Source organism: Leptospira sanjuanensis (assembly GCF_022267325.1).
Classification (GTDB): domain Bacteria; phylum Spirochaetota; class Leptospiria; order Leptospirales; family Leptospiraceae; genus Leptospira; species Leptospira sanjuanensis.
In genome coordinates this window covers 3,454,162-3,511,376 of sequence record NZ_JAIZBG010000001.1, presented here as the reverse complement: position 1 = coordinate 3,511,376, position 57,215 = coordinate 3,454,162, and the positions used below count along the sequence as shown (strand labels likewise).

The 57,215-nt window shown below is 45.3% G+C and carries 56 protein-coding genes (1 of these 56 running past the window's edge); 25 read left to right on the top strand and 31 right to left on the bottom strand.

All coding sequences use genetic code 11. From position 1 onward, the window contains the following. Positions 1-1,597 carry the 3' portion of a 7TM diverse intracellular signaling domain-containing protein gene (locus LFX25_RS15960; protein WP_238731102.1) on the top strand. It extends 488 nt beyond the left edge of the window, so 1,597 of the gene's 2,085 nt are visible here — the last part of the coding sequence; its start codon lies beyond the left edge, outside the window; its stop codon occupies positions 1,595-1,597. Between the two features lie 95 nt (positions 1,598-1,692). Here the strand turns inward: LFX25_RS15960 and LFX25_RS15955 are convergent, their stop codons facing one another. The 5 genes from LFX25_RS15955 to LFX25_RS15935 form a co-directional block, all read right to left on the bottom strand. After that, positions 1,693-2,103, bottom strand: a complete 411-nt coding sequence (locus LFX25_RS15955; RefSeq protein ID WP_238731101.1) for a hypothetical protein — start codon at positions 2,101-2,103, stop codon at positions 1,693-1,695. A gap of 286 nt (positions 2,104-2,389) precedes the next feature. Further along, a complete protein-coding gene (locus LFX25_RS15950; protein ID WP_238731100.1) occupies positions 2,390-3,886 on the bottom strand; it encodes a polyamine aminopropyltransferase in 1,497 nt (498 codons plus the stop codon). Between the two features lie 6 nt (positions 3,887-3,892). After that, positions 3,893-4,087: a hypothetical protein gene (locus LFX25_RS15945; protein ID WP_238731099.1), complete on the bottom strand. Its 195-nt coding sequence runs from the start codon at positions 4,085-4,087 to the stop codon at positions 3,893-3,895. Positions 4,088-4,141: 54 nt separating this feature from the next. Further along, positions 4,142-6,187: a DUF4178 domain-containing protein gene (locus LFX25_RS15940; RefSeq protein ID WP_238731097.1), complete on the bottom strand. Its 2,046-nt coding sequence runs from the start codon at positions 6,185-6,187 to the stop codon at positions 4,142-4,144. A 170-nt stretch (positions 6,188-6,357) separates the two neighbouring features. Further along, on the bottom strand, positions 6,358-7,167 hold the full coding sequence (locus LFX25_RS15935; protein ID WP_238731096.1) for an adhesin OmpL37 family surface protein: 810 nt from the start codon (positions 7,165-7,167) through the stop codon (positions 6,358-6,360). 365 nt (positions 7,168-7,532) lie between these two features. Here LFX25_RS15935 and LFX25_RS15930 point away from each other — a divergent pair, with 365 nt between their 5' ends. After that, positions 7,533-7,871, top strand: coding sequence for a hypothetical protein (locus LFX25_RS15930; RefSeq protein WP_238731095.1), 339 nt, complete (start codon positions 7,533-7,535; stop codon positions 7,869-7,871). After that, positions 7,868-8,218 (top strand): LIC10260 family lipoprotein, encoded by a 351-nt coding sequence (locus LFX25_RS15925; RefSeq protein ID WP_238731094.1) that lies wholly within the window; start codon positions 7,868-7,870, stop codon positions 8,216-8,218. The genes LFX25_RS15930 and LFX25_RS15925 overlap by 4 nt, the downstream gene beginning before the upstream one ends. 73 nt (positions 8,219-8,291) lie before the next feature. Here the strand turns inward: LFX25_RS15925 and LFX25_RS15920 are convergent, their stop codons facing one another. The 6 genes from LFX25_RS15920 to LFX25_RS15895 form a co-directional block, all read right to left on the bottom strand. Then, the gene (locus LFX25_RS15920; RefSeq protein WP_238731093.1) at positions 8,292-8,882 is read right to left on the bottom strand and encodes a class I SAM-dependent methyltransferase; all 591 of its coding nucleotides are present in this window, start codon (positions 8,880-8,882) and stop codon (positions 8,292-8,294) included. A 156-nt stretch (positions 8,883-9,038) separates the two neighbouring features. After that, positions 9,039-9,419: a PilZ domain-containing protein gene (locus tag LFX25_RS15915; protein ID WP_238731092.1), complete on the bottom strand. Its 381-nt coding sequence runs from the start codon at positions 9,417-9,419 to the stop codon at positions 9,039-9,041. An 8-nt stretch (positions 9,420-9,427) separates the two neighbouring features. Next, positions 9,428-10,174, bottom strand: a complete 747-nt coding sequence (locus tag LFX25_RS15910; RefSeq protein ID WP_238731091.1) for an NRDE family protein — start codon at positions 10,172-10,174, stop codon at positions 9,428-9,430. Between the two features lie 6 nt (positions 10,175-10,180). Beyond that, positions 10,181-11,959: an OmpA family protein gene (locus tag LFX25_RS15905; RefSeq protein WP_238731089.1), complete on the bottom strand. Its 1,779-nt coding sequence runs from the start codon at positions 11,957-11,959 to the stop codon at positions 10,181-10,183. A 64-nt stretch (positions 11,960-12,023) separates the two neighbouring features. Beyond that, positions 12,024-12,572: an NUDIX hydrolase gene (locus LFX25_RS15900; RefSeq protein ID WP_238731088.1), complete on the bottom strand. Its 549-nt coding sequence runs from the start codon at positions 12,570-12,572 to the stop codon at positions 12,024-12,026. Further along, positions 12,569-14,518 (bottom strand): carbon starvation CstA family protein, encoded by a 1,950-nt coding sequence (locus LFX25_RS15895; protein WP_238731087.1) that lies wholly within the window; start codon positions 14,516-14,518, stop codon positions 12,569-12,571. Before LFX25_RS15895 ends, LFX25_RS15900 begins: the two co-directional genes overlap by 4 nt. Positions 14,519-14,663: 145 nt before the next feature. Between LFX25_RS15895 and LFX25_RS15890 the strand changes: the two genes are divergently transcribed. The 7 genes from LFX25_RS15890 (at position 14,664) to rlmD (ending at position 20,088) form a co-directional block, all read left to right on the top strand. After that, positions 14,664-15,539 (top strand): J domain-containing protein, encoded by an 876-nt coding sequence (locus LFX25_RS15890; RefSeq protein ID WP_319937425.1) that lies wholly within the window; start codon positions 14,664-14,666, stop codon positions 15,537-15,539. A gap of 2 nt (positions 15,540-15,541) precedes the next feature. Then, complete coding sequence (locus tag LFX25_RS15885; protein WP_238731086.1) at positions 15,542-16,183, top strand: CBS domain-containing protein; 642 nt, start codon at positions 15,542-15,544, stop codon at positions 16,181-16,183. 51 nt (positions 16,184-16,234) lie between these two features. Beyond that, positions 16,235-16,855: a GNAT family N-acetyltransferase gene (locus tag LFX25_RS15880; protein ID WP_238731085.1), complete on the top strand. Its 621-nt coding sequence runs from the start codon at positions 16,235-16,237 to the stop codon at positions 16,853-16,855. Positions 16,856-16,857: 2 nt separating this feature from the next. Then, complete coding sequence (locus tag LFX25_RS15875; RefSeq protein ID WP_238731084.1) at positions 16,858-17,340, top strand: acyl-CoA thioesterase; 483 nt, start codon at positions 16,858-16,860, stop codon at positions 17,338-17,340. Beyond that, positions 17,337-18,173 (top strand): helix-turn-helix domain-containing protein, encoded by an 837-nt coding sequence (locus LFX25_RS15870; RefSeq protein WP_238731083.1) that lies wholly within the window; start codon positions 17,337-17,339, stop codon positions 18,171-18,173. Before LFX25_RS15875 ends, LFX25_RS15870 begins: the two co-directional genes overlap by 4 nt. Before the next feature lie 105 nt (positions 18,174-18,278). Then, positions 18,279-18,869 (top strand): ankyrin repeat domain-containing protein, encoded by a 591-nt coding sequence (locus LFX25_RS15865; protein WP_238731626.1) that lies wholly within the window; start codon positions 18,279-18,281, stop codon positions 18,867-18,869. A 37-nt stretch (positions 18,870-18,906) separates the two neighbouring features. Beyond that, positions 18,907-20,088, top strand: coding sequence for a 23S rRNA (uracil(1939)-C(5))-methyltransferase RlmD (gene rlmD, locus LFX25_RS15860; protein ID WP_238731082.1), 1,182 nt, complete (start codon positions 18,907-18,909; stop codon positions 20,086-20,088). On the opposite strand, the gene LFX25_RS15855 is transcribed toward rlmD, so the two are convergent. From LFX25_RS15855 to LFX25_RS15835, 5 genes are all read right to left on the bottom strand, one after another. Further along, entirely contained in the window at positions 20,089-20,481 is a 393-nt protein-coding gene (locus LFX25_RS15855) for a TIGR04452 family lipoprotein (RefSeq protein WP_238731081.1), read from the bottom strand. It abuts the gene before it with no gap. A gap of 65 nt (positions 20,482-20,546) precedes the next feature. Then, a complete protein-coding gene (locus LFX25_RS15850; RefSeq protein ID WP_238731080.1) occupies positions 20,547-22,865 on the bottom strand; it encodes an ATP-binding protein in 2,319 nt (772 codons plus the stop codon). A gap of 1 nt (position 22,866) precedes the next feature. Next, positions 22,867-23,952 (bottom strand): metallophosphoesterase family protein, encoded by a 1,086-nt coding sequence (locus tag LFX25_RS15845; RefSeq protein ID WP_238731079.1) that lies wholly within the window; start codon positions 23,950-23,952, stop codon positions 22,867-22,869. Between the two features lie 58 nt (positions 23,953-24,010). Beyond that, positions 24,011-24,706 carry a hypothetical protein gene (locus LFX25_RS15840; protein WP_238731078.1) on the bottom strand — a complete coding sequence of 232 codons (696 nt, stop codon included), beginning with the start codon at positions 24,704-24,706 and terminating at the stop codon, positions 24,011-24,013. 71 nt (positions 24,707-24,777) lie between these two features. Further along, on the bottom strand, positions 24,778-26,166 hold the full coding sequence (locus tag LFX25_RS15835) for an SBBP repeat beta-propeller lipoprotein, LipL53 family (protein ID WP_238731077.1): 1,389 nt from the start codon (positions 26,164-26,166) through the stop codon (positions 24,778-24,780). 289 nt (positions 26,167-26,455) lie between these two features. Between LFX25_RS15835 and LFX25_RS15830 the strand changes: the two genes are divergently transcribed. The 3 genes from LFX25_RS15830 (at position 26,456) to LFX25_RS15820 (ending at position 28,706) form a co-directional block, all read left to right on the top strand. Next, on the top strand, positions 26,456-27,469 hold the full coding sequence (locus tag LFX25_RS15830; protein WP_238731076.1) for a DUF2804 domain-containing protein: 1,014 nt from the start codon (positions 26,456-26,458) through the stop codon (positions 27,467-27,469). Beyond that, on the top strand, positions 27,463-27,840 hold the full coding sequence (locus tag LFX25_RS15825) for a DUF952 domain-containing protein (protein ID WP_238731075.1): 378 nt from the start codon (positions 27,463-27,465) through the stop codon (positions 27,838-27,840). The genes LFX25_RS15830 and LFX25_RS15825 overlap by 7 nt, the downstream gene beginning before the upstream one ends. 287 nt (positions 27,841-28,127) lie before the next feature. Further along, a complete protein-coding gene (locus LFX25_RS15820) occupies positions 28,128-28,706 on the top strand; it encodes a DNA-3-methyladenine glycosylase I (protein WP_238731073.1) in 579 nt (192 codons plus the stop codon). A gap of 357 nt (positions 28,707-29,063) precedes the next feature. Here LFX25_RS15820 and LFX25_RS15815 read toward each other — a convergent pair whose 3' ends face one another. Continuing rightward, positions 29,064-30,404 (bottom strand): hypothetical protein, encoded by a 1,341-nt coding sequence (locus LFX25_RS15815; RefSeq protein WP_238731072.1) that lies wholly within the window; start codon positions 30,402-30,404, stop codon positions 29,064-29,066. A gap of 257 nt (positions 30,405-30,661) precedes the next feature. Next, on the bottom strand, positions 30,662-31,513 hold the full coding sequence (locus LFX25_RS15810; protein WP_238731070.1) for an NmrA family NAD(P)-binding protein: 852 nt from the start codon (positions 31,511-31,513) through the stop codon (positions 30,662-30,664). Between the two features lie 125 nt (positions 31,514-31,638). Between LFX25_RS15810 and LFX25_RS15805 the strand changes: the two genes are divergently transcribed. Together LFX25_RS15805 and LFX25_RS15800 are read left to right on the top strand one after the other, a co-directional pair. Beyond that, positions 31,639-32,550, top strand: coding sequence for an AraC family transcriptional regulator (locus LFX25_RS15805; protein ID WP_238731069.1), 912 nt, complete (start codon positions 31,639-31,641; stop codon positions 32,548-32,550). Positions 32,551-32,631: 81 nt separating this feature from the next. Then, complete coding sequence (locus LFX25_RS15800; protein WP_238731068.1) at positions 32,632-33,045, top strand: DUF1761 domain-containing protein; 414 nt, start codon at positions 32,632-32,634, stop codon at positions 33,043-33,045. A 153-nt stretch (positions 33,046-33,198) separates the two neighbouring features. Here the strand turns inward: LFX25_RS15800 and lsa25.6 are convergent, their stop codons facing one another. The 3 genes from lsa25.6 to LFX25_RS15785 all read right to left on the bottom strand — a co-directional run bounded on the left by lsa25.6 (position 33,199) and on the right by LFX25_RS15785 (position 36,346). Beyond that, positions 33,199-33,849 (bottom strand): Lsa25.6 family adhesin, encoded by a 651-nt coding sequence (gene lsa25.6, locus LFX25_RS21040; RefSeq protein ID WP_455032236.1) that lies wholly within the window; start codon positions 33,847-33,849, stop codon positions 33,199-33,201. 114 nt (positions 33,850-33,963) lie between these two features. Beyond that, on the bottom strand, positions 33,964-34,704 hold the full coding sequence (locus tag LFX25_RS15790) for a hypothetical protein (RefSeq protein WP_238731066.1): 741 nt from the start codon (positions 34,702-34,704) through the stop codon (positions 33,964-33,966). Positions 34,705-35,044: 340 nt separating this feature from the next. Beyond that, a complete protein-coding gene (locus LFX25_RS15785; protein ID WP_238731065.1) occupies positions 35,045-36,346 on the bottom strand; it encodes a sugar-binding protein in 1,302 nt (433 codons plus the stop codon). Positions 36,347-36,524: 178 nt separating this feature from the next. Between LFX25_RS15785 and LFX25_RS15780 the strand changes: the two genes are divergently transcribed. After that, entirely contained in the window at positions 36,525-38,639 is a 2,115-nt protein-coding gene (locus LFX25_RS15780; protein WP_238731064.1) for an adenylate/guanylate cyclase domain-containing protein, read from the top strand. Between the two features lie 75 nt (positions 38,640-38,714). After that, the gene (locus tag LFX25_RS15775) at positions 38,715-40,853 is read left to right on the top strand and encodes an adenylate/guanylate cyclase domain-containing protein (RefSeq protein ID WP_238731063.1); all 2,139 of its coding nucleotides are present in this window, start codon (positions 38,715-38,717) and stop codon (positions 40,851-40,853) included. Between the two features lie 31 nt (positions 40,854-40,884). Here LFX25_RS15775 and LFX25_RS15770 read toward each other — a convergent pair whose 3' ends face one another. Both LFX25_RS15770 and ccrA read right to left on the bottom strand, forming a co-directional pair. Continuing rightward, on the bottom strand, positions 40,885-43,227 hold the full coding sequence (locus LFX25_RS15770) for a phosphatase domain-containing putative toxin (protein ID WP_238731062.1): 2,343 nt from the start codon (positions 43,225-43,227) through the stop codon (positions 40,885-40,887). A 367-nt stretch (positions 43,228-43,594) separates the two neighbouring features. Further along, on the bottom strand, positions 43,595-44,842 hold the full coding sequence (ccrA, locus tag LFX25_RS15765; protein WP_238731061.1) for a crotonyl-CoA carboxylase/reductase: 1,248 nt from the start codon (positions 44,840-44,842) through the stop codon (positions 43,595-43,597). A gap of 274 nt (positions 44,843-45,116) precedes the next feature. On the opposite strand from ccrA, the gene LFX25_RS15760 reads away from it, so the two are divergent. Continuing rightward, positions 45,117-45,878, top strand: coding sequence for a YqjF family protein (locus LFX25_RS15760; protein WP_238731060.1), 762 nt, complete (start codon positions 45,117-45,119; stop codon positions 45,876-45,878). Between the two features lie 252 nt (positions 45,879-46,130). Then, complete coding sequence (locus LFX25_RS15755; RefSeq protein ID WP_238731059.1) at positions 46,131-46,889, top strand: LIC10244 family PerRA/PerRB upregulated protein; 759 nt, start codon at positions 46,131-46,133, stop codon at positions 46,887-46,889. Positions 46,890-47,040: 151 nt separating this feature from the next. Here LFX25_RS15755 and LFX25_RS15750 read toward each other — a convergent pair whose 3' ends face one another. Genes LFX25_RS15750 through LFX25_RS15740 form a run of 3 tightly spaced genes read right to left on the bottom strand, consistent with a single transcriptional unit; the run spans position 47,041 to position 49,293 of the window. Further along, positions 47,041-47,796, bottom strand: a complete 756-nt coding sequence (locus LFX25_RS15750) for a PPK2 family polyphosphate kinase (protein WP_319937446.1) — start codon at positions 47,794-47,796, stop codon at positions 47,041-47,043. Next, positions 47,780-48,466 carry a TetR/AcrR family transcriptional regulator gene (locus tag LFX25_RS15745; protein WP_238731057.1) on the bottom strand — a complete coding sequence of 229 codons (687 nt, stop codon included), beginning with the start codon at positions 48,464-48,466 and terminating at the stop codon, positions 47,780-47,782. Before LFX25_RS15745 ends, LFX25_RS15750 begins: the two co-directional genes overlap by 17 nt. Beyond that, a complete protein-coding gene (locus LFX25_RS15740) occupies positions 48,463-49,293 on the bottom strand; it encodes an ankyrin repeat domain-containing protein (protein ID WP_238731056.1) in 831 nt (276 codons plus the stop codon). Before LFX25_RS15740 ends, LFX25_RS15745 begins: the two co-directional genes overlap by 4 nt. A gap of 238 nt (positions 49,294-49,531) precedes the next feature. On the opposite strand from LFX25_RS15740, the gene LFX25_RS15735 reads away from it, so the two are divergent. From LFX25_RS15735 to LFX25_RS15725, 3 genes are read left to right on the top strand one after another with little or no spacing between them, the layout of a single operon-like run. Next, positions 49,532-49,882 carry a PadR family transcriptional regulator gene (locus tag LFX25_RS15735; protein WP_238731055.1) on the top strand — a complete coding sequence of 117 codons (351 nt, stop codon included), beginning with the start codon at positions 49,532-49,534 and terminating at the stop codon, positions 49,880-49,882. A 1-nt stretch (position 49,883) separates the two neighbouring features. After that, complete coding sequence (locus LFX25_RS15730) at positions 49,884-50,390, top strand: hypothetical protein (RefSeq protein ID WP_238731054.1); 507 nt, start codon at positions 49,884-49,886, stop codon at positions 50,388-50,390. A 7-nt stretch (positions 50,391-50,397) separates the two neighbouring features. After that, positions 50,398-50,943 (top strand): GyrI-like domain-containing protein, encoded by a 546-nt coding sequence (locus LFX25_RS15725; protein ID WP_238731053.1) that lies wholly within the window; start codon positions 50,398-50,400, stop codon positions 50,941-50,943. 21 nt (positions 50,944-50,964) lie between these two features. On the opposite strand, the gene LFX25_RS15720 is transcribed toward LFX25_RS15725, so the two are convergent. After that, positions 50,965-51,894 carry an alpha/beta fold hydrolase gene (locus tag LFX25_RS15720; RefSeq protein WP_238731052.1) on the bottom strand — a complete coding sequence of 310 codons (930 nt, stop codon included), beginning with the start codon at positions 51,892-51,894 and terminating at the stop codon, positions 50,965-50,967. A 171-nt stretch (positions 51,895-52,065) separates the two neighbouring features. On the opposite strand from LFX25_RS15720, the gene LFX25_RS15715 reads away from it, so the two are divergent. Next, positions 52,066-52,602 (top strand): peroxiredoxin-like family protein, encoded by a 537-nt coding sequence (locus tag LFX25_RS15715; protein ID WP_238731051.1) that lies wholly within the window; start codon positions 52,066-52,068, stop codon positions 52,600-52,602. Between the two features lie 3 nt (positions 52,603-52,605). Here LFX25_RS15715 and LFX25_RS15710 read toward each other — a convergent pair whose 3' ends face one another. The 3 genes from LFX25_RS15710 to LFX25_RS15700 all read right to left on the bottom strand — a co-directional run bounded on the left by LFX25_RS15710 (position 52,606) and on the right by LFX25_RS15700 (position 54,310). After that, positions 52,606-53,073, bottom strand: coding sequence for a MarR family winged helix-turn-helix transcriptional regulator (locus LFX25_RS15710; RefSeq protein WP_238731050.1), 468 nt, complete (start codon positions 53,071-53,073; stop codon positions 52,606-52,608). A 68-nt stretch (positions 53,074-53,141) separates the two neighbouring features. Continuing rightward, the gene (locus tag LFX25_RS15705) at positions 53,142-53,339 is read right to left on the bottom strand and encodes a KTSC domain-containing protein (RefSeq protein WP_238731049.1); all 198 of its coding nucleotides are present in this window, start codon (positions 53,337-53,339) and stop codon (positions 53,142-53,144) included. Positions 53,340-53,437: 98 nt separating this feature from the next. Continuing rightward, a complete protein-coding gene (locus LFX25_RS15700; RefSeq protein WP_238731048.1) occupies positions 53,438-54,310 on the bottom strand; it encodes a hypothetical protein in 873 nt (290 codons plus the stop codon). 76 nt (positions 54,311-54,386) lie between these two features. Between LFX25_RS15700 and LFX25_RS15695 the strand changes: the two genes are divergently transcribed. Together LFX25_RS15695 and LFX25_RS15690 are read left to right on the top strand one after the other, a co-directional pair. After that, positions 54,387-54,947 (top strand): polyhydroxyalkanoate synthesis regulator DNA-binding domain-containing protein, encoded by a 561-nt coding sequence (locus LFX25_RS15695; protein ID WP_118954982.1) that lies wholly within the window; start codon positions 54,387-54,389, stop codon positions 54,945-54,947. A gap of 50 nt (positions 54,948-54,997) precedes the next feature. Then, on the top strand, positions 54,998-55,873 hold the full coding sequence (locus tag LFX25_RS15690; RefSeq protein WP_238731047.1) for a HEAT repeat domain-containing protein: 876 nt from the start codon (positions 54,998-55,000) through the stop codon (positions 55,871-55,873). 67 nt (positions 55,874-55,940) lie between these two features. On the opposite strand, the gene LFX25_RS15685 is transcribed toward LFX25_RS15690, so the two are convergent. Further along, entirely contained in the window at positions 55,941-57,143 is a 1,203-nt protein-coding gene (locus LFX25_RS15685) for an MFS transporter (RefSeq protein ID WP_238731046.1), read from the bottom strand. Positions 57,144-57,215 lie beyond the last annotated feature (72 nt).

Genomic DNA, 57,215 nt, shown 5'->3' with positions numbered 1-57,215 from the left:
TTCCAAAAACGCCGCCACCGACGAGTATCTCGTTCGTATCGCGACACGAAGATCTTTGATCTTAAATTTCAAGGCTTGGAGCGTTTACGAGTTTATCATAAACGTTCAAATCCAAAATATTCTCTTCGGATTATTTTTCGGTGCGATTCTAGTGATGCTCGTATACAACGGATTCGTTTTATACACGGTCAAGGAAGCCGGTTATCTTTTTTACGTTCTTTATCTTTTGTCGTTCGCGTTGTGGCAGTTGTCTGTGACCGGAGTCGGGAATCAATATATCTTCACGGATTCTTTAAAGACTTGGAACAATTGGTTGGTTCCGTTCGCGTATCTTGCGATCGTTTTTTCGCTCCAATTTACGAGATCGTTTTTGCACACCGATCGGAAAACGAAGGTTTTGGATCGGATTCTGATCCTTTTTATGTTACCCGGAATCGTGGGAGTCGGGCTTTCCTTTTTTCCTATATTCTATTTTTGGAATATGCAAGCGTTGACCTTGTTTCCGATTCTCGCCTCGGTCGTCGTGATTTATGCGGGGATCGATCGGTATCGTCAAGGTTATAGACCGGCACGTTTCTTTTTGATGGCTTGGTCCGTGTTGGTCGTTTTTATTCTCGTTACCGTTTTGCGGAATCTTTCGATCCTGCCTAGCAATTTGTTTACAAACTGGGGTTCTTTGATCGGTTCCTTGTTGGAAATGACGTTGTTGTCCTTTGCGCTTGCGGATCGGTTCAAATCCTTACAAGCCGAAAGTTTGCAGACGAGCATCGACGCGTACGAGAATCAGATTAAACTTTCGGAAATTGAACAGGAGTTGAAAATCGCGAGAGAATTGCAGGAATCGATTCTCCCCGATAAACTTCCGAAACTCGAAGGAATCGAACTCTCGGTCAAGATGGAATGCGCAAGTTCCGTAGGCGGCGACTTCTACGACTTTCACGATTACGGCGACGGAAGGCTGGGTGTTTTTATCAGCGACGTTTCGGGACACGGGATTCCCGCGGCCATCATCGCATCCATGGTCAAACTCGCATTCTCGATCGAAGTGCGTAAGGCCGTCGAACCCGCGGATCTGTTAAAAAACGTGAATCGGGCGTTGATGGGAAAATACGGAAAACATTTCATCACCGCGGCGTACTTGATCGTAGATATAGGCAAAGGTATCATAACGTATTCGAATGCGGGACATCCACCGATCGCGATTCTCAATCATTTCAAAGGAGAATTCAGAGAAATCTTTTTACCCGGGTGGATCATGGGACTCGACGGAAATTTGAAAAACGGTCAGCTCATCATTCCGATCAAAAAGGAAGATCGTATCGTTCTTTTTACGGACGGCGTTACGGAAGCGCGCAACAAGTTCGGTCAGATGTTCGGTTATCAGAAATTTTACGATCTTCTAAAATCTCATTCGGAAATCCGAGGCGGCGTTTTGAATCAGATCGTTTTCGACACGGTGCGGTCTTGGTCCGGGCGAGGGGATCAGTTCGAAGACGATATTACGCTTTTGATTTTGGATCTGAACGGAAAAGCGGAGAAGGATACCGGAGAAGCGACAGCTCCCCCATATCAAGAAATTTCCAAAACGGGAAGTTGAAGCCGGCGAGACCGGTCGATCTTCCCACTTTTCGAATGGCGGCTAACGTGATCAAACCCGGATAAAATCCGTTCGCGACCGGAAAGGTTTGATCGTTATTTTTTCAGTTCCTTCAAATAAGCGATCAATTCCGGGGACACTTGAATCGGTCGTTTGCGGTACGTTTTCTTGTATTCCTTTTTGAATTCCTTATGGCAAGACTTGCAGGATTGCTCATAGTCCTTCGACTTTAACGCTTCCTGAGAAATTTCGTTCCACTTCGCTTTCTGTTCGTCGAGCGCAAAATTCGGAAGTTCGTTTAGTATCTTTTCGATGTATTCCGGTTTTCCTTTTTTCGCAGCTTTGACGGCGGGTTTGGCATAATCCTCCATAAAATCATGAACCGTCGTTTCGACCTTTCTTTCGGGTGCGGTCGGACCGGCGTTTAAAGAAAACGTAAACAAGGCGACGAAAATCGTTAGCGTGGTGATCGATACGATTTGCGGAAGGGCGATTCTTTTTTTCATTCGATTCCTCAAGTGGTAAAAGGTTTTCAAGAATTTCATGATTCTTGCAAGTAAGAAAGCGATTTTCTATTCAAGTTCCGTTATTTCAAAATTTCTGTCGATTTAGAGAGAAGTTGTTTGTCGGAGTTCCTAGAAATTTTAGGATCGGGATTTTTATTGAAAAAAAGAAACTTTTCTGATATAGAAAAATTTCCTGAGTTTTCCCACAAAGCCCACCACCTCCACCCAATTAGGGTGGGGGCCCTGCAAGTGTCACAGAAAAATTGTCGGAACTACGACAAATTCCTCAATCCAGAATCCGATTCCATTCCCGATCGTAATAACGAACCAAAGCCTGATTGTCCAAACGATTGATCTCCACCGGAATTCTGGACATATCCTCCGGAAAAATCTGAATCGATTCGAGTTCTTTCCGATTCAAAAAGCGGAGATGGTCGGGAAATTCCGGTCTAAAACGGATCGGTCGCTCACCCGCCAAAACGAATCCCCATTCTCCGAATGAAGGAACGTACACATGCAATGGAAGAGTCCGATACCCGAGCGAAGCGATCGTTCTCTCGATACACCAATACGAAGAACGCGCAAACAACGGGGACGTGGATTGGATTTCCAAAACGGAGGACGAATTCATTCTTCGTTTTAGCACATGAAAGAACGCGGTCGTATAAAGTTTCCCCAGGGAAAAGTTGCTCGGATCGGGAAAGTCGATGATTACGACGTCGAAAGTTCTGTCCGATTCCTCGAGCCATACGAACGCGTCCGTATTGATCACTTGAACTTTCGGATTTTTCAGACTTTCGTCGTTGAGTTCTTTAAGAACTCCGTGATCCGTAAATAGATTCGTGACCGCAGGATCCAAATCGACCAGCGTAACCGATTCCACGCTTTTGTGTTTGAGAATTTCCCGTACGGCAAGACCGTCCCCTCCGCCGAGAACCAAAACCTGTTTAGGAGAAGGATGAGCGAGTAACGCGGGGTGAACCAAGGTTTCGTGATAACGATATTCGTCCCGCGACGAAAATTGAAGATGTCCGTTTAAAAAAAGACGGATTTCGTTTTTCCATCGTGTAACGATGATTCTTTGGAATTGGGATTGTTTAGAAAGAATGATCTCGTCCGTGTATAAGGATTCTTCGCTGTAATAGGTAATCAAATCCGAAAAGGAAAATCCCAAGATCAAAAGCGTTAATACGACAACGGATTGTGCGCGCAAAAGAATCATTCTGGATTGTTTGAGCGGTAAGGCCCAGGTTCCCCAGAGCGCGACTCCGGCATTCAAAATTCCGAATAGAAACCCGGTGCGGATCAGACCGAGTTTCGGAGCGAAAAAGATCGGAAATAAAATCGAAGCGAGCAAGGCGCCCACGTAATCCAAACTCAGAACACGTGATACGAGTTCCTTGAATTGAAGTTCTTTTTTTAGGATTCGTAATAGAACCGGAATTTCAAGACCGACCAAGATCCCGATCAGAATCACGAGCAAGAACAAAGGGATCTGAAAGTAACGGATTTGACCGAAGCTCAGATACAAAACGGCGGAACTAAAACCGCCCACGAGTCCGATCGCGAGTTCGATTTCCAAAAACTTGGGGATAAGATCTTTTTCCACATATTTGGACAACCAGGAGCCGACTCCCATCGAGAAGAGGTAAGTTCCTATGATAAGGGAAAATTGTGTGACCGTTTCTCCGAGAAGATAAGAGGCGATGGTTCCGGCCAAAAGTTCGTAAACGAGGCCGCAGGAAGAAATGATAAGAACGGAAATATAAAGGGCGGTCTGCAAACGGTTTTACTTTCCTCCGGAATATCTCATGAAGTTCGCGTAGTGAGAACGGTAAACTCCGGGGTTTTCTCGAACGGTTTTCGGAACGTTCTCTATTTCGTCCACGTTGCTCGAACCGCCTCCGTAAAAATTGTTATACGTAAGATAGCCCGTAAGCCAGAGAACATACGCGGGATATAATAATTGTTTAATGTAGCTCATGGTCGCCTCTTAATAAAATCGGATAGAATTCTTTCGGACTTTTATATTTTTCCCCTAATCGTCGCTATACGAAGAATCGTCGTCGTCCGAATCGGAACTCGAAGTCGACGGAGCAAAATCGCTGTTCTCGTTTCGCGAGGTCTCGAAAGAAAAACTTCGGAATAGCGAATACGGAACCGGAAGCCAGATCGCGATCAGGAACAGAAAGTAATACACGGATTGATCGACGTCGCGTTTGATCGTTAAGGTCACATGCGCACCGCTTCCTCGAGGAAAGTCCGATTCCGATTCAAGGCGAAGATAGTATTCTCCGGCGGGGACTTCTCCGATGATGATGTCCGCGGACTTATCTCCTTCGGACCAGCTTTCTCCGTCTTCGTAACCTTGGTAATAACTGATTTCCAAGCCCGTATCGTAAGCGATGTCCGTTTTGGTATTGATCAACGCCAAAGAATAATAGATGTAATGATTGGAAAGTTCGGGAACGTCCATCTTAATCTGCACGTTCTGTCTGTCGCCGCCGCCCAGTTGAAACGTCTCCGTAACGAAAGAAGAATCGGTAGTTCCGCCGGGAGCGGGATCGCGGACATAAGCAAAGTCTTTCTTAAAAACTTCCTTTTCCTGAGCATTCCAACAAAAACCGATCTGAACCAACAACATGACGACCGATAACCAACTTGCGATTTTTATGTTTCGCTTTTTGATTTTCGTAAAAGGGTTCGGTTGCGCGGCGCCGATTCCTTCCGGTTCCGGAAGATTCACTTCTCCATGAACGGCTTTTTTTAATTCGTCCACAGGAACATATTCGCCGATCGACCAGAAAAGTTCGTTCTGCGTTTTTTCGGAGGAAAGCATTTTCGGCGGAGCGATAAAGTCAGCAAGTTCCGCCGTGTCGCCCGCGTGAATCTTATAATAGAATTCTCCGAACGCGAAATCCGTTCCCGCTGTGGACGAGTTGAACAATTTATATTCTTCTTTTTGAAAGCTCTTTTTCGGAGGATAAGAACCGATGACCGTTCTCGGAATAAACGGAACCGGTTCGAACACGGTCCAATGTCCGTTCGTTTCGTTCAGCCAATAATACCCGCCGGTATAATGAAGTAGATATTCCGTCCAAGGAAAAATTTCGCCGTCTGCGTGAACGGATTTTTTGACGACGCCGAGCACCTCGCATTCTTTTCCTTTGAGAGTGAGTTTTGTTCCGGGAAGAAGATAAACGTTGTCCTTGATCACTTCCTGAAACTTGGAAAGAATTTTCAGTTCGTCTTTGCTCGTATCCATTACGGTTCCGCAATATTCGCAGGCGACCGATTTGGAAAAATCCGGACTTCTTTGGCTCAAAGAAGCGCCGCAACCCATACACTGAATCACCTTCGCTTCCTGAATTTTCTGAAACCCTTGGAACCCTTTCGGATCTCTCAGGTTGATGAACTGAATCTGATCGAAGCTGTACATCATTCCGCGGAAATAAAGGGGAGGCGTATGAGAATAATCTAATGTAGCAAACCAGCCTTGATCGGTGGCGAGATCTAAAAGAACGGATGTGGTTCCGGTTTGAAACCCGACAGGCAATTCTCCTTCTCCACCCACGCAGGTCGCGAGGCCGATTTCGCGGATCATCCAGAGTTCATTGTCGAGTTTGAGGGTGTCCCCGGCTCTCAAAAGTTGTTTGGAAGTTTTAGAGGAGATAAAGTAAACGTCCGGAGGCGAATCTAAATCCCGAATCGGATCGTGTTCCGGAAAAATTTCGTTCTGAGAAGTCGGTTTCAACTGCGTAATCATGAATTGACCCTGCGCTTCCGCGAGCCAAATCGAATTTCCATCCTGAGAAATCGCATGCCATTCGTTCCAAGTACCGAGCGCGTATTGCTGTTGAATTCTTCCGACAACTTGAAACTGAATCCCGTCCTTGGTTTTACCGGAGGTTCCGATTTGGATGGGGGAAAGATCCGGGACCAATTCTCCGGCCTTGCCTAAACTTTCCAGAGACTGGTTCTTTTGAACGGTCAGAGTTTTGCAATTCGGACAGACTCCGTAGATGGAAGCCTTGCTTTGAAATGGGACGGGCGCTCCGCAGTTGGGACAACTCAGTTCTAACACAAAGGTCGGTTGTATCTAGGGAAGAATTCCTTGTCATCTGAATTTCGAAACGACGATCGGAAAAAAGGATCGGGGCGCTCGGGCCCATTCGTTCGACAAGAGCAAAATTTCCGGAAGTCGCCCGCCGGGCTCTCCGCTTCAGTCAAGTTATCATCGATCCCTGCGCCGGATCAACGTTTCGCTTGTCTTCTCGCGCGTACGTACGGTGCGTCGACTTCTCCCAGAGGTTTTTCCAATTCTTCCAAGGCAGGATCTTGCCAATATGTGTCGTAGAGGTTCTCGCCCGAATAGGTGTGAAAGTGATTGTCGAAATGAATTCTCGCGAACTCATCTTTGCGGGAAAACATCGCTCGATTGATCTCGTTCAGGATTCCCAAAAAATCCTCAGTTTCCGGATCGGGAGGAAAATCGGAAAGATATTCCATGGAAAGAAGAACCACATACTTTCTGGATTGTTTGAGCAATTTTAGAGATTCGTAAAGCAGTTCCAACTTGATCGGCTGAAGATACGGTCTTGAATTGTCGGCGATCAATTTTTTCTGCTCGGCGGCCGCTAATTCCCTGTAACCTAATTCGAGATGTTTTTTCGGTCTGGCTGTCGTCCCTCGAATGGCGCGATAACCGAGAGAACTCAATTCTCCTCGGATCGTCTTTTTGCTCGTTTCGATCAGACTCGAATATAGAATCACGAGCAGGTCCTGTGTGCGTTTGAGTTCGGCGTATGATTTTTCGAGATCGAATTGAAAATAAAGCTGATTGGTTTCCACGTGATGTTGAATGACTCGTTTATAAAGAGCTTTGTCCGCATCTGAACCGATGTTGGAAATCGAACTGTTGAGAGCCTTGATGAGAAATTCGTTCGTTTTGAGTCCGCGTTCGACACGAACCAGATGAGTGGCGCCGTTGCTTGCATAATCCGCAAATACGGAAAACGGCGATGCAAGAATGAACCAGATCGAAATTCCAAACGCCGTCCTCATACATTTATTTTCGGGAATCGCAAAGGTAGAATTCAATCCAACCTCGAAATAAGAGAGGCTTCTCCTTTTCTGAAATTATGTCCGCAAGTCATCTTACAAATTGAAAAGAGAATTTTGAGGCAGGTTTACGGAAGGTCGGTTTGTGCGTTCTCGGAATTATAATCGGGACGGTTTTTGAGAGAGATTTTTTGTTTCGGGACGTGGTATATTGATTTTATAGTATATTCAAAAAATAATATATTCTTGCTTGAATTTTTGCTTTTATCCGGAATCCGTTTGCCATCGAAAAGGCTTTCGATTTATCCTCCTTAGGAGAATTCAAAAGGAGAAACGGATTCGATGCGTTCGTCCGTGCCATTTCTTTCATGAAACCGGTTTCGTTTTTAATTTTATCGTCGTTGGCGGCGGCCGTGACCGCTTGTTCCAGCTCTCAAAAAGTGTATCTTTTATCGCAAGGAGATTGGAATGGGAGAAAGCTTCCCGAAATCCAAGGTCTCAAAGGCGAAATCCGTAAGGGAGAAGACTGCGGTTTTAAATTCAGTCTCGCGCAAGCCTTTGCAAATGCGCTCAAGGATACGAAATACGATACGATTCTCGATGCGGAAGTGACTCAATCCGCGAGCGTTTTGGTTCCATTCAATTGTATTTCGATACGGGGTTTCGCCTTGGACAGCGCTGCGATTCAAAAGGAGAACGGCCAATGAGATTGTTCGCAATTTCCTTTTTGACGTTTGCGACTCAGATCTTGCTGAGCTGCGGCGGTTCGCCGCCGCGCAGACTTTCCTACGTCGTTTTGGATAAACCGCAATCGAATCTTTCTTCCGAAGGAAGAATACCTTCCATCGAATCCGGTAAATTTCGATTCGGAATCTTTTTTATTCCGGCATCGGGAGTTCATTCTTATTTGAAGGAAATGGAAACGCAAACCGGATCTTCCGTTTTGAGAAACGTCGACGTCGTAATGCGGCCCGGATTTTGTATTCTGCCTTTGATTCCGGTTGTCTGTGTTACGAGATATTCGGTCGTTGCGGGCGATGAGGGAAAAGAATAAATTTAGAAACCTTCATCGTTTCGTTTTTGATAAGAACGATTCGTTCCCTCGTTTGCGAATAGAAACCGGTCTCTCATTCACCGAACTCGTAGATCGCTTGATAAAACGGAAGCGTATGCCGAAAACGGCTCTCTTGGATCGGGCGAAATCCCTCCGCTCTCAAGACGGCCGCCGGGTTTCGGTTGATGTTGCAGCCTTGCGCGAATTTTTTCCAAAACGGATTCAGGATGTTCTGGAGAATTCTCCCTGCTTTCGATCGGGCTTGCACGTGTTCCAAGAGAAGAATCTTTCCGCCTTTTTTCAAACGGGAACGTGCAAAACGAATCGCGTATTCCAAATCCGGAACCGTACACAAAACCAACGTAAACACGATCGTGTCCATGCTGTTCGGCGGAACGAGCGCCTCCGTATCGGGGTTTCCCAAACCTCCGATCTCCATTCGAATTTTAGAATGTATTGAAGAATGGTGAAGCAAGTTCGCCATTCTTTCCTTCGCTTTTTCCATCATTGCGGCGGACGGTTCGATTGCGGTCACTTCCGCGCCGTTTCCGTACAGCGGAAAATTGATTCCGGTTCCGCTCCCGATTTCCAGAATTTTTCCGCGCAAAGGAGCGATCAGTTCTTTTCTTTTGAGATATAAGACCTTTGTTTCGATTCTGTTCATGAACCGATCGTAAAAGCGCGCGAACAGCCTCGCATACAGACTTTCGTACGCGATTGAATTCGAAGAGGAGCACATGGACTAAGATCTTTGCCGCTTTGAAACGGCGATCAATCGAAAAACGGAAACGGGATTGGATTTTGTTAAACGAAGTAACGCTTAATTCAGTTTTTTTTCTTTTTCGAAAAACTTCTTATGAATGAGTTCTTGAATTTCGTTTTTGTGTTCGTCCGCGATGTTGACGAAGATGCTGTTGGCCTTCTTACCGGAAGAACGGATGATTTCGGCTTCGAGGGTCAATTCTTTGCCGTTGATTCTTGCGTGAAGATGAATGCGATCGCCCTCGAACATCGTCATCCTGGAATCCAGAGCGACTCCACCCGTTCCGATATCGAGAATGGTGACCGGATGTCTTTCCTGTTTTCCTTTGATCGACATCTCCGCATCCAACGTGATCTTTACGCGCGCGTTTTTTCTTTTTTGAAGAGACGGATCTCTATACTCGAAAGAGTCGTTGAATAAGGACTTCGTGTCGGCCATAAGTTATACTATTCGAATACCGAAAAATCCGTCAAAGTCAAATTGAAAACCTTCGGTTCCGGCGATTCGCAAGGTTGGCCTTCCTGGTAGGCGAGCGTCAACCTATTCTCCGTAAATACGATTTCCGTTTTGGACACGCTATGTGCGTCCCTTCTGTGCATGCAGGGTGAAAGCGCTCCTTTTTCAGGCAGATGAGAAGTCAGAAAATTTTTCGATAAGGCAAGGAATTCCTCCGCGTTGGGAAGAATTTTCGGCAGGTAGTTTTCCCGAAAGACGGCTTCCCTCGAAACCTGCGCTTTCGGTCCTTGCGTAAACGAACTTCCTAAGATTTGAAATGTGCTCGTATCGGCGCTACGGGAGAATTCGTTTCCGTCCCAGACGAAGATTTCAGTTTTTTCCAAAGTGATTCTTACGAGTTTGAAAGGATAGAAGTTCGAAAGTTCGTCCGCTTTCAACAGCTCCGGTTTGACTTCGCTTAACAAACAGGATCGCACGAGTAAGCCGCGGCTTGTGGGATTTCTCAACAACTTCAGAGTCGCTTCGTAGAAATTCAAAAGACAAAAAATTTCACCCGTAGAACTCGCACCGATCCAAGTTCCGCCGTAATCTCCGTCCAAGGGAGCGATCGCATACGTCGGACCGTTGCCGATTTTGGTAGGGGCAAGAGAAGGTTTTCTTTTTACGGATTCGTCTCTGTTAAATCCTAAACCGAAGATCTTTCGTTCCGGATTTCTGTAAATGATGGCGGTGCACATAACGGATTACGGTGAAAGAAAAAAATCGATTCTTTGATTCTTATCGGCTTCGTATTTTCCGGAACCGGGAATCAGAGGCAACGTTTCCCCGTAACCTCGGAAGCGAATCCTACCGAAAGGAACGGACTTTGAAAAGAAATATTCGAACGCGGTTCTGGCACGCTCTTCGGACACGACTTGATTGACTTCCTCGTCGCCTTGATGAGAGGAATGGGACTGCAATTCGATTTTATATCCCGGGAATTCGTTTAACACCGAGCGGATTTTTCCGGGTAAACTCCACCATCTCGCTTCCACCTGGGATTCCGGAACGGAGATTCGAAGGGAGCCGTCCTCTTCCACGATTAAGATTCCCGTTTTGAAATCGGCGCCTTTACCGACGGATTCTCTACCGAATATATCCGTATATTTCCATTCAAAATAGAATTCGCTTAACGATCCGACTCGAACTCCCGATTCGTCGAGACCTTCCCAAAGGATTTCCGAACCGGGTTGTCCTTCCCCGTTCCAGGTTTTGATCTTTCGTTTGAGGGACGTGTACGGAGGAATTTCGTATAACGTGAGTTCCCAGGATTGAAGCGGAATTCCGGAGTGCGAAAGAAGAATTTTTTGCAGATCGTTTTTACCGTCGTTGTCAGGGGTGAATTCTTTTAAGGAAACCGACACGTCCAAATCGAAGGACTCTTTTAAAACTTCGAACGAGGAAGGAACGGATTGGTGGCGTTCGTATCGACTATGCACCGTTAGGCGATAAAAATAAATTCCCTCGCCGACGAGATCGCCTGCTTGGTTTCTCAAATCCCATTTCCATTCCGCGTTCGGTTCGCCCGTATCGCGGAAACGATAAACGCTTTTTTCCTCGTTGCCTTTCTTTTGAAAGATTTCGACTTCGTAAGAATCCGATTTGATCTTGGGGGAAATATAAAAGGAAAAGCGTGCGGAGTTTTTGGAACTTCCCGGAAGATACGAATAGAGTTTGGAATCGGAAAACAAATCCACTCCGATCGTTTCGGTGCGGATCGTTAAATCGGAAAGAATCGAAATCGATTCGTTTCTCGCTCTGTCCGTTCCCACCAATCGATATTTATAAATCCCGCCTGACAGTTGTTTGTTGGTGTAGTCGGTTCCGTCCCAGCTTAGAATATAAGGGACGTCCTTTTGTTTCCAAGTGTAGGACTTTACGATCCTTCCTTCGGAATCCAGAAATTCTCCGGTAAAAAAATCGGAGGATTCTCCCGAAACTTTTTGTGAGATCTGGATGCGGGAGGAATTTCGATCTCCTCCTAAAAACAATACACGGGTTTTGGAGCCGATTTCCGAACTCGGCGGTCTTGAATCCAACACGACCGTTTTTTCTTCGGACAATAGATTCTCCTTATTCTCCGTAACGAATCTCAATCGATATTTGTATTCCCCGTCGGGAAGAAGAAATCCTTTCGAGTCGTCGCCCGACCAATAGATCGATTCCGGAATTCCGATTTCCGGCGGGGATAATTTCGAGTCGTCCTGTAAAAACGGTAAAAGGGAGAATCCTTTCTTTCTTCTATGATCCGCTTTGAAGGTTTTTACGACTTCGTCCGCCGAGTTCTTAACTACGAGTTCCCAATCGGCGAGACGGGGAAGAGCTGACTTGGAAATCTTAAATTCGAGAACGTCGTTCCTTCCGTCCCAGTTCGGAGAAAATGAATCCGAGTTCGTTTTAATAAAGGAATCCGCGCGCAGTTGAAACGATACAAGGATAAAAGAGAGGACCGCAGTCTTTGTTAAACGAATTCCGTTTCGCATGCAGTACACTCTAATTTAGTACGTTTTTTTTCCCATATTTTTTTAAGAACGGGTTCTACGTTCTTCAGGATTCTTTCGGCGGGGTTTTACGATCCCTGATGTTTCCAAGATGTAGGGAATTTTTAACGGGAGCATCCACGTATTTTTTCAAGGCGAAATAAACCGAAGTAAAGGCGAGCTCATCCCAGGGAATTTCCTCCTCTGAAAAAAGTTGCACCTCTTCGGATTCGGAGCTTACGGAGAATTTTCCGTCCACCAAGTCCGCTAAAAAGAACATATAAATCTGACTGATATGAGGGATGCTGTAGACGCTCTGCAATCCGATGATGGAAATGTCGGCGTTCGCTTCTTCCTTGGTTTCGCGAATCGCGCCTTCCTCGACCGTTTCTCTGTTTTCGAGAAAGCCCGCGGGCAAAGTCCAAAATCCCTTTCTGGGTTCGATCGCGCGTTTACAAAGTAGAATCCGATTCTCCCAAATCGGAATACTTCCCACGACCACTTTCGGATTGGAATAATGGATCGTTCCGCAGTTGTCGCATACGTGCCTGGACCGGTTGTCTCCTTCCGGGATTTTGTAAACGACGGGCGATCCGCAAGAGCTACAGAATTTCATACTTTTCTAATGCGGTTCCAGGTTAGAACGGCTTCGACCAACAGCCATAGCGTGAGGACGATCAACGTTCCGCCGACTCCCGCCAATAGTATATTCGGAGAAGGGCCGGTTAAAAAGTCGAAAAAGTTTCGGATCATCGCCCAGAGAGTCACGGATAACACGAACAACATAGGGATAAAGGAGACTTTGATTCGTTTCTTGGACTTGAGTAGAAAAATGGTCACCACCAATAAAGCAAGTCCCGCCAGAAGCTGGTTCGTCGTTCCGAAAAGTTTCCAAAGTGCAAGCCCCGCCGGTTTCTTCTTTCCGTCCTGCTCGATTTCCATAAACGCGAAAAATCCGATCGCGGCGCACGCGATCAAACTTGAAACGTATCGATTGCCGACGAGAGTTCGAATCCAAGAGATGCGCGTCGATTCGGCGATCTCTTCGATGTTGTAACGAAGAAGTCTCGTCGCGGAATCGAGAGAAGTCAACGCAAAGCTGATGACGATAAGCGCGATGAACCCTTGTCCGAAAGATTCGGGAATTCCGAGCTGCGATAAAAATCTTCCGGTCCCGTAGATATACGCTCCGACCTGAGGCGCTAAACCTTGAATGCCGGACCAGGAACGATAAAAGCCGGACCATTCTTCCGAAGAAGTGAAACCGATCGTGCAGGCGATGACCGCGGACAAACCTAACAACGATTCGCCGATCATTCCCCCGTAACCGATCGGTCTTGCGTCTATCTCCCGATCCAATTGTTTTGCCGTGGTTCCCGAGCTGACCAAAGCATGAAATCCTGAAACGGCTCCGCACGCGATCGTGATGAATACGAACGGAATCAGATCGAGTCCGATGGATTCGGTTCGGATCGCTTCGGCGTTGAACGATGGAAATTGCTGAAGCATTCCCCCCATAAAAAATCCCACGTAGATCAGAATGATTCCCAAATACAATAAGAACGAATTGATATAATCTCGGCTTTGCAACAACAACCAGATCGGAGTCACCGAAGCCAGAAACGCGTAGAACAGCAAAACGTATTTCCATGTTCCGGTAGAAGGAGAAGTTTCCACGCGGTTGAGTCCGGTCCAGGAAAGAATTCCGTCGTGCATTCCCAAGATCATGAAGAATAAAGTCGCGAGAACGCTGAAGATCGTAAGAGGCGTGAGATCCATTCCTTTTTTGTAATGTAGATAACCCATGATGATTGCGAGAATCATGATGGCCGTGGAAGGGATCACCGCTTCCGGGAAATGGCTTCTCAATTTGATGGAAGGTTTTTCTTCCGTTCTAATTTCGCCCGGATGATCGTGAACTTCTTTGGATGTTTTAGAATTCGAAACGGCGGTCGAAGTTGCGGAAGAAGTCGCGGTCGCACTTGTCGTTTCGGATTTTTTCGTCGCTTCCGTAGACGAAGGAATTTTCTTTTCTTCCGCCGATGCGTTTGTTGCGATCGTGTTCGGAGCTAGATGCGCTTTCGGGTCCGCGGAAAACATCTCCGCAAGGACAAGAACGAAAACTCCCATCGCTAACGCGACTAAAAAGAAGATGATCGCGTGAAACAAACTTCTCGCGCGATGACCTAACAAATCCTCCGCGACTTGACCGATGCTCTTGCCTTGATTGCGGACCGAAACCACGAGAGCGCCGAAGTCGTGAACGCAACCCACGAAGATGCTTCCGAATACGACCCAGATCATCGCGGGCAGCCATCCCCAGATGACCGCTACGGCGGGTCCGAGTACGGGAGCGAGGCCGGCAATGGACGCATAATGATGACCGAACAATACGATTGGTTTTGTGGGAAGGTAATCCACTCCGTCGTTCAGCTTGTGGGAAGGAGTGCTTTCGTGATCGCTCTTTAAATCGAAGATCGATTTCGAAATATAGCCCGAGTAAAATTTATATCCGAGAAAATAAACCAGAAAACAAGCAAGGACGGCGATTAAAGGAAGCATAATAAGGATGGATGAGTTTAAGAAACGATCCGAGCAAACCTTTTTTCGAGGTTCGGGAAGATTTCCGTTTCGATTCTATAAGTCTAATTGGAAAAAGAATTGATGAACGGATTTGCAAGGGTGGAAAATCTGGAAGTAGAAGAGTATGCAGACTCGAAGTTTTGATCAGATCCGATCCTCGTTAGAGGATATTATTTTCGAGATTCAATCGGGATGTACGAATTGCGAATGGTATATTCCCGTGGAAAAGATCATAACCGCTTTGAACATCCGCAAAGAAGACTATTACAGAATTTTCTACGATCTCCGTAACGACGTTCATTTTTCGTCGCGGGCCGCGGCGGGATTCAACGAAACGCACGCGGATTCCCTCATTCAGCTTTTATCCAAGATTCTCAAGATAGAAGGAATCGGAGAGGAATTTGCAAAAAACGGAATATACTTCGACGATAATTATCTCGCCGAACTTCAGATCAATCTGAAGGAAACGATTCAATCGCGTTTGGAAAGACACGAACTCGATCGGGAGCTTCTTCTTCTTTTGTCGTCCGCGACGCTGGACTTCGACGACGCGTTCGATTCGTACTTCGACGATAAGTTCAATTTCGAGCGGATCGTGGAAAACGGAATTTCCGATTTTATCGAACTGAAATCGATCCAAAACGATTACGGTGCGGACGTCTTTTTAAAGAATCATATCTTTTCGATTTTGAATACGAAGGTCTTTCATCTCCGCGAGATCACGAGAGAATATCGGGACCGCGCCTATTACGATCTTTTCGGAACCTTCCGTAAAAAACCGAAAAAGAAAAAACCTGTTTCTGTTTTTCAAGAAATGGACCCGGAAACGCAGAGACATTTGGACGTTCTCGGATTCGACGGTCCTTGTACATTAGAAGAACTTAAAAAACGATTCAAAGAATTGATCAAGAAATATCACCCCGACGTGAACAAGGACGGGTTGGAAATGACGCAAAGGATCATCGCTTCGTACAATTATCTGATCCTAAGGATGGGTTAGTTTTGTTTTTCTGGGTGACAAGAGGAGTTTCGGAAACCTATGTTCCACCGGTTCGACCGGAGATCGTTCATCCTCTTCATTCGATCGCGCCTTCTCCCGCCGTTTCGAAAATCAAGGCCGAATCGGAAACGGAAGTTCCGCCTCGATCCTCTAACGTGGGGGAAGGGATCAGCTCCGAATACAAGGCCGTTTCTTCTTTGGGAAAAGTCCGCTCCAACAAAGGAGAATCCCTTTCTTCGCTTACCGCGCGGGATTTGATGAGTTCTCCCGTGGTATTTTTTCTCGAACAAGATCCGATCGCAAGAGCGGAGGAAATCTTTATCGAAAAACGGTTTCGTCATGTTCCCGTTCTCGATGATTCCAACACGTTATGCGGCATTCTTTCCGATCGCGATTGGATGCGTTGGAAACTCGGTCATTCCGACGAATCGGAACTCGGTAAAACGATCGGACAAATGATGAAGACCCGGGTTTTATCGGTTCAGATTCACGCCGGTATCGGGGAAATTTCAAAAGTTCTTTTCGAAGAAAGAATCGGATGTCTTCCCGTAGTCAACGAATCGATTCACGTCATCGGAATGATTACGCGTAGCGACGTTCTGAGAGCGATCTTACGAGTAAACGAAAGGGAATTTCTCGCTTGAGCCGAAGCGCGCCTGAATTAGCCTTGTGCGAAAAAAAGAAAGAGTAACCGATTGAAACCTTCCCTTCAAATCCGTCCCTCCGAACCCCAAGACGTGGACGTCGTTGTTCCTTTGATTTATTCCTCCGGACCCGCAGCTTGGGATTTCGTATTCACGCAAAACGAGAAGACTCCTTTCGACTTTTTACGTTCTTCGTTTATCAAACGCGGCAATACGATCTCTTATACGAATCACTTCGTTGCCGAGCATCAGGGAGAAATCGTCGGCGCGATTCTCAGTTATCGTCAACCTTCCTTTTTACTGCTCAACGGAGGCACCGCGCTTCGTATTATTTCCGTATACGGTTTTGCCGCACCGAAGGTCATGGGCCGCGGCTTGACGACCGAAGGAATGATCAAACCTCCCAAGCCGGGAAGATTGTATCTCGGACATATCGCCGTTTCCGAAAAGCACAGAGGAAAGGGAATCGGCAAAGAACTGATTCGGTTTATGGCGAATCGGTTTCCGAATTTCAAAACGCTTTCTTTGGACGTTTCTCAAAAGAACGAAGCCGCCATCGCGCTTTACAAAGGGCTCGGTTTCCGGACGATCGAGGCGAGGGCGTTTTCCGGACCTCCCGGAAAAATTCCCGATCATTACTATATGGAAGTGGAAGCCTCTTCTTTACGCTGACGATGTTGGAAAAAACTCCCTCACAAAGCGCGGCGGAAACCAGGCATATCGTAATGCCGGATCACGCCAATCATTACGGAACCTTGTTCGGCGGAACTCTCATGAGTTGGATCGATATGATTGCGGTGATGGTCGCACAAAGACATTGCGGAAAGGAAGCGGTGACCGCGAGTGTGGATCGATTGAATTTTATCGCGCCGATTTCGGTCGGAGATCATGTCTTACTAAAAGCGAGCGTGAATTACACCGGGAAAACTTCCTTGGAAGTCGGCGTTCAGGTTTCGAAAGAGAATCCGTACGAAGGCACGACGATGAGGGCCACGACCGCCTATTTAACCTTTGTCGCGTTAAACGAAAATAAGGTTCCGTCTCCGGTTCCGCAGATCAAACCTGAAACGGAAGCCGAACTGCGGCGATATAAAAACGCCCTTCTTCGTCAGGAATCCAACCGCGAACTTTTACGAAAGATCAGGGAATCGAAATGAAAATCCGTTTTGCTAAACCGAACTCTGTGCTCGCGGGACTTGTTTCCTGTTACTGGGGTTGGGAATCCGATACGACGCCGCCGGGCGAAACGGAATTTCCGACGATCTTTGCGTCGGTCGAAAACGAACTTCATATATCGTACGGAGATCCGATTCGATTCAGTTCCTGGAAAAACGGAAAGGAAGAATGGATTTTATCACACGGACATATCGTAGGGAATCATCTTTCCAATTTTAAGATCGCTCCGACGGGAAGAGTAGGATTTTTTAATGTTCGATTGTTTCCGGGAGCGTTTTCGTCCTTGTTTCGGATTCCCGCAAAGGAAGCGGACAGTCACCTTTCCGATTTGGAGATTCCGGGGACTTCCGAATATTCCGATTTTATAAAACGAATTCGAGACACACGAACCTTCGAGGACCGAGTTCGTATATCCGACGGTTATTTTAGTAAATTATTAAATACTCATGGTTCTCCGGACGCTTTGGTCGATGAGGCCGTTCTCCGGATTTTCCATACTAAAGGAAGAATCAAAATTTCCGAACTTTCCAAACATTTAGGCGCGGTCAGAAAAACCTTGGAACGAAAATTCCAGGAAAGAATCGGTTACAATCCGAAGGAATTTGCGAGAGTCGTCCGTTTCCAAAACGCCGCTTGGATGCGATCGGAAGACCGAACTTTGAGCGATCTTGCGTTGGACGCCGGATATTACGACCAAGCCCATTTTACGAAGGAATTCGTCGCGTTTTCCGGTTATTCTCCGTTGATTTGGTACGGATTGAAAAACCGGGCTTTGTCCCTTTTTTACAATACAAGACCCCGTCTTTTCCGGTAGAATGGATTCGTCCGTTTTTTAAAACGACATCGATATCCAAGCCGAGGCGCCGGTAAAGGCACGCGCTCAGAAGGAAGGAAAGATATGAATTCTAAGACAAAAGGAATGGCGGAACACGATCGTTCGGCGGCAGGTTCCGGTTTTACCAAGGGGCAACCTGCTTCTTTTTGGAAACGACTCGTATTTTTCGGAGCGATCAAAAGCGGAAACGTCTCTAAAGTTCAAAATGTCTTGGAGAAAGGGTTTGATCCGAATGCGAATCTGTATCACGGCGTAACACCCTTATCGCTCGCTGTCAAATACGAACGTTTTGAAATCGTTCGAACCCTTTTACGATTTTCCGCCGATCCCGATCTCGCCGACGAGAACACGGGCTTGACGCCGCTTTTACATTGTATCATTGAAGATTCTCCCTTGGAAATGATGAGCGTTTTGATCCGAGGAAACGCAGACCTGAATCGAAAGGACGGAAACGGAATGAGCCCGTTGCATCACTGCGTAAACGAGGGAAAGTTGGAGCCGTTTCGTTTGCTTTTGGAAAGCGGAGCCGATCCGAACGTGCAGGATTTCGACGGAGTCACTTGTATGAATCTCGCGAAATCGTCCCACGGTATGTCCGAGTTTGCCGAACTCCTTTTAAAACACGGAGCCGATCCGATGATCAAGGACAAACACGGAAAAATCTATCTGATGTGATTGACACTCCGCGAAGGCGCGAAAGCGTGAAAGGAGAATGAAACCCCCCGCGAGTCAATCCTGTCAACACTACCCCGAATGCGCCGGCTGCGACCGATTGCATATCGGTTATGAAAAACAACTTCAACACAAACAGGAAGAGATCGAAAAACAGTTCGGCGGTTTCAAAGGACTCGATATACGAACGATCGTAAAAAGTCCAAAGGACCAGATGTATCGTCATAAGGTTCAGTTGCCTTTCGGTCATCGCAAGATCGGAAAAAAATCCGTTCTAACGCTCGGTCTTCACAACAAAGAAAACACCTTTATCATCGATCAAAAGGAATGTAGAATTCAGGACGCGGATTTGACGATCGTAGCGGCGGCGATTCGTCACTGGGCCAGAACGGAAAACATCAGTCCATACAACGAAAAAAACGGAAGCGGTCTATTAAGACATATCGTACTTCGAAAGGCGCAAGCGACCCAGGAAATTCTCGTGGGAATCGTCACGAACGCCGCGGAAATTCCCGGAAGAAAAAATCTGACCAACAGTCTGCATTCGTATATCAAACAATTCTTATCTAAGGAGAAATCGAAAGCGGAAGTTGTGGGAATTCTCCAGAACGTAAACCTGCGGAACACAAAAGTTGTGTTAGGCGACAAGGAAACGACCTGGTTCGGAAGACATTTCGTGAAGGAGAAAATCGGGAATCTTGATTTTCAGATCGGTCTTTCCACCTTCTTTCAAGTGAATCCGTTTCAGATTACGAATCTGTATGATCTTGTCGTGGAGGATCTTCCCGAGGATTCAGTCGTCGTGGACGCGTACTGCGGAATCGGAACGATTTCCCTGTATGTCGCTTCCAAATCAAAACGGGTGATCGGTCTTGAGGAAAATCCGAATTCGATTCGTTCCGCGATCGGCGCGGCCAAGGCGAACGGAATCGAAAATGCGACCTTTGTCAAAGGAAAGGTTTTGCAGTCTCTTCAGAATACGATCGGCGAAAAGCCGGATGTGGTGATCGTGGATCCCCCGAGAGAAGGGTTGGATCCCGAGACGAAAAAGATATTATTGAATTCTAAAGTGAATCGTGTGCTGTATGTTTCTTGCAATCCCGAAACGCTTCGAAGAGACGCGCTCGAACTGACAAAGTCGTTTCGATACGAGAAACTGACGCCCGTGGATTTATTTCCTCACACGAGCCATCTCGAAAGCGTTTCCGTTTTTACGCGTTGATCAGATTTCCGGAAACGGAGAATCGAGGAAAACCTTATCCGCTTCCAAAGAACATTTGGATTGAAGCACGATCGTAAGCGCCGAACCGATCAGATACCCGCTGAGTCCTTTGATTTCCGCAACACAATCGTCCACTTCGGATTTCACATAGGTTCCGTCCGATTTGATTCCCGCGAGTTGATCCGCCAAAAGACTCAGGATCGAAACGCTCGCGCGTCCGTTTAAAATCGTCGAGTTGATCAGGTCGGTTACGATCGCCGCGTCGCGGATATTGTTGGCCGCCTCGGAACCTTTGATTCTTCCCGGAGTCACTCCGAGCGTGTCAAAGAGTAAACAGTTATAAACTTGTAAGAGAAGAAGCGCCAGAAGACTTCGATGAATGAGCGTTTTCAAAATAGACCTCGATTATATTTTTTTATAAAATCCTAAAAGGAAGAATTCGCAAGTCAATTCGAAAATCATGATAAAGCAATCTTCTTCGATTTCGGAAACGACTTTGCGATGATATCCGCCAACTCCGTTTGTTTTGTGAAGAAGCAGATCTGATAGTCGGTCTCTTTTTGAAATTGTTTCAGATATTCCAGTGCGGATTCGATTCTTCCCGGATCGAGATGAACGAAGGGTTCGTCGAGCAATAAGATTCCGTTTTTTGGAACCGTCTTGCGCGCTAAGAATAATTTAAAAATCAGATAGAACGTTGCGACCGTTCCCCCCGAAAGATGGTCGATGGATCGCAGATTGCCTGCCTGATCCTTCATCTTGATCGATTCTTTTTTATCGATCGCTTCGAAAGAGACTTCCCGTTTCGGAAGCATTCGATTGATTTCCTTTCCGATCTCGGAGGCAACGAACGCGAACTGCATCGATTGATCTTTGGAGATTTCCTCCACGATGTCCTGCGCGATCTTAGCGGATCTGCGTTTGGATTCCATTCGGGAGAATTCGATTTCCTTTTCTGCGATCGATTGGATCGTTTCGATCAGAGCCTTTTCCTTTTCCGGTAAAGAATCCTGAATGAGCGCGTCCTCCACTTGGATGGCAGTATTCAATTTTTGTAATTCCGCGTTTAAACCCTGCAGTTCTTTTTCGAGTTCCTTTTTTTTCGTTTCGCGAAGATGTCGTTCCGGGTCGTTTGGAAGCTGAGTCGGAATTTCCTCCATCGCTGAAATAGCCGTTTTACAGCGGATTTCAAGATCCTCCAATGTTGAAGCTCCGTGATCGGTGAGAATCTTTTTGAGACCCTCGGAAAAACTTTTGGTCTGCGCCTGAAATTCGGCGATGCGTTTGTGGTATTCCTGAATCGTGGAAGCCCTTCGATCGTTCAGCCAAGAATTCCGTTTGGAGGTGAGGTTTTGGATCTTTTCGGTTTCCAGACGAATCGTGTCGCGTATCTTATCGCTTTCTCCGCTGAATGTCCGGATTTCCTTTTCCAAAGATTCGATCCGATCGTTTTTTACTTCGTTGTTTTGGATTTGTTTTGCGAAGAATTGCCTGAGGTTTTCGATTTTTTCTATCAAAGGAATTGAATATTCGGGAAATGTTAAGTTCCATTGACCGGAAATTTTTAATACGAAATCCTTTTCCTTTTCGGAATCGTATCGGACGGATACGATTTCCTTTTTTCGGGTGAGAAAGTAGATTCCGAGCGCTCCAAGACCTGTTGCAATCAAGGAAGCGGAAAGAATTTCGAAGCCCCCCGGGTTTGCGAAAACGAGAGAACCGATGACTCCTAACCAGCCGAAACAACCGAGTCCCGTCAAAATCATTCCTAAAAGTCTATGAGTGGGATTCGATTCGGTGGTGCGAACCTCTTCGGTAAATCCTTCTTCGCGGAGAACTTTGTCGATTTTTTCGTTCCATTCCTCAGCTTTCTGTTTCATCTTTTGAGAAACGTCGAGTTGGTTTCGAAGGGATTCGATTTCCCTCTTTTTGGAATCGATCGCACTTTGTTTGTCTTGGAGCAGAGTTGTCGAAGCGGAAAGGTTTTTTTCCGAAGTCTCGATTTCCTTTTGAAAACTTTCAAAACCGGAGGATTCGTCTTTGGAAAACAAAAGATTTTTATTCAACGTTTCCTGGGCGGTTTTCAATCGAAGAATTTCGGAAAGAGTTTCCAGGAGTCGGATTTTCTTTTGGATCTTCGCGTCTAACCCCGAGTTTTTTTCGATCGTTTCGAGCTGTTTACGGATTTCGAGTTCCTTGGATCGATCCCGGTTGTGTCGTTCCTCCTGCGCGACTTTCGTTTTGTTTCTTGCGTGAAGCGTTTCGATGTTTGTGACGAGTTCGATTTTTCCGCTTTTGAGTTTTGCGATCTCCTCTTTGAGTTTGTCGAACGCGTTGGCGGGAGCGCTTCCCTTTTTGGGCGAATGAATTTTGTTAAGCGAACTCGAAATTCCTTCGAGGTTGACTCCGTTGTTCAGCAGTTTGCTGCGGAGAAAGTCGGGTTTGATGATCTTGTCGTTGTGGAACGCGAATTCCAATTCTCCCTCTCGGAGGGAAACGCAGTGAACGTATTGCGGCGCGGCGTCTTTGGAAAGTTCGGGAACTTCTCCTAAAACCTTGTAACCGTCCAAGCTTTTTTCCCCGTATCGGGAAAGAATGCTCTTTTTCGGTTCCTGGCTCGCGGTAAGAAATTTGCTTCCGATCGCGAGTCGCAACGCGTCGAAGATCGTCGTTTTTCCGGATTCGTTTTTTCCGTGAAAGATCGTGACGGAATCCGAAAGTTCGAATTCTGCCTTTTCGAATTTGCCGAATTTTAGCAGTTGAAGAGCGGATATCATATCAATTCTTCCCCGCGAAGTCTTCGATTTGTTCCAAACCCAAGACTAAGATTTCGTTCCAATCGGGAGGATTGTCTCCGTTCCATTTGGATTTTTGATCCATTAGCTTTTCATAAAATAGTTTAGCGACCGGGTTGTCGATCAAAACGCTCGAAGTTCTTAGGTCGACGGTTTTGACTTCTATTTTTCTGCAGTCCGCGGTTTCGGAAAATCGTTTGAGAAGTTCCGTGACGTCGTGTTCGTCTTCCACGATCCCCGAAACTTTGATTCGAACCGAATCCTGTTTGGAGATCGACGCGGGAAGTTTTGAGAGATCGGGAACTTCTCCCGTTAGGGTTGCAGTTACGGAGAATTCTTTGTATTCTCCCGCGGAAGAAAGAATTCTTTTTTTGAGAACAGGAGTTCCGTTTTTTCCGAGCGTTACGATGTTGACCGTACGCGGACCGAATTCTCCGGAGGAAACGACCCGAGGCGAACCCGGATAGGCTTTTATCATCGGACCGGATGTGATCGAACGTTCGGAATGAATGTGACCTAACGCTAGATAGTCGAATTTGGCTTCCTGGAACGGTTTGGAGTCGAGGATCGAATCCGCCTCTTCGGGGGAAGGTCCGAGATATTCCACGAGTTCTGTTTCGGTTCCGTGGAGCAGCGCGATCCGATACGCGACCTTCTTTTCCTTAAATTGAATATTCGAATAATCTAAAATTCTATTGAACGGAAATCCGAAAAATTCCGCCTCCACTCCGCCGATTTCCTCGATCCAGAGTTTATAGGATTCTCCCTTTTGCGGATAGGAAAGGGGAGAAAGATCCGCCGCGATCGGATAGGCTCCTTCGGCGAGTCCGAGTTCTTCGTGGTTTCCGGGGATATAAAAAATTTTTCCGTTAAAGTAGGATAGGATCGTTCTGACTTCTTCCTTGAGTGCGGCGATGTCCGAATTTCGGTCGAACAAATCTCCGCAGAAGAGGATATGCGTGCATTCCTCCTCTTTTGCCGCCGCGACGATTTCTTTGAGGACGGAAAGGGAATATTCCTTTTCCTTTTGGCTGAGGTGTACGTCCGCTGTGTGTAAAAATCGAATCATGTTCTGGTTCCTGCCGTCAAAGTTTATCCTCGTCCCCGGACAAATTCGGAAGGTTCGTCTATGCCTGATCCAAAAAAGGGATCAGATTTTGTTCCACGTAATGAATGACTTTTTGAATCCGGTCGGATGCGTTCCATTTTTCGGAAATCATTCGAGGCGCGCCCCAGAGAAATATCGCTTCGAGGAACACTTTGCGCGGATCGGGAAAGAAAGATTCGATCTTGATTTCGATTCCGTGGTCCTCGGCGTCCTGCGGATTGAGGGGAGGCAATACGAATCGAAGTCCTCCGCCTAAGATCGGCCGTCCGAGCCTCTGCAGGCTGTCCCTGCTTTGTCTCAGTCTCTTTTCCCAGATTTCACCAAACGCGTGTTCTGTGGATGAATCGATCAATAGCCGGATCGTAAGATCGCTTTTTACGACGTTCTTCCCCTGAATTCCCCAAACCTGATCGAACGCCTCGAGAACCCGTTCGAAATCCTCTTCGATCGATTCCAAGGAACCGTCCGGGTTTTCGGAGATGATGAGCAATTGCGTGATGTTTTGTCCCGCGTTGACGACCTGGATCGTCAGTATGGATTGGGAAAGTTGTCTCGTGAGTACGTTTTGATTCGGTCCGTAATTGGTTCCCGTGATTTCGATCCCAAGCTCTTCGAGTTTGGATTGAAACTGAAAGATTTCGGATTTGGATCGGACCACGATCGGTAGAAATAAATCGCTGAGTCCGACGTGGATGATGTTTCGATTTCGGTTCATGAGGGTCGCTTTTCAGTCCTTTGTCTCAAACCGATCTTTTTTGAACAGAAAAGAAATCGAACGAAAACGACTTAGCGATATTTGACGAGGAACAAATCCTGTGTTCCGTTCAATGCGGCTCCGTTCATCGGCGCGTTCGTATGACCGACCGAATACATCGTTCCTTCCGGATCGATGATGATTCCGAAACCTTGGATCGAACCGCCCGAGACGCCGGTCTGACGGACCCATTGCAATTCTCCGTTTGAGTTGTATTTCGCGAAGAATACGTCGTTCGTTCCGACGCTAGAACCGGTACCGTTGATCAAGTTCGCGTTTGTATATCCGGTTGCAAAGACGTTGCCTGCGAGATCCGTTTTAAGATCGAAGACGGAAGATTGAGACGAGCCGACGTCGGTGCCGAGTTGTCTTCCCCAAAGAAGGGTTCCGTTCGGATGAAATTTTAAGATCGTTCCGAAATAACCGAATCCAGTTGCTCCGTTGCCGAAGTCCGCGTTGCTTTCGGCTCCCACGAAGACGTTTCCCGAAAGATCGGTGACGATGGGACCCGATAAAATTTCCCGACCGCTTTGGGCTTGGTATGCGACGAATTGTCGGTTTCCGCTCGAGTCGTATTTGAAGAGGAACATGTCGTTTCCGCCGATCCCCGGAGCCGTTTCCGTTTGAAAGTTGGCGCCGCCCCATCCGGTAAAATATACCGAACCGGAAGCCGCATCGCAAGCAATACCGCCACCGTTCGAATTCGCGCCTGAAACGAAAAATTGTTTTATCCAAACTTGGTTTCCTTGGGAATCGAATTGAGCGACGAAATTGCTTGTGGTAGCGCTGTAAGCTCCTCCGAAGGGACCGTTCGAATCTCCCGAAGCATAAACATTTCCCGCGGTATCCGCGCAGATCCCCAACGGATTTACGAAGTAACTTCCTCCGGTCGGTCCGGCTTGTTTGATCCAGAGAGGGTTTCCGTCTACGGATAATTTTACGATGAATAAATCCTGACCACTGCTCATCGGACCGCCGAAGGCCGCAGTCGTATAACCGAGCACGTACGAATTCCCCGCCGAGTCGGTTGTCATACGGGATAGGGTAAGCGAGGCGCCCGCAGCGCCGAGTTGTTTGCCCCAGATTCGGTTTTTGAAAGTGTCGTATTTCGCGACGATCAAATCTTGAACGCCGATTAAACTGCCGGTGAAAAGGTTCGTGTTCGTTTCTCCCACGACGACCGGCAAGAGAGAAGGATCCAATGCCAAGTGTTTGCCGAGTGTGGTTCCTCCCGACTTTCCTAAGAGCTCGGTCCATTCCAAGGTTCCGGAGTTTTCCCGAAAAATGAGAGGATGGATTCTTCCGAGAATTTGGGCCAGCCAATACTCGGTTGTTCCCGGATCGCCTATGTTCATGTGATTGGCCGGCATACAACCGTGCAATTGAATCCAAAGGATAAGAATCGTAAGACAATATTTCATTTTAGCCGTTTTTCCAAATGGAGAATTCTTTCGTCTCAAGCAGAACATCACCTTTCCCGTTCGCATCCTTTCGGAAAGACTATATTCGAAATTCGTATCACAGTTTGATCCGTTTGGAAAGAAATTTAACGCGAATCAGGGAACAGATGCGATAACCGCTTCAGCTGAATCCGTCGAGAGAACGCGGTTTAGCGGGAATTCTCCGTATAGAAACGCGTTAGAAAGAAGTCGACTTCCGAAGGGCGACCGTGGTATCCGTATTGAATCCCTAAAAAGAGTTTTTCCTCAGATGAACTTAGAGACTGAAATCAGACAAGAAACGAACCTTTGCGATAAATCCGGAAACCTAAACTTGAACGCAGTCGGCTGGTCCAAAAAGCCCTTACACAGATGTAATTTGAGCGGTCATTACTTAAGAAAAAAGAAATGGAATTATTGGTGTATCTATGACGAGAATTTCTTAGCCTCATTCACGATTTCGGACGTGGATTATGCGGGAGTCATCTTCGTATATTGGCTCAATCGAAAAACGGGCGATTTCGAAGAAGGAACGATCATCACTCCGTTCGGCGGCGGAGTCAGCCTTGGACAATTGCTCGGAAGCAACGCGACTTATATCGGAAGCAATGCGCGTCTCCAATTCTTTAGAGAAGAAGAAGGTTACAGATTGTCGATCAACTTCTCGCCGAGCAATAAGATTCCCGTGCAGGCGGAGATCTTCGTTCCCGTTCCGGAGAATTGGGAAACGTTAAACGTAGTTGTTCCTTGGTCCAAAAGAAGATTTCAGTTTACGGAGAAGTTGTTCGGAGTCGGAGCGGAAGGAACGGTTCGTTACGGAGCGATGGAATACAAGTTCAGTCCGGACACGTCGTTCGCTTGTTTGGATTACGGAAGAGGGATTTGGCCGTACTCCACAAAGTGGAATTGGGCGTCGATGATGGCGCATAACGCAAACGATAAGATCGGAATGAACTTGGGCGCGGGTTGGACGGACGGAACCGGCACGACCGAAAACGCGATTTTAATCAACGGAAGAATCTACAAGATTCCTTCGGACGCGGTGTTTGAAATCGATCGTGAAAATTGGATGAAACCTTGGCGTCTTTATACGAAGGATTCACAAGCGATCGATCTGCGCTTCGTTCCCGAGTTTCACAGAAAGGCCGCGACGAATACGGGATTGTTCGCGTCTTCCGTTCATCAGATGATCGGAAAGTTCGAGGGAGTGATCCGTCTCGGCAAAAACGAATATAAGATTTCCAACGGACAGGGTTGGGCGGAAGATCATATCGCGCGATGGTGAATTCTTCCGAAGAATGGATTTATAATCTAGCCGCGAAGAAGGATTATGAAGCGGCGTTGCAAAACGGATTTTATAGTACGGAATCCTTATATACGGAAGGGTTTATCCATAGCTCTAAAAAAAATCAAGTCGAGGACACGGCCAACCGGATCTTTTCGGGAAGAACTGACTTGGTTCTTTTGTACGTAAAAACCGATCGATTGAAATCTCCTTTGAAATACGAGGCTTCCGATTCTCCCAAGTTTTCCAAAGAAGACGGAAAGAATATTTTTCCGCATATCTACGGGCCTTTGAATACGGACGCGATCGAAAAGGCAGTGGAGATTTTGCCCGATGCGGACGGGAAATTTCGGTTTTCATTCTTAGATTGAGGGTTGACCCGCGTTTGGAGTCCTACGTTTAACATTCAGAGTTTGTCCTAAACCGGTAAATAAAACGCAGGAGTTCCCACAAAAGTTTTAGGTTTCAACCTCTTTTGATTTTCAAAAACGGTTTTACCAATTTAAAAACGCAGGAGTTCCCACAGTTTTAGGTTTTGAGACAAACTATGAATGTTTTTTGTTTGATCATTTGTCGGACCAACTTTAAAAAAACGGTTTGACAAACCTGTGCGATCGTTGATCTAACGCAATTTCGTTATTAAGGAGCCTGTCGGAAGATGAATCAAAAGGTCACTCGTTGCACTTGGGCCTCGAAAGATCCCCTTTACATCGACTATCACGATTTGGAATGGGGAACTCCTGTTCACGACGATCGAACTCTCTTCGAGTTTTTGATCTTAGAAGGAGCGCAAGCCGGACTTTCCTGGATTACGATCCTGAAAAAACGGGACAACTATCGAAAAGCCTTTGATTATTTTGATCCCGAAAAAGTCGCCGCTTATTCCGAAAAGAAAATCCGATCCTTGATGAAAGACGAAGGAATTGTCCGCAACGAATTAAAGATCCGTTCGACGATCGAAAACGCAAAAGAATTTTTGAATATTCAAAAAGAATACGACTCTTTCGATAAGTATATCTGGGGGTTCGTGGATCATAAAACGATCCATAATTCTTGGAAAACGACTCGGGATGTTCCGAGTAAAACGGTCGAGTCGGATGCGATGAGCAAGGCGCTGAAAAAACGAGGATTTAAATTCGTCGGGTCGACGATTTGTTATGCGTTTATGCAGGCGACGGGAATGGTCATGGATCATACTACCGATTGTTTTCGATACGAGAAGAAACCGAAGAAGTAGGATTTTTCGGAGTTCCTACAACTTTTCAGTGAAACATCGAGCGCGCCCCGCCCTGAATTTGGGCGGAGGTGGCGGGTCCGCGGGAAAACTCCGGACGATTGTCCTATAACAGAAAAACATCCTATCTTCAATAAAAATTTTCACAGTCTTGTCGTACCTCCGACAAGCTGTTCCATTCTTTTTGAATTGTCGAAATCGGAGCGTTGTCCGAAGTCGACGATCTTCCCGTCGGAAGACTTACCGGAATGAATATCAACTTTTTCGCAAATGGATTTCGTTTCGTCCGGCCGCTACTTTGTCCTTACTCTCTTTTTTAAACTTAACGGCCATCCTTCCGAACTCGGCATCCGGATTAAGTTAAGGAAAATTCTTGCGGACCGCCTCTTTCGAAACATTGCCGTCCCAATCCATTTGAATCAAAAGAGCGTCGATATACTGAGCGGGTTTCTTTTTGGTATAAGAAAGAAGCACATAGCCCTTTTCGTTTTTCAGGATTTTGTTGGCCATATAAAGGCGTTGTGTATGTTTTTTCTCCCAGACTTTTTTACCGGAAGAATCGAACTGAATCACGGTCATCGGACCTTCTCCACCCGCCAATACACCGAAAAAGCCCTGATCGGGGGATTCGATGATTAGACTTAGAAAGTTAAATCCGCCTAATCGTTGTTTGGTTTCCCAGATAGTTTCGCCTTTCGGAGAAAGTTTCAAAAGCCACACCGCGTCTTTCACCGCGCCGGAGATTCCGCCGGACAAAAGCAGATTTCCATCCGTAAGTTTAAGAAGAGAAATCGCCATGTCTTCCGCTCCGGGGGTCGCAAACGTTTTTTTCCAAAGTTGTTTTCCGTCGGAATCGTATCGATGAACGATCACGTCTCTTTGCGATTCGCGGCCGGACACGTTATCCGTGCTTACGGCAAATACGATTCCTTCTTCGTAACCGACGCTGGCATTCGGAGCGAACGAAAGATCGGGAATGTGTTTCGCGTTCTTTACCGCGCCGTCTTTTCCGAAAAGAACGTATAAGAAGCTCGTTTTGATCGCGTTTACGATCGTGGTCGTGTTTCCGCTCTTTTCTTCCGTTTCAACCCGATGGGAAACGGAAACAAGACCGCGAAACTTTTCGTTCGGAAGTTCTTGAAACGAATACAGGTGCGGATCTTCCTCTCCGCAAAATCCGTCGCAGATTTCCTTTGCGAGAATGATTCGATCGCTTGTAAGTTCTCCGCGCTCGTCGTATTTTGAAAAGATCAGTTTGCGATTGTAGGTTGCGCTTCCGATCGATCCCGCGGTTACAAAACCGCCGTCTTGGGTTGCGAGCAGATTTTGGATCGTTTCGAAATTATGAATACCGATCGTATATCCTTCCATATCTACGGGTTTGCTCGTAAAAAGATATTTCCACCAAACGGGATTTCCGTTCGCGTCGATCTTAGCCGACCACGCGGTGCTATAAATTTTCTTTTCGATCTTCGCGTTGGAATCCTGTCTGCTGCAATCGTTTGCGGATCCCGTTACCACGAAACTTCCGTCTTTTAAGGAGACAAGTCCGGAGGGAAGTTCTTCCGGACATTCGTTCGGTTTCATTCCGTTGTATTGTTCTCCACCGAAGACCGTCTGCCAAAGCGAGTTGTTTTGCGCGAATAAAGAGAACGTAGAAATACAAATAAGAAGAATCAAAAAAGCCGATAATCGTTTCATACTATCCATTCCTTGTGGAAGAGAAGGTTTCAAAGAGAATTCGAATTTGTAAAGAATTTATTTGCGCTTGTTGCAAGAACTTACTGTGAAAGTTTGGACCGCTAAATAACGAAAGATCGATGAATGTGCAAGTCGTTTATCAAAATCGACGCGGAGACAAGTTATTGTATCCTAAGATCCGAGTTTCTTTTTCGGAAGTTGATGATTTTTGAATATGAAAAAGCCCGAAAATTTCGGGCCAATCCTTTCTTAAATTCTTAATTCAGCCAGACGTTTCGGTTGTCGTTCGCGTATTGTTCAAAGCTGACGGGTTCTTTTCCGGTGATTTGTTTTACCGAATCTACGATCGGAGCCGCGTGTCCTTCCTTCAAATTACCCGCGATATACACTAAAACGTTCGCGTAGTCTTCGGGAACTCCCGCTCCCAGCAAACCCTTCTTAAATTCTTCGGGGGTGATGTCCGCAAAGTCGATTTTGAGTCCGGTCGCCTTGGATAATTTCTGAGCGACTTCGTCGTGTGTGATGGATTCTTTTCCGGTAAGAGTGTATCCTTTTCCGTTATGAGAATCGTCCAAAAGCAATGTCGCCGCGGTCGCTGCTATATCTCTCGCATCGATAAAACTTGCCTTTGCGTTTCCTGCGGGGAAGTAAATCTTCTTATCTTTCAGGATGCCGCCGATCCAAAAGGTTTGAAAGTTCTGCATAAACCAATTCGGGCGAATGATGTTGTAAGGAAGTCCCGATTTCTCCAGCGCGATTTCCAATTTTCGAAGCGGAAGATCTTCGGGAGAATGATCGATACCGATCGCGGTCATGAGTACAACTTTTTGTAACTTTTTAGACTTTGCCTTTTCGATCCATGGATTCAGGACGCCGTATTGGTCGGTATAACCCGGAGGACAAAGAAAGAATGCCCGGTCGACTTGATCCAAAACTTCCAAGCCTTCGTTCGGTCGGGAAGCGTCCGCTTTTACCCAATGCAGATTCTTTTCTTGTTTACCGCTTTCAGGCCTTCTGGAAGCGCCGTAGACTTCATGCCCTTTTGCCAATAAATTCTCCACAACGAGCCCTGAAACCAAACCGCTCGCTGCATAAACAAAAATTTTCATATTCGATTCTCCTGAGGAAAAGAATAACCGAAAACCGGAAATCGGGCTATGTCCTATAATCTAAAAAGCATATCCAATCGTATAATTTACTCGACTTTTAGATATGTTGATATAAACTGAAGGATATGGATCTGCTTTCCGAAATCTTAACGGCCGCCGCTTGGAAGAACGATATTCTTGCGAGGACTTCGATGTATAAATCCTGGGGTTTAAAGTTCCCCTGCGATAAAAGCGGAGGTTTTCATATTCTTTCGCAAGGTTCTTGTTATGTTCGGTTTAAAGGAAAGTGCATTCCATTAGAAAAAGGTGATATTCTATTTATCGCAAAAGGATTCGATCATGAACTCGTGTCCTCTCCGACCGATAAGACCATGGACATCGGAAAATTTCGGGAAATCGTTCCGAAGGAATCCGATCTGAAAGGAGTCCCGATCACCACGTTCGTTTCGGTTCGTTACGAGGTTCCGGAAACGAGTCAACATCCTTTCTTTCACGAACTGCCCGATCATATTCTGATTCGTTCGGGAGAGATTCCATCGCATCATCCTTTGCATACTACTTTAGTTTTGATTTCTCAAGAAGTCGATTCCGGACTCGGTTCCGATTTGATTCTGCAAAGACTTACGGATATTCTCCTTTACTATGTGATTCGTCATTGGCTGGAAACGCATCCGGCTCTTTCTCCGGGATGGAGAAGCGCTTTCAAAGACGAAAAGATTCTTGCAGCTCTCGAAGCGATTCATAAGAAACCGGCTTATTCTTGGACTCTGGAGAATCTTGCGCGGGCCGTGGGAATTTCCAGAGCTTCTCTTGCGAATCGCTTTCGGGACGTTTTAGGTTGTACGCCGATGGATTATCTCGCAAGACTTCGAATCGATAAAGGGAGAAGTCTGATTCAAGATCAAGGCGCCACTTTGGAAGAGGTTGCTCGAACCGTAGGATATTCCTCCGCCTTCGCCTTTTCCAAAGCGTTTAAAAGAATCCACGGAGTTTCTCCTCGGAACGAAGACGCTCAAAAGATCAGAAACGTTTCCTAAAAAAAGAACGTTTCGTATGAATTCTAACAGACAAACTTTTTCTTTGGTTTAAAATGATTCTCCTAATTTTTAGGAGTTTTTATGTTCGCAGAATTTTACGGAATTCGTCCTTTGTCCGTGATCTTGGCGACGGTAGCGTCCTTTATCGTCGGTATGATTTGGTATACGGTATTCGGCAAATTATGGATGAAACTTCAAAACGCTCAGGAAAAGGATTTGAATCAGGACAACATGGGCGCGACGTATTTTACGGCGATCGCGATTTCGCTCGTTCAATTTTTGGTGTTGGATTGGATGATCGGAAGAATGGATTTTCGCGGTATCGGGCAGTCCGCTTTGTTTGGCGGAATCATCGCGTTATTCTTTTTGGTTCTTGATGATTTTTCCCGCAACTTGTGGGAGCCGCAACGAAAATCTCCGGTTTTTATCGCGTTGAATGCGGGAAATACGTTGCTTAGTTTTATCGTAGGCGGCGCTGTGCTGGGAATCGGTTGACGTTTTTCGTTTATTTTTCAGTGTTCGCAAGTCCTCTGAATTTCGATGAGGGGCGGATGAATATTTGACTTCTTCACTGACGTCTCGAATCGGTCGATATTGAGGAGCGAATTCGAATACAATAAAAAGTGAATGCTTTTCCATTATAAAAATTTAAAGAGAGAAAGGGATTACTGCTTTTAAGGTTTCGTCTTGAATCAATTCGGGATGAAGTCCCCAGGATCTACTTGAAGGAAGAATGGATGTTCGCTTGAAGTCGATCGGTAATTTTCCCGTTTTTAAGATTTGGCCGATTTGCTCGTTATCCGTGGAAAATTGATCGGGAACTCCGTCTTGATTCGTATCTAATTCCATTCGTTTCATTGGATAAATCCAAATGTCGGGTTTTCCGTCTCGATCGGAATCGATTTCAATTCGAGCGATAATTCCAGAATTAATCTTCGGTTTTGCGAAGCGGTTAAAGTATTGAGTCGTTTCAAAAAAACCGTCTGAATCCTTATCGTCCTTCTCGATTAATTTTATGTTATCGGGTCCGAACCAAATTTTAATATCGATTTTATTTGGGTCTTTGGAAGCGATTTCGTTGTAAAAAGTTTGAAAAGATTTTGGGTCTTTCGAATCCATCTTCAACCACATCCAATCATCCGGCATTTTTTTTTGTCTTTCGAACGTTTCCATAAAGATCGAGATCTTGGAATCCGTCTTTGTATAAAGTCGATTGTCGATTTGTCCGTCTTTGTTTTGATCGTGCGACGTGACTTCGAACGGGGATTTGCAACCATAAAAAAAAGATAGAAATTGCATCAAAAAAATAAAGAAAATTGTCCGGCATTTCATCGATATTAACCGTTTTTCAAAATTACAAAACAAGTCGTCCCTGGGGACGACTTGTTTTGTAGATGAACAATCTAAGTAAGCTTAGAATTGCTCGTTCAGAGATGCACATTTCTGATTTGCGGGAACAGCCGTTCCGTAGGAGCAGAATCCAAATCCGATTCCTGTTACTGTGGCTTTTGAATTTGCATTTGGGTCAACTTGGAAAAAGCCCTTGAAATCAGTAGTTCTTTTGCTGTTGAAAGCAGTTAAACAAGATGCTTCTAAGCCGGCCGTATTGATTGCAATTAGAACATATTGTGCTGTGATAGTTTGATCTACAGTCAGACGATTGAGGCCCATCACTTCGCTTTCCGTATACGCAGGGTTTCCGCTTGTGAATAAGGGCATCATCTCCGTTCGCAAATCTCCAATCGGAGTGTAACGCGAAGTCGAAACGGATGTGTCGAACGTTGTTTGCGTTATCGCGTTGATAGCGGTGTTTTTTGCGTTTGTAAGCGTGGTAATCGCAGCCGCAGAGCAACCGATGGAATTCGCAATCGCGATAGCTCCGTCATACTGTGCGCTTAGAATCGCCTTTCTTGAAGTAAGATCGCTTCCAAGTATCGTCGCCTGGTTACAGCCTCCTTTCGGAATCGAAGATAAATTTACGGTGTACTGGGTAGCATTCGTCTTAGTGATGGATGCACAGTTTCCGCTCGTCTGGTCTAGTAGATAAAGCAAACCTGTAGTAACTATAGTATCATCCTTATCATCTTTTTTACAAGCTGCAAAGGCAACAGTTAGTGCGATTACAGCTGCAAATTTCATAATATTCTTCTTCATTGAAAATTCTCCTAAATAGTTTCAGTAAGGCCAATAAAAAAATTCGCCGAACTTACTTTGGGCACGATGGGGAGGTTTATCAAAAAAAGTCAAACCTTTTTGTGATTATTTGCAAATCATATTATCGCAAAAATATTTATTTCTATAATTCCGTATGTTGAAGGAAGTCAGGAAAAGGAGAGGGTTTATAAAGAGGTCGAATATAGAATAGGATTCAGAAAATGAATTCGAGTATATCAGTATATCTTGAATTTGGAAAGTTTTATATGCTAAATAATTTTCAACGTAATTATAAAATGAAATCTTTAAGATGAAAAAGTTTTTTCAATATTGCTCTTTTCTAATTCTCCTGTTTCCAAGGGCCGAGAGAATATTTTTCCGGAATCAATTCCAGTTCTCCCAAAGTATAAGGATCGCTTCCCTTGATCGTAGAAGTCGACAATCGTTGGATCGGCTTGGATTCATCGTCCCAATCCTGAACGGTAACGCTCGCCAAAAACTTAAATCCGTTTCGGAATCGAGAAACGTTTTCTTTTCCGAAAACCGTCCACGGAATTCGGCAAAGGATCGAATAACCGTCGTTTGTCAAAATGAGTTTCGTTTCGATTCCGCTCTTGGGATTTTCTTTCCGATTCAGTCGGATACGGACTTTCTTTTCTTCCGATAAACCTAAGGAAACGATTGCGGCTTGGGAACCGAGTCTTTTGCGAACTCCCGAATTCGTATCGAAATCCAAAAGACTCGAGTCGGGGTCCAAAACGATTTCGATCGCGTCGCAGTCCTCCGATTTCGTTTTGCAGAATTGAATCTTATCGTCTCGAACCGAAATTTGTAGTCCGAGCGAATCGGAATTCCAAGCGGATCGAATTCGGAACGAAAGATCCTGCGGTCCTTTCCAATCTTTGTTTTTTGCGGTCATCCAACTTTTATCTTGGATTTCAAACGGAAGAACGGGCAACGAATCCCAGGATTCATCGATGGAAAGTTTTTGTTTGGTCGAAGCGGAAACGATTTTTTTAAACCGAACTTCCGCTTTTGGAGGAACGGATTCCTGTTCCGATTCCATTCTACCTTCATAACTTCGTGTGGAATCTAGATTGATCCGGTTGAAGGACGAACGCAATCCGTCTCCAAACGAAGTATGATAACTATGCGTATCGGTTCCGATCCATTCCCAACCGGATGACTTCCATCGGATCGTTTCCGAGTTCGACCATCTCCAATTAGAACCTCCGTACGAACTGATCTTGATCTTTCCGTTTCCACATTCCAGAGTTACGTCCGGTCTTCCGTAAACTCCTCCGCAGGAATTACAAGGAATCATCGGAATCATGGAATCGAATCGATAACTTCCGTTCACATCTCCGAGCGCGATCGCTAAAAATCCGTTTTGATCCATTGCGGGACTATCCAAAGAATCCCCCGGTTTGACGCGCATGGTCATCGCGAGATCCTCGATTCCGTCTTTGTTGAAATCGTTTTTGCAGGATTCTTCTCCGCTGCCGAACTCGAATTCGAACGGGAGATTGTTCTTTTTGGATTCCTCTAAAAAACGTTTTTGAATCGCGGAGAATTTTTCCGGTTCGATTCCGGATACGGCGAAATTAAAAAGAATTAAGATCGAAAAAAGAGGACGTTTCATTGAATGAACAACAATCGATTCCGAAATTCTTGTAAAGAATGTTCTTTGTTTTCTTCGATTCGTATAACGGAGCGGCCGATTCGGATTCCGCAAAAACCGAAATTGATTTAAGTAGTTTGAATATTCATTGACCTCTTCGTTTAACAAAGCATAATCTCGAATAGGTTCCGGATTCTACATGAACGTTCTGCGCTTATTCGTTTTATTTCTTTGTTTTACGTTTTGCTCCTGCGATTGGATTCTACCCGTACCGTTTCCAAAAGCGGAAAAAGGAATTTTAGACCTTCGGGACTGGGACTTTGAAAAGAACGGACCGGCTCTTCTCGAAGGAGAATTCCGTTTTTTATGGAAAACCTTTTCTTCGGAATCGTGGCCGCAGAATTCTTCCTTTGCTTCCGTACCGAAATCTTGGATCAAGCTGACGGACGAGGAAGGAAAGAATTTTCCTTCCTTGGGATATGCGACTTATTTTTTGAAAATCCGACTGCCGGATTCTCTTGTGAATCAGGAACTCGCGTTGCAAGCCGATATTTCGGAAACCGCATACGAGGTTTATCTCGGTTCTCAAAAGTTAGGAAAAATCGGAGATGTCGGAATCAGTTCAGAAACTTCCCGGCCGGAATGGAACAAAAAGATTTTTTCCTTTTACAACACTGAAAAAGAACCGGTTTTGAAAATTCTAATATCCAATTTTCATCATGCACGGGGCGGGTTGACAGGAAAATTCTTGATCGGAAAGAGTTCGGCGATTCAATCGATCCGCGAAAAAAGATTAACGCTCGAAGTTTTCGTTTTCGGAAGTCTCGCGATCATGGGGCTCTATCATCTTACGCTGTTTCTTTTGAGACAGGATGAAAAATCGGTTCTTTATTTCGGTATTCTTTGTCTGATTTATTGTTTTCGTTCCGCGAGTACTGGAGAAAATCTGATTCAGGTTTTGCTGCCCGGCCTGGACTATTCGATTCACTCGAAGTTCGTTTATCTTTCTTTTTATTTGGCGGTTCCCGTTTTTGCCGCTTTCTTTCGTTCCTTATTTCCGTCCGAGTTTAATTCATATTTATATTACGGAATTCTAATTTTCGGAGGTTTGTCCGCAGCCATCGTCGCGATCACTCCTCCTCTGTTTTTTACTGCGACGATCGACGCGTATTATATCTTTACGTTTGCCGTGTTCTTTTACGGATTTTACATTCTGGTCGCCTCGATTCTAAAGAAAAAAAGCGGAGCGCTTCTCCTTCTGAGCGGCTTGCTCGTATTTTTTGCGGTTTTTTTTCAGGACACTCTTTACAACAAAAGAATCATCAACACGGGTTATTTCTCTCCGATCGGACTTTTAGCGATGGTTTTTTCGCAGGCGTATCTACTGGCGATTCGTTATTCCCAGGCCTTCGGTGCGATCGTGGATCTCACAAAGTCGCTTAACAAAACGAATACTTCCTACGGTCTTTTCGTTCCGAGGGAATTTCTCAAAATTCTGAACGAACACAACTTTATCGACGTTAAACTCGGGGACGTCGCGGAAGAAGAGATGACGATCCTATACAACGAAATCCGAACCGCGCAGTTTCTCGGGGATCAGTCTTCGGCAAAGGAGAACTTCGAGTTCATCAATTCGTATCTCGGAAAAGTGGGTCCTTTGATCCGCGATAAGAACGGTTTTATCGACAAGTATTTCGGCGACGCCTTCCTTTCTCTATTCTCGCAAAAAGCCGAAGACGCGTTGGAAAGCGCCGTCGAAATTCAAAATATATTAAAAGAAATTAATATCTATCGGATCGGAAAAGGAAAGGAAGCCGTGCGCGTTGGAACCGGGCTACACAAAGGACCGATTCTTCTCGGTACGATCGGTGAATCGGAGCGTATGGAAGGCGCGGTGATTTCTCCTTCGGTTACTCTCGCGACACGGGTCGGGCAACTTTGCCGTATGTTCGATTCTTCCATTTTGATTACGGATCACGTTTTGTTCGGTTTGGAAAAACCGGAACGATATTCCATGCGAGTCTTGGATCGGATTCAATTGAAGGGCCACAACTCGGTCGTAACGATTTTAGAAGTTTTTAATGGACAATCGGATTCCGTTCTCAATCTTTTTATGGATACGAAAGAGGAGTTCGAACGGGGAATTTCCAATTTCAGACAAAGAAATTTCGAAGAGGCCTGCGTGATTTTCAATCGGGTTTTGGAAAGGAACAAATTAGATCAACCGGCCCGCTGGTATCTCGAAAAATCGATTCATTATTGCAGAGTCGGCTCACCGAATAACTGGGACGGAGTCACCGTCTTAGAAGTCTAAATCGACGAACCCCTGAAGTCGAATATTCAACTTGACCGAGTTAAAGATCGGGTGAAAGAATTAAGAAAAGACTCCATGATTTCGTTCAATCTCATTCGAAGCCGTGTTTTTGTTTTTCTTCTTTTTTGTTTTCTATTCAATCGATGTGCGATCGAATCGGAACGTCCGTTTGTTTCGGCTTCTTCCGGAGTGATCGATCTGAGTTCTTGGAATTTTGAAGAATACGGTCCCGTTTCTTTGCAAGGTGATTGGACGTTTCGCTGGAACGAGTTCGCGGAACGATCGGAAGTCGAGCCGGAAAAAAATCGAACGATGCCCGTTCCCAAGGCTTGGACTCGGATCAAAGACGCGGATGGAAAGAATTATCCCGGCACGGGAATCGCGACTTACTTTTTAAAAGTCGTTCTTCCGGAAAATTATCCGATCGGCAGTTTGGCGATTTTGGCGGAAACATCCGAAACCGCGTACGAGGTTTGGATCGACGCAACTAAAATCGGATCGCATGGAATTCTAGGTAAAACCGCGGACACTTCCACGCCGGAATGGAACGTAAAGATTCTTCCGTTTCAAGTCCAAAAGAAAGAATTTCAGATTCGAATTCCGATTTCCAATTATTATCACGCGAGAGGCGGTTTAACCGCGCGATTGATTCTCGGCAAAGAGGATCAGATCATTCGTTTGCGGGAAAGAAGATTGACCGTAGACGTTTTTGTTTTGGGCTTTCTCATTGCGATGGCTTTGTATCATTTTACTCTTTATTTTTTACGGAAGAAGGACGCGGCTCTTCTGTATTTCGGAGTTCTTTGTTTTGTGTTCTGCTTTCGAGAAATCACGACTGGGCAGAATCTGATTCAAGTGTTGTTTCCCGGATTCTCCTATCTTCTTCACATGAGAATCGTATATCTGAGTTTTTATTTGATCCCCCCGATCACCACCGCGTTTTTGCGCGCTTTGTTTCCGGACGAAATGAAGAAAGAGATTCATTACGGGATCGTATTTGTCGCTTCGATTTTTTCTTTAATCGTTGTTTCGCAGGAACCGGTTTTGTTCACCGGAACAATCGAATATTATTATGTTTTTACATTCCTTTGTTTTGCGGCGGGTTTTTACGTTTTGTTGCTTGCATTGTTTCGGAAAAAGCCCGGAGCGATCGCGATTTTAATCGGAATGTCCGCGATCTTTCTCGCCTACAGCCAGGATATTTTTTACAATAAAAGAATCATCCCGACTTTCATTCTCGCACCGTTCGGATTGATCGCCTTGATTTTTTCGGAAGCCTTTCTTCTCGCAAAAAGATATTCTTTAGCCTTTGATGCGGTGGAAGATATGTCCGAAAGTTTAAAGAAGGTAAATTCATCGTACGGATTGTTCGTTCCGAGGGAACTCTTAAGAATATTAAATAAACATGATGTATTCGACATTAAGCTCGGGGATATCGCGGAAGAGGAGATGAGTCTTCTCTACAACGAGATTCGAACCTTTTCCGATTTTTCCGAAAAGATGAGCGGAAAGGAGAATTTCGAATTCATCAATTCCTTTTTAGGAAAGGTCGGACCTGCGATCCGGGAACGGGACGGTTTTATCGACAAGTATTTCGGCGAAGGTTTTTTGGCCCTGTTTCCGCCGGAACCTGAAAAAGCTTTGGAAAGCGCGGTGGAAATTCAGCGTATTTTGAGAGAATTCAATCGGGAAAGAATTGCAAACGGAAAAGATCCAGTGCGCTCCGGAAGCGGAATTCATATGGGACCGATTTTACTCGGAACGATCGGAGAAGCGGAGCGGATGGAGAGCACGGTCATATCTCCTTCGGTCAACGTCGTGTCTAAAATCGGACAACTATCGAGGATGTACGATTCCTCTTTGTTGATTACGGACTCGACCTTATTTCGTTTAACAAATTCCTCCAAATACTATTACAGGGTTTTGGATCGGATTCAAGTACGGGATCAGAGAACCGTTTACACGGTTTTGGAAGTGTTCAACGGACTTCCCGAAAGTCTGATCGATTCGTATATGAACACGAGAGAGGAATTCGAACGGGGAATACTTCTGTTTCGCGAAAAACATTTCGAAGAAGCCTGCGTCGTTTTCAACCGTATCCTGGAAAAGAACCGGGCCGATCAGGCCGCGAGGGTTTATCTCGAAAAATCCGTACACAACTGTAGGTTCGGAGTTCCGGAAAACTGGCAAGGGGTCACCGTTTTAGGCGATTAGCTCGATCCTATTTTTAGAAATTTAGAATATCCTAATGTATGAATTTTTTTTCAAAGTTTGAAAGGAATTCCTCCTGAATGCCCGATTCGATCGCCCTCGCGCTTCTGGATTCCCGAACGAGCGAAATCGCTTCTTCGGCTCCGAGTTTTTCTTTCCAGATCGTATAAGCGGCCGCGAGCGTTCCCGAACGTCCGAGTCCGCCCACGCAATGAATGAGTAATTTTCCGTTTTGGGAAAGAGCCTGGTCCATCCAATGCAGAGTAGGAATCGCTTGATCGATCAAAGGAGCCATCTGATCCAAGATCGGACAATGATATACGTTTAAGCCGTGCGTTTGATATTCTTTTCGTAATTCCTTGACTCCGTATTCCAAAAACTCGTTCTCCGTTAAGAGACAAAGAACGTGCGTGATTCCTTCCTTTCGAATCGTCGCTATATCGTTTTTCAAATTCCGATCGCGGTCCTTTCTTCCCGGAAGAATGGTAAGTCCGATTCGGGAAAAATTATTTCGATCTGATTTTAAGTAGTCGATGCGAAGAGTTTTGGATCGTTCGATATATTCTCGGATTGAGTCGATACAAATGCTTCCGTGATACAAGGCCCATTTCTTTTGCCATTCGTTCGATTCGTCGAAGGATAGGGTATGCATCGCGTAACGAAGCGCGCCCGTGTGGAGTTGATACGGATCTCTATCCATCTGTATTAAAGAAGGATAATACGATCGAAGACGTGCTATAGCCGAATACGCTTTTGCAATTTTCGGATATCGGAAGAATTGGCGAGGCTGTGACGGAATCGCAACGCCTAAATCCGGAATTTTTAAAAGTTCTTCGCTCAATCGAATCGCTTCTTTCCATTCCTCCGCGGTTTCTATTTTAGTGAAAATAAACAGAATGTCGTTTTCCAGTTTGATCAGATCTTTCAGGATATGTCCTTTGTGTGTGTGAAAGAAGTCGATCAGCCAAACGTTGTTTTGTGCGTCGAGAATAATGTTCGCACCGTTTAAATCCCCGTGAACATACGAAGTGTAATGAGCGACCGCGGAATATTCCTTAAGAGAAACCAAATCCTCCTCGTAAAATTTACAGACATTCGGTATGGAAACGCCGGGTTCTATCTCCAAGGTCGAACCGTCGGCGGATTTTCCGAGAATCGATTCGACCCGTTTGCGAACGCTCGGCGCGTATTTAGATTGAAAATCATAATATTCTAATAAATTTAATTTCTCCTGCGATGCCGCTTCGTAGAGTTTTCCGAGTTGTTTTAGGAAAACCGTGTCTAAGATCGACTCGATTTCACGGATATCGTCCGAGTTTTCGAACATTTTTTGGAAGGTTCGAACGTTCCCTTCGAGCATGGCCGCATAACGGTATTTAATCGCACCTCTGTTTTCCAATTCGGCGAAGTCCACGATGGAAGGTGCGTTGTTTCCGAGAACTTCCTCGATTCTTTCGAACGAAATTCTTTCTTTGGCGATCAAATCCCTCGGTCCGATTTTGATCACAGAAGGAACCTGGTTGTGTCCGATATGATCCATTGATTTCGATTTTAATACGACATTTCCCGAAAAACCTCCGTCCAAACATCGAAACTCTACGTCTTTGCAATCGCGGAAAAGATACAAAAGAAGTTTTTCGTCAGTGTCATCGACCTTATATCCTTCTTCGTATCGAAAATGATCCGATGAAATTCTGGAATGTGTGATTCTTTTTTCGAGATTGGGAACGGTTCCGCTCAGAAAGGAAGTGAATGCGCCGATGGAAGGAAAGATCTTTACTCCCAGAATTTCCTTCATTTGATCCAGTGCGATAAAGTGCATTCCTATGGAAGAAGACGCAGTGAGTGCGGGACAAATCGCGATTTCCCATTCTGGATATCGGGTTCGAATATCGTATGCAAGAAATTGAACCTTCGCTTCGGTCCAAACTCCCGAGATTCCCACTTTGATTGAATGTCCTTTTAACGGCTCGAGAATTTTTTCCAAAGTCGTATCGACAAAGTCGTTTAGTCCGGATGCGTTTACGATGTGATGACGATCGTTTTCGTTTCGAATCCAAGATTCGAATACGAATTCGGCTCCTTTGGTGTTTTTGATACAATGAGATCCGAATTGTGCGAGATGTTCTTTTTGGGAAGAATCGGAAAGATCGTGCCAATCCCGAATGTGAACGATCCAAAGATCCTGCGGATCTACGGAATAGGCCCATTCAATTAAGGAATGAATCGGTCCGTATTCGGTCATTTCTCCCAGAAGACGCTTGGCTTCCAGATATCCCACGTGAAGAGCGTTGGGAAGCGGATCGTATTTTTCTATTAAAGCCGCGAAGTCGTTTTGAAGACACTGAGTGAAAAGAATCGCTTTCGGTGGATGCATATCGATGGGAGGAGAAGAATATCGATCCGATCGGAAAAAGCAAATGGTTTTTAAGAATTTGACGATCTCTCATATAAAAGTCGTCTTCGGAGATAAGTTTCTCAAGAATCGAAATCGAGTTATCGTTGTTTTTGGAAGCGTTCTTTTATAAAAAGTCCGCTAAATCACTCCCGCGAGCGATCGAGGCGGGGTCAATAAATTGAGATCTTGGATACTACTTACACTAACGTCGTTCTCTTTCAATTTATTGACCGGAGCTGAGAGCGCGGTCCGTCGTACGACGGACGCGGCCGAATCGATTGCTCTTAAAATAAAAAACCCCGAAAGCGAGCGCTCTCGGGGTTTGAAATCGAATCGGAAAAAGAAATTATTTTTTTCCTAATCCGAGTTTGTCGGCTCCGACCAGGATGGACATGTTTCCGGCCGGGTGTTTGTTTTCCTTCATCAATTGGTGAGAAAGCGCAGTCTCGTTCCAAGCGAAGGTTTTGGAAAGACAAGGATCGACCTTTTTCTCGATGACCAAGTCGTTCAGACCTTTTGAGTTTTCGTCGTTCGCAAAGTGAGAACCTTGGAGACGTTTTTGTCTCATCCAGAGATAACGCAAGTCGACGGTCGCGTTGTATCCCGTGGTTCCCGCGCAAATCACTACCATACCGCCCGTCTCACAAACGAACATGGAAGTCGGTATGGTGGTTTCACCCGGATGTTCGAATACGATCTTAGGATTGTTTCCTTTTCCTGCGATGTCCCAGATCGCCTTTCCGAATTCGCGAGCGGCCTTCGTCCATTCTACGAATTTTTCGGTCTTGTTGATCTCGGAAGTCAAGGCTCCCCAGTGGTTGAACTTCTTGCGATTGATTACTCCTGCCGCGCCGAGTTTCATACAGAAGTCGATTTTGTCGTCTTCGGAAACGACTGCGATCGGAATTCCGCCCGCGGCCTTTACGATCTGAATCGCCATTGCGCCCAGTCCGCCCGCGCCTCCCCAGATCAGAACCACGTCGCCTTTTTGTACGTCGTTCGGTTTCCAGTGGTGCAACATTCTGTAGGCGGTAGCTCCTACAAGCATGTAAGCGGCGGCTTCTTCCCAAGTGAGATGTTTCGGTTTGGGAAGGCACTGATGATCTTGGACCTTGCAGAATTGCGCGAAGGATCCCCAGTTGGTTTCATAAGCCCAGATTAACTGAGAAGGGGCAAACATAGGATCTTTTCCCGCTTTGACCCAAGGATCGTTTTTATCCCAGATTCCGCAGTGAAGAACGACTTCGTCTCCGACTTTTACGTTCTTAACTTCGGAACCGACTTTGTAAACGATTCCGGATGCATCGGACCCGCCGATATGAAACTTCTCCGGTTCGCCTTTCTTGTTTCTTGCGCCGATAACGTCTACGGGAAATCCGAGAGCGGCCCAAACATTGTTATAATTTACACCGGCTGCCATTACCGCGACCAGAACCTCGTCGGGAGCTATTTCTGGAACATCGATGAGTTCTTCCTGAATTGCGGTGATCGGATCGCCGTAGCGCTCAGGACGAACGACCTGTGCATACATTTTTTTAGGAACCTGTCCTAAGGGTGGGAGGGTTCCGATTGGAACGGATTCAATTTGGCTCATGTGCACAGATTTCTGAACTTTGGTATTTGATCTACACCAATTTTAGGGGGAGTTCCCACGTTTTTAGGGAGAATCGGCCCGTTTTCGAAGGAGTTCCCACAGTTTCGGCGGGAGGAATTCTCCCTTAAGTTATGAAACGTTGGAGTTCCCACAAAAAAGGACTCAATTTTCGAAGATTGACCCCTTTGAGAAATCGCGTGGCTACGGATCGCTGCAGGAGTTCCCACAAAAAACTTCTATTCGCTTCCAATGGAGAATATAAATTCATCCCGCGATGAATCCGAATTCACTTTCATCCATATTGAGTCAAACCGCACATCGACCTTGGGCATTGCCGAAAGCGAAACCGTTCATGATCCAGTATTGGGACGAACTCGCTTTCCTACACTGGGAAATTCCGATCGGCTTTTTGGAAGAAGTTCTTCCGAAAGGATTGAGTCCGGACACATATCAAGGAAAGGCCTTTATCGGATTGGTACCCTTTCGCATGAAAGGCGTGCGGCCTACGTATCTTCCGCCGCTTCCGTGGCTTTCTTATTTTCCCGAATTGAACGTCCGAACCTATGTTCAAACGCAGGATAAACCCGGTGTATATTTTTTCAGTTTGGATGCGAGCAATCCACTGGTTGTTGAAATCGCCAGAAAATTCTTTCATCTTCCGTATCTCAACGCGGACATGACATTGCAAAGAAAGAATATTCAAAAAACATTTTATAGTAATCGAACCGATTCTCGCGCGAATCCCGCCGGGTTTCACGCGGACTATCGACCGATTTCCGAACCGTATCGATCGCAGCCGGGAACACTGGAGCATTGGCTGACCGAACGATATTGTCTTTATTGTAAGGATTCTTCGGGAAGAATTTACCGCGCCGAAGTGCATCATCTTCCCTGGCCTTTACAAAAGGGAGAATGTAAAATCTACGAAAACACGATTCTGCGCAGTCATAGAATCCCCGTATTACAAACCGAACCGCTGATTCATTATTCGCATTCTTTGAAAGTTGCCTTGTATCCGATGGTTCGCATAATCTAAGCTGAAGGAATTCGAATACAAAGAGTGTTCTTTTGAGGTTCAAACTAAAACGAAGGGATTAGAGGCGACGAAAAGGACGGAAAGAATTTACCCTTTTCCTTCGGAAAATGCCGGAAAAGGGTTTGAAAAAAACGCAATCCCACGTCTATTGATGCATCCTTATTCACAAAGAATTCACTGATCGAAATCTCGCATTCAAAACGGATCGGGGTTCATCAAGAATCAACAATATCATTTCGGAGAAACGAAGGCATGCTGGCACATATACGACCCGATCAACTTATCTGTAAAGACTCTGATCGCGAAAAAAGTCTGAAAACATTAGGGATGATGTTGGAACTGAGCGAAAAGTGTTACGTCTTTGGAAAATATTTTTTGATCGACGCTTTCGATTCCGAAGACCATCCGTTTCTTCTGAGAAAAGGATTTGATTTGATGGGAATCGGAATGGATGCGGAAAACGTCCACAACATCCTGAAAGGATACATCGTTTCCGGAAATTACGAAGGAAAGGAATTATTAGATAGAATCATCATACTCGAAGGGATGGAAGCGATTCAGAAGGAGCTGCACATTACCGTGTTTCTGGAAAAAGTGGCTTCTTATTTCGGGGAATCGTATCAGGAAAGTTTTTGGAATTTCGTAACTCAGAAGAGAAAGGAGATCGATACGATCCTTCTCAACGATTTTTACGCGGAATTCTGCAATTCTAAACCGCAGATCGATTCGGACATACTGTTGAGCCGCGCGTTTCATTCTCTTTCCTACAACGAATTGAAGGATTTGTTGAGACAGGTGAGCCTTCCCGATCTCGCGGAGGCGTTAAAAAGCGTGCGTGAAAAACTCGTGATTCAAGTATTAGATTTTCTTGATAGAGAATCTTCTCGTTGGCTTATGAAGGAATTGATGAGATCGGACGATTCTTACGATAGCTCGGAAAAGGTAAAGGAAGCACAATTGAAAATTCTGGGCGTCTTTGCCTCTAAAAAGGGAATGAACCGGGCTTTGTAAAACGAAAACCGGACTTCTTAGTTAGGATTTGAAAGGCCGAATGAAAATTCGGCCTTTTTTTGTTTTTGCGGTTCGAAAATTTCATCGATGCCATTTTCGCCGTTCTTTTCCGCAAATGCAAGTCCGTCTCTTGCACGTTTTATTTGCCGATTTAAGAAACGATCCTTTCCAATTCTTTGCAAAGAATTTTGGCGATTTGATAATTGCGGAACCATTTCTTATCGGCGGGAATTACGTTCCATTCTTTCTCCTGGTCCTTATATCGAAAGATCGTCTCGTACGCTTTTTGATAATCTTCCCAACGGTCTTGCGTCGTCTGATCGGACGGATCGTATTTCCAAGTTTTATCGGGATCCGAAAGACGTTCCGTGATTCTTTGTTTTTGCTCTTCCTTGGAAATATGCAGAAAGAATTTAAGAATCAGAGTTTCGTTCTCGCGCCGAAGATGTTTTTCGAAATCTCGAATGGATTCCAATCGTTCTTCGATTCTTTTTTCGGAAAGAGTTCCTAAAATCTTAGGCATCAACACGTCTTCGTAATGCGATCGATTGTGAATGTGGATCATCCCTTTCGGCGGAACGTATTTGTGAATTCTCCATAAAAAGTCGTATTGGATTTCTTCCGCGTTCGGCTTTGTCCAGGATTTTACGTAGCAACCTTGCGGATTGATTCCCGCAAAAACGTGCTTGATCGTTCCGTCCTTTCCCGAAGTGTCCACTCCCTGCAAAAGAATCAAAACCGAGCATTTTTTCTGTGCGAATAACTTTTCCTGAAATACGGAAAGTTCTTTGAGATATACTTCCGTTTTTTGAAGAACTTCGTCTTTGATTTTGTCTTTGGGAGGAAGAGTATCTACGTTTTCAAGATTCATACTTTCGGGTTCCTGCGCGTTATTGTTTGAAAAGATCGATCATCGATAGAATGGATTTGCGGACCGATCGAAAGATCGGCAACGAGGAAAGTTTTAAGAGTTGAAAAACAAGATCCAAACCCTTATCCAAAAGAAGTTCGGTCTTTTTCTTATGAGCCGATCCGTCGAACAGCCAAACATAAATGATTCCAAGTTGAAAGAGCCAGAATAGAGAGGGAAGTTCTTCCTTTAAATCGGAAGGCAGAGAATCTTTGGAGGAATCGATCGCGTTTTTAAAAAGAGAAATCGCGTCTTCCCGAATCTGCTTCGTTTCTTTGCTGAAAGGGGAAAGCGGATGATGAGGATCGCCTCCGCTCCTTGCGAGTACGTGCAGGAATTTTTCATGTCCTTGAAACTGGCTCAACTTGTATCGAACGACGTTTTTAACTCTGGCCTTCAGGTCGGATTCGATTTTACAATATTCGTTATTTTGAATGTTTGCGTCGTCTTGGGTCTGTCTGTAGAACTCAAGAACGATGTCTTCCTTCGTTTTAAAATGATAATACGAAGCGCCAACGGCGAGTCCCGCCTTTTGTGCGATGGCGCGCATCGTCGTTTCGTCATAACCTTCTTTTTGAAATAGGGAAATCGCGGTTTTAAAAAGAAGAGACCGGGTCTGTTGCGACTTGCCGGTCTCTTTTTGCGTTTTCGAATTTTTCCGAATCATGCGGGAACTTCAGCTTCTCCGAAAGTGTGGGAAATTTTCTTTCTGAATTTCGCGAACAGGAAGAGGTTGAAAAAGTGCATCGCTCCCAGAAGCAAAAGTACTACTCCGACTTTTGTGGTGAGAATTTCGATACATTCTGCCAGATCTAAAGGTTTTTGACTGGAGGTCAAGGAAAGGCTTATGTAGCCGATGTTGATCAGATAAAATCCTACGATCAAAAGATGATTGATCGAATCCGCGAGTTTTTCTTCCCCGTTGAACATTTGAATCAAAAAGATTCTTCCGTTGTTGAAAAGAGTTCTCGCGACCCAGATAGTCATCAAGATGCTGATAATCAAATATCCGATGTAAAGTCCGATGGTGAACGGACCCGAACCCGGTTTCGAATACTTAAGACCTTTCGCCAAAAGATACGCGACGACGCTGTTGTTTCCGTAATGGGATGCGATATCAAGAGCGTTTTCTCCGTTGCGTGTCAGATAGCCGCTGAAAGAATCTCGATTCAAAACCAAATCAACGATCTTACTGTCCGGCATTCTTGCTGCGTAGTGAATCGGATATTCTCCCGCGTTATCGGGTGTATCGATCCTGTTGTTGCGATCCAACACGAATTGAACTACGGAAGGGTTTCCGCTTTCGATCGCGTAAAATACCGCGGATCTGCCGCGACTATCTGTGTTGTCGAACGTCGACGGACTTTCCGAATAGATTTTTTCCAACTTCGCGAGATTTCCGATTCGAACCGATTCAAAGAAATCGGATTGGGAATCCGCAAAGGCCGAGGCGGTGATTCCGAAGAATAAGGCCCAAACAAAGATGCGTTTCATAATTTAACTCCAAATTTGAACATGTTCAAAAAATAGCACCATCGCGGAATTTTGGCAATCAAAAAATTTGAACACGTTCAAAAAATATCTCTAAGGTGTTTTCAAACGGAGAATGACCCGAATTTTTATCGCGGTTTGCGTTTCCGTCCGAAAATTCCGAAGCAGATAAGCGATTCACGATGCTGTTGAAACGAAAAATCGCTTGAGTCCGATATGAATATATCTATAATGGATATAGATGAGAACCAAGGAAGAATTCTCCGAAACCAAAGGAATCACTCCGGCTATGTTTCATATTCTGCTCTCACTGGCGGAAGGGCCGCAGCACGGATACGGAATCGGAAAATCGGTCGAGATTTCTTCGGAAGGGAATTTTCGCTTAGGCCCGGGAACTCTGTATCGAACCTTGGAATCCATTCGCGGTTACGGTTGGATTCGACATTGCAAACGAAAGCTCGAACCGGGAGACGACCCGAGGCGGTTGTATTATGAAATCACGCCGAACGGAAAAGAGGTTTTGATCCACGAATTGAAAAAGATGGAATCCGCCTTAAAACGAGCCAAACAATTGGATCTTCTGGAAAACTAAGATGATCTTTCGATGTTTTCAACTCTTCGTGGAAATCGTTTACCCTTCTTCTTGTTCCAAAATGTATAAAAATGCGATTCTGAGCGGCCTGGAGGATTCGTATACGGAAGGAAACTTTAGAATATTCGATTTATTTGATATTCTTATTTCTGGTTTTCGGGAAAGAATTGCGGGCGAACAAAAGCTATTTTCCCTCGTTTGGAAGCACAATCGCGGCACTGCGTTCGGAATCCTAATTCTGATTCCTTGGGATTTGTTTTTACTTTCGATCTTTGCGAGTTTTTTTGTGGGAGGGGAAGGTTGGTTGAAATTCTTTCACAACTTTCCGTACGAAAGAAACAAGTCAGCGGAGTTCTTTCTTCCATTTTTATTGTTCGTCGCCGGATTTCTTCTGGTTCGCGATTTGTTCTTCCAAAAAAAGAAACGAGCCGTTTTCAGTCGATACTCCTACTGGCTGTATCTGAATTACGGTTTGATCGTTCCCTTCTTCTTAATTTTAATTCTTTGAGGTGTTTATGAAAATTCTTGCGTTGAGTATTTTAGTTTTGGCCTTGGTGCTCGTCGGCTTTTTGTTTTATATGGGCGCATTCGATCGGGTTCAGGTTCGGGAAGAAACACAGGGCCCGTTTTATATTCTTTCGCACGAGCGGATCGGCGATTATCGCGATGTCGGTTTAACGTTCGAGGTTCTTCAGAAGGAACTTCCGGAAAAAGGATTCAAGGACTTTAAATTATTCGGGATCTATTTGGACAATCCGAATGAAGTTCCGAAAGCCAAACTGCGTAGCGAAGTCGGGGCGATTTTTGCGGAACCCATTTCCAAAATTCCGGACGGACTTTCCATCGAATTGAAGGCGAGAACCATTCCCGCGAAAAAATATCTCATCGCTGAATTTCCTCTTAAGAATTTTCTTTCCATCTTTTTAGGAATTTATAAGGTTTATCCGAAGATTTTCAGAGCTTGCGAGGAAAAAGGATGCGATCTCAAAGGAAAAGCTTCGATGGAAATCTACGAACCTCTTACGACGTATAAGACGACTTATCTTCTTTCGTTGGATTGAACTAATTCCTATGACGTTTGTTTAACGTTGCAAGAATTCGACCAATTTTGGAGCGACTCTTTCCGGGATTTCATAGTGCGGTATATGACCGGCGTTGTCTAACGGTACGAACACGATTCCGGGAAGAAGTTGCAAGGCAAGTTCGCTGTTTTTAAACGGAATCACCTTGTCTTCTTTTCCCCAAATTAATAGTTTAGGAATTTTGAATGTTCCTAAACGTTTGTATTCTTCTTCGAAGGATTCGAGCGGCATGTTTCTCAAACTGGAAAGAATCGCGCGTTTAAAACCCTTGTATTGCATTTGTTCCTGAAAAAGGGAACCGAAGTCCGGAAACTTATCGGGTTCGTAAAAACTTTTCTTGGTTCCTTGAAGCAAGGATCTATCTCCGAATGACTTCATCATATAATCTCCCAAAATGGGAAGACGGGATAATCTTGCCACCAATGGAATTTCCATCGGCAATCCGGCGGGGGCGATAAGTCCGAGAGTTTTCACTTTTTCAGGATATTTGAGGGTAAAATGGATCGCGACCAAGGCGCCCATAGACGTTCCGATTAAATGTACCGGTTTTTGAATATTCAGAGATTCGAATAGATCGGAAAGCTGTCTCTCGTAGAGATCGTTATTATACGGAGTTTCCGGTCTATCGGAAAGTCCTCTACCGTATAGATCCATTCTTAATACCCGATATCCTTCCCGTTGCAGAATGGCGGATATAGGGCCGTAGATAAAAAGCGGCATGGACAAACCGTGAACTAAAACTACGATCTCGCCATTTTCCGGACCTTCGAATTGATAATGAATCCACCCGTCTCGTCCTTGTGCAAACGAACCGCCGCTTCTTGCGCGGACTTCCGCATCGATGAGCCCGTTTTCTCCGTCCGCAAGAAAGGGAAGCGCGAGAAGAATAAAGACCGAAAGGGATATAACTGCGATCGTGATTCGTTTCATGATCCGAGGAAAATAGGACTTTAAAAACGAAAGTCAAGGTTTTTTCCCCTTTTGATGATCGAGAAAAATCCTAGTAAAAAATCTCATTTTCGAATTATGATGCTTAAATAATTGTTGCCTAAGCAACAAAATGAGTCTAAACTTAAAAACAGAATCAGAAAGGAGATTTTTATGAAACTGAAAACGGGAGACACGGCCAAAGATTTCGCGGTGCGGGATTATTTGGGAAAAAACATCAGCCTTGCGGATTTGAAAGGAAAATATACGCTTTTGGCCTTTTTTAGAAATGCGGAATGCGCTCTTTGTAATTTACGGGTTCATCAACTTTTAAAGGCGTATCCCGAACTTGAAAAAAAGGGGCTCCAGGTTCTGGCGGTTTTCGAATCCACGCCCGAAAGTATTCGGGAAAGCGTTGGAAAGAAATCGATTCCGTTTTCCTTAATTCCCGATCCTTCCGAAAAGTTATATCGTTTATACGGCGTGGGCACTTCTTGGCTCGGAGTTTTCAAAACGATTCTTACTTCCCAAAAGGAAATTAAGGAAGCGGAAGAAATGGGTTTTGAAATGAAAAGAGTTCCGGGTATGAAGATGGATCGTATGCCCGCTGAGTTTTTGATCGGTCCGGATTTGCGCGTGCAGATCGCCAAGTTTTCCAAAAAGGTTACGGATCATATTCCGATTCAGGATTTGAAAGCTCATTTGAATTGAAGTTCAAATCCTGCCGTCTAACACGTTCGCTTCGATGGTTTCCGAGATCCGTTTCAAGGTTTGTAGATCGGATGGGCTCAATCCTTTGTAGATGAGTTTTCTTTCCTTCAGCATTCTTGGAACGGTTCTTTCCAAAAGAGCCTTTCCTTTTTTCGTGATTACGACTTTGAATTTTCTTCTGTCTTCGGAGTCGTCTTCCCTTTGAACGAGATCTTTTTTTTCCAATCCGTCCAAAAGCCGAGTCACGTTGGGTCTATCCTTGAACGTTTTGTCCACAAGATCGGTTTGATACGCGCTTCCGGTTACGGAGAGCTGGTTCAGCAATAACCATTGTTCGACGGTGATGTCCTCTTTGTGGTCGGTCATCAGCTTGGTGAAGTGCAGCCGTAAGAGACGATCGGTTCGGTGAAAGTAATAGGCGAACGCGGTTTCGATCAAAGAGGAGGTTTTCGTTTCTTTTGAAGAGGGCATGGATCATTCTCCGTAGATCCATAGTTGCTTGGAAAATCATTGCTTCAATAATAAAATTTGATCGCTGTTTACGAAAGCGGCTCGCCGAGCGATTCGACGAATTTCATTTTCGATCCGGATTGCATCAAAGCCACGTACGTTTCCTTGGGGACGTCCGCGTATCTTTTTTCTTTTCCGTTTCGAAAACGGATTACAAGATCGCCGGTTTCGAAGTCGTACCCGATCGATTCTATTTCGGGGGAGGATATGTAGTGCGTTTCGAGCATTTTTTACCTTCTGGAACTTTTTTTTCGAAATTTTAGATTTGATTCTCGCTGCGACCCGTAGAGAGCAGTGTCGCTGAGTTTCTTTCGGGACAGGCTTTTTATAAAAACTCGGACATCCAACCGAGGATTTTTCCGAGTTTGATTTTTTCCAGGTTCGAATTGGAAAACCGGATCGGTGCGGTTTTTTCGATTCGGATTCCAGTCGGTCGACTTCCGGTTCTGAACTCGAAAACCATTCGTCGAAACGGCGAAGTTGCGAAATTCTCCCTTTCGGGTTCGAAAATAGAATGATTCAATATTTCTAATATTTCTTTTTCTGAATATAGATCCTCGCAAAAATCCCGGATTCCCGCGGAGAGATCCTGAAACAGATTTTCCCGTTTGACGTCCCGGATTCCGATCACGGGTGGAAATACCGCTCTTTGAGGAAGATTTTTCAATCGATCAACGGTTTCCCTTACGTTCGTTCTTTCCCAGTCGACAAACAAAAGGCCGGGTTCGTATTCCTTAAATCGATCGTTGAGCGACGTTAGTTCTCTGCAAGGAACCGTTTCCCAACCCGATACCTTGAGATGAGCGCGGATTCGTTGGTATAAAAGCGGATCGGGTCCGATTACGATCGAAGTTAATTCTTTTTTTTGAGGAAGCGTTTCGAGAGGAACGTCCACGATTTGCAATCGGTTCAGATCTAGAAAGTAATTCAATCCGTGTTCGAAGAGATTTTTGAGTAGGGCCGGTTCGATTCTTCCGATCAACAAAGGTTGTTTCGACCAATCCATCGCCGTTTGCAAAGAATCGGGTTCTACCGATTTGCGAACCACGATTTGTCCCGGTCCAGTCTCCGGAAATCTTCCCGCTCCTGCCCATTCCTGCGTTGAAATTTCTTTCCAATCCAAGAGGGAGAAAAGAAGCTTCTCTTCTTTTTTGGTAAGTCCGGTTAAGAAGAGACAATCGAACAGTAGGCTTGCCATGGGTATTTTGCTTGACCGAAGGCTTTTCCGGCGAATTCTAGAATTGTGCGACGCGTAAAAGACGCAACCAATTAAAATGAAACTTCTGAAACGATACGCGAATCGACGACTCTACGATCCCGAGACGAGTAAAACGATTACTCTCGAAGACGTCGCGGAGATGATCATCAACGGAGAAGAAATCCGCGTGATCGATAATATGTCCGGTTCCGATATCACTCCGAAAATTCTCGGGCAAACCTTTCTCAAGGTTTCTCTCGGTCAAAGAAACGAAGAATTCTCCAACTTCATGCTTTCGGCTTTGATCCGTGAAACGGGTAAGGACATAAGTTCCCTGTTCGGAAGGTTGGTCTTAGGCGGAATCGGCGCGAGTTATCTGACTCGCGATCGTTTGGAAAAGATTCTTCAATCCATGATCTCCTTGGGCGAACTCAAGTTGGAAATGGCGACTGAATACCGCGACGACCTGTTGACTCACATGGCCAGCCGCGCCTCCGAAAACAAACTTCGCATCCAAGAAGACCTCAAAAAAATCGGAAAAGAGCTGGAAGAATCCGCCGAAACCGATTTACCATTGGAAGACCTTTCCGAAAAAATCCGCAAAATTGCGGAAAGCGTAAAAGAAAAGGAAGCCTGAAACTTTAAGCCGAAGATTTCAAAAGCCGATATTACAAGAGAGGGAATTCCATGTTTAAGAATATTTCGATCTCTATCATTTTGTCTTCTATCTTCGTTTTGCCTTTATTCTCTTCCGATAAGGCGGTAGAATACGCCGATAGAGCGTATTTCGAGCAGATCAAAAAGCTCGATACCGGTTCCTACGAGGAAAGGGTCGAAGCCGCGGATTATCTCAAGTTCGTGAATAACAAACTCGCCGTTCGTCCTCTTTTGAACGCGCTCCGCGGAAATCCGAAAGTTCCCAAGTCCCTTGAAAATCATCCCTATCTCAAGTTTACGGTCGCTCAAGCGCTCGCCGTAATGGATCAGGAAATCGCGATCAAACCGACCATCGAAGAATATAAGAAACTCGAACCCACCATCCTAGAAAAGGACGAACCGTATTTTACGTCTAAGGACGATTATACGATGGTGATCGCGGTCGGCGAAATTCTAAGAACGATCGGAAGTTTTCCTTATGCGAAAGAATCCGAAGACGTTCTCGTAAACGCTCTCAGTCACCCGAACTATTACATCCGCGCTTCCGCGGCGGACGGTTTAAAATACATGAACCGCAAGGAAACGGTGAACTTTCTCGTTTCCACTTTGGAAAAGGAAAAGAACGATTTTACGAAAGCGGCGATCCTCAACTCGATCGTTAACATCATGAAAGTCGCGGATAAAAGTTTTTATTCTCTTTGCGATATGCTTAAAAGCGAGAATCCTTCCGTTCGTTACAGAGTTTCCATGGCTCTCGGAGAAGTGGATCTAAAAGCGGCGGAATTTTATCTTCGTCAAGCGCTGTTGATCGAGGACAAACAAAACGTGCGCGATCAAATTCGGAAGGATTTGTCGACCGTTCTCGGTTTTAAACTTCCGACTATTTCGGTGATCTTTGCGGAATAAGAATCGAATTCTTAGAATCTCCTAAATCAAAAAGAAAGACCAAACCGGTATTGAAAGCTCCTGAAGTTCAGGGGCTTTTTTGTTGTACGGATTCTTCCGAAAAATATAGGTACGCGCCCGCAATCAGAGCGGCCGTTCCCGAAACCGTCAACGCCGCGGTCGAGTTCCATTGGACCCACAGATAACCCGTGATCGAACTCGCGAGAATCATACAAAGACTTTGAAACGCATTAAAGGTTCCTAATGCCGTTGCGGTTTCCGTTTTGGGAACCAGATTGCTGATCCATGCCTTTGAAATTCCTTCCGTGGAAGCAGCGTAAACCCCGTACCCGGCAAACGCGATCCAAAGGATCCAAGAGGATTCTCCGAATCCCATACTCCAATAAACGAGCGCGAAACATAATAAACCGAAGAGAAACATCTTCTTCAATCCCACCTTATCCGCGATCACTCCCAACGGATAAGCGGCGACCGCGTACACGATGTTGTAAAATATATAGGCTCCGATGGAAGAAGAATCGCTCATGCCCGACTCTTTCAAACGCAAAAGAAGAAACACATCCGAACCGTTGAACAACGTGAAAAACAGAATTCCCCGCGTTAGATTTTTATACGAAGGAGAAGCGCTCTTCCAATATTTGAAAAAAAGAAGAATCGAATATTTCTCCTCCTCTTTGGGAACGAGCGGTATCGTATTCTTTTCTCGGATCCAAAAGGTAAATAGGATCGCGAGAAGTCCGGGAATAAACGCTAGCAGAAATAATTCTTTGTATCTTCCGGGATAAAAGTATAAAAACACGAGAGCCGAAAGCGGTCCGAGTACCGCTCCGAACGTATCCATCGATCGATGAAAACCGAAAACCCTTCCTTTGTTTTCGATCGTAGTTTCGTCGGAAAGAAGGGCGTCTCTGGCGGAAGTTCGGATTCCCTTGCCCAGTCGATCCGTGGTTCTCACGAAAAAAACCCAAAACGGAGACGCCAAAAAAGTCATCATCGGTTTGGAAAGCGCGCTGAGTAGGTAACCCCATCGAACGAACGGAAGCCGTTTTCCGCTTAGATCGGACATTCTTCCGAAAGAACCTTTGCTGAATCCGGCGGTCGCTTCCGCGACTCCTTCCAAGAGTCCGATCAGAAAAATCGAAAAGCCGATTTCCTTCAAATAAATGGGAAGAATCGGATACAACATCTCGGACGCGACGTCCGTCAACAGACTGACGATCGAAAGAATCAGAATGGTTTTTGTGATGATACTTTTGGAAGGAACGAACATGGACGAAACTTTCGAGTTCGACTCCTTGTTGAACAGGCGTGTATTTCGACGAACTATGGACGTTTCCGATTC

Coding starts and splice junctions, on each gene's coding strand:
- LFX25_RS15785 (WP_238731065.1), bottom strand. CDS start 36,346: ATGAAACGTCCTCTTTTTTCGATCTTAATTCTTTTTAATTTCGCCGTA.
- LFX25_RS15905 (WP_238731089.1), bottom strand. CDS start 11,959: ATGCGAAACGGAATTCGTTTAACAAAGACTGCGGTCCTCTCTTTTATC.
- LFX25_RS15715 (WP_238731051.1), top strand. CDS start 52,066: ATGAAACTGAAAACGGGAGACACGGCCAAAGATTTCGCGGTGCGGGAT.
- LFX25_RS15790 (WP_238731066.1), bottom strand. CDS start 34,704: ATGAAGAAGAATATTATGAAATTTGCAGCTGTAATCGCACTAACTGTT.
- LFX25_RS15915 (WP_238731092.1), bottom strand. CDS start 9,419: ATGGCCGACACGAAGTCCTTATTCAACGACTCTTTCGAGTATAGAGAT.
- LFX25_RS15695 (WP_118954982.1), top strand. CDS start 54,387: ATGAAACTTCTGAAACGATACGCGAATCGACGACTCTACGATCCCGAG.
- ccrA (WP_238731061.1), bottom strand. CDS start 44,842: ATGAGCCAAATTGAATCCGTTCCAATCGGAACCCTCCCACCCTTAGGA.
- LFX25_RS15895 (WP_238731087.1), bottom strand. CDS start 14,518: ATGCTTCCTTTAATCGCCGTCCTTGCTTGTTTTCTGGTTTATTTTCTC.
- LFX25_RS15690 (WP_238731047.1), top strand. CDS start 54,998: ATGTTTAAGAATATTTCGATCTCTATCATTTTGTCTTCTATCTTCGTT.
- LFX25_RS15775 (WP_238731063.1), top strand. CDS start 38,715: ATGATTTCGTTCAATCTCATTCGAAGCCGTGTTTTTGTTTTTCTTCTT.
- LFX25_RS15685 (WP_238731046.1), bottom strand. CDS start 57,143: ATGTTCGTTCCTTCCAAAAGTATCATCACAAAAACCATTCTGATTCTT.
- rlmD (WP_238731082.1), top strand. CDS start 18,907: ATGAAACCCCCCGCGAGTCAATCCTGTCAACACTACCCCGAATGCGCC.
- LFX25_RS15815 (WP_238731072.1), bottom strand. CDS start 30,404: ATGAAACGATTATCGGCTTTTTTGATTCTTCTTATTTGTATTTCTACG.
- LFX25_RS15830 (WP_238731076.1), top strand. CDS start 26,456: ATGAACTTAGAGACTGAAATCAGACAAGAAACGAACCTTTGCGATAAA.
- LFX25_RS15755 (WP_238731059.1), top strand. CDS start 46,131: ATGCTGGCACATATACGACCCGATCAACTTATCTGTAAAGACTCTGAT.
- LFX25_RS15745 (WP_238731057.1), bottom strand. CDS start 48,466: ATGATTCGGAAAAATTCGAAAACGCAAAAAGAGACCGGCAAGTCGCAA.
- LFX25_RS15810 (WP_238731070.1), bottom strand. CDS start 31,513: ATGAAAATTTTTGTTTATGCAGCGAGCGGTTTGGTTTCAGGGCTCGTT.
- LFX25_RS15900 (WP_238731088.1), bottom strand. CDS start 12,572: ATGAAATTCTGTAGCTCTTGCGGATCGCCCGTCGTTTACAAAATCCCG.
- LFX25_RS15865 (WP_238731626.1), top strand. CDS start 18,279: ATGGCGGAACACGATCGTTCGGCGGCAGGTTCCGGTTTTACCAAGGGG.
- LFX25_RS15720 (WP_238731052.1), bottom strand. CDS start 51,894: ATGAAACGAATCACGATCGCAGTTATATCCCTTTCGGTCTTTATTCTT.
- LFX25_RS15780 (WP_238731064.1), top strand. CDS start 36,525: ATGAACGTTCTGCGCTTATTCGTTTTATTTCTTTGTTTTACGTTTTGC.
- LFX25_RS15800 (WP_238731068.1), top strand. CDS start 32,632: ATGTTCGCAGAATTTTACGGAATTCGTCCTTTGTCCGTGATCTTGGCG.
- LFX25_RS15945 (WP_238731099.1), bottom strand. CDS start 4,087: ATGAGCTACATTAAACAATTATTATATCCCGCGTATGTTCTCTGGCTT.
- LFX25_RS15875 (WP_238731084.1), top strand. CDS start 16,858: ATGTTGGAAAAAACTCCCTCACAAAGCGCGGCGGAAACCAGGCATATC.
- LFX25_RS15935 (WP_238731096.1), bottom strand. CDS start 7,167: ATGAGGACGGCGTTTGGAATTTCGATCTGGTTCATTCTTGCATCGCCG.
- LFX25_RS15735 (WP_238731055.1), top strand. CDS start 49,532: ATGAGAACCAAGGAAGAATTCTCCGAAACCAAAGGAATCACTCCGGCT.
- LFX25_RS15705 (WP_238731049.1), bottom strand. CDS start 53,339: ATGCTCGAAACGCACTACATATCCTCCCCCGAAATAGAATCGATCGGG.
- LFX25_RS15835 (WP_238731077.1), bottom strand. CDS start 26,166: ATGAAATATTGTCTTACGATTCTTATCCTTTGGATTCAATTGCACGGT.
- LFX25_RS15890 (WP_319937425.1), top strand. CDS start 14,664: ATGCAGACTCGAAGTTTTGATCAGATCCGATCCTCGTTAGAGGATATT.
- LFX25_RS15955 (WP_238731101.1), bottom strand. CDS start 2,103: ATGAAAAAAAGAATCGCCCTTCCGCAAATCGTATCGATCACCACGCTA.
- LFX25_RS15920 (WP_238731093.1), bottom strand. CDS start 8,882: ATGAACAGAATCGAAACAAAGGTCTTATATCTCAAAAGAAAAGAACTG.
- LFX25_RS15725 (WP_238731053.1), top strand. CDS start 50,398: ATGAAAATTCTTGCGTTGAGTATTTTAGTTTTGGCCTTGGTGCTCGTC.
- LFX25_RS15700 (WP_238731048.1), bottom strand. CDS start 54,310: ATGGCAAGCCTACTGTTCGATTGTCTCTTCTTAACCGGACTTACCAAA.
- LFX25_RS15740 (WP_238731056.1), bottom strand. CDS start 49,293: ATGAAACGCATCTTTGTTTGGGCCTTATTCTTCGGAATCACCGCCTCG.
- LFX25_RS15930 (WP_238731095.1), top strand. CDS start 7,533: ATGAAACCGGTTTCGTTTTTAATTTTATCGTCGTTGGCGGCGGCCGTG.
- LFX25_RS15850 (WP_238731080.1), bottom strand. CDS start 22,865: ATGATATCCGCTCTTCAACTGCTAAAATTCGGCAAATTCGAAAAGGCA.
- LFX25_RS15845 (WP_238731079.1), bottom strand. CDS start 23,952: ATGATTCGATTTTTACACACAGCGGACGTACACCTCAGCCAAAAGGAA.
- LFX25_RS15710 (WP_238731050.1), bottom strand. CDS start 53,073: ATGCCCTCTTCAAAAGAAACGAAAACCTCCTCTTTGATCGAAACCGCG.
- LFX25_RS15870 (WP_238731083.1), top strand. CDS start 17,337: ATGAAAATCCGTTTTGCTAAACCGAACTCTGTGCTCGCGGGACTTGTT.
- LFX25_RS15730 (WP_238731054.1), top strand. CDS start 49,884: ATGATCTTTCGATGTTTTCAACTCTTCGTGGAAATCGTTTACCCTTCT.
- LFX25_RS15910 (WP_238731091.1), bottom strand. CDS start 10,174: ATGTGCACCGCCATCATTTACAGAAATCCGGAACGAAAGATCTTCGGT.
- LFX25_RS15840 (WP_238731078.1), bottom strand. CDS start 24,706: ATGAACCGAAATCGAAACATCATCCACGTCGGACTCAGCGATTTATTT.
- LFX25_RS15925 (WP_238731094.1), top strand. CDS start 7,868: ATGAGATTGTTCGCAATTTCCTTTTTGACGTTTGCGACTCAGATCTTG.
- LFX25_RS15805 (WP_238731069.1), top strand. CDS start 31,639: ATGGATCTGCTTTCCGAAATCTTAACGGCCGCCGCTTGGAAGAACGAT.
- LFX25_RS15760 (WP_238731060.1), top strand. CDS start 45,117: ATGAATCCGAATTCACTTTCATCCATATTGAGTCAAACCGCACATCGA.
- LFX25_RS15820 (WP_238731073.1), top strand. CDS start 28,128: ATGAATCAAAAGGTCACTCGTTGCACTTGGGCCTCGAAAGATCCCCTT.
- LFX25_RS15825 (WP_238731075.1), top strand. CDS start 27,463: ATGGTGAATTCTTCCGAAGAATGGATTTATAATCTAGCCGCGAAGAAG.
- LFX25_RS15770 (WP_238731062.1), bottom strand. CDS start 43,227: ATGCATCCACCGAAAGCGATTCTTTTCACTCAGTGTCTTCAAAACGAC.
- lsa25.6 (WP_455032236.1), bottom strand. CDS start 33,849: ATGCAATTTCTATCTTTTTTTTATGGTTGCAAATCCCCGTTCGAAGTC.